The 56738-nt window shown below is 70.3% G+C and carries 49 protein-coding genes and 1 riboswitch (2 of these 50 running past the window's edge); of the genes, 20 read left to right on the forward strand and 29 right to left on the reverse strand.

The genetic code is table 11. From position 1 onward, the window contains the following. From lptD to FD678_RS12605, 7 genes are all read left to right on the forward strand, one after another. On the forward strand, nucleotides 1–803 hold the 3' portion of the coding sequence (gene lptD, locus FD678_RS12575; RefSeq protein WP_140723849.1) for an LPS-assembly protein LptD. Its footprint begins 1585 nt before the window's first position; 803 of the gene's 2388 nt are visible here — the last part of the coding sequence; the start codon falls outside the window, past its left edge; its stop codon occupies nucleotides 801–803. 185 nt (nucleotides 804–988) lie between these two features. Next, on the forward strand, nucleotides 989–2326 hold the full coding sequence (locus tag FD678_RS12580) for a peptidylprolyl isomerase (RefSeq protein ID WP_218569674.1): 1338 nt from the start codon (nucleotides 989–991) through the stop codon (nucleotides 2324–2326). A 9-nt stretch (nucleotides 2327–2335) separates the two neighbouring features. Next, the gene (pdxA, locus tag FD678_RS12585) at nucleotides 2336–3328 is read left to right on the forward strand and encodes a 4-hydroxythreonine-4-phosphate dehydrogenase PdxA (protein WP_140723853.1); all 993 of its coding nucleotides are present in this window, start codon (nucleotides 2336–2338) and stop codon (nucleotides 3326–3328) included. A gap of 288 nt (nucleotides 3329–3616) precedes the next feature. Further along, nucleotides 3617–3955, forward strand: a complete 339-nt coding sequence (locus FD678_RS12590; protein ID WP_140723855.1) for a tRNA-binding protein — start codon at nucleotides 3617–3619, stop codon at nucleotides 3953–3955. After that, nucleotides 3952–4752, forward strand: a complete 801-nt coding sequence (gene rsmA, locus FD678_RS12595) for a 16S rRNA (adenine(1518)-N(6)/adenine(1519)-N(6))-dimethyltransferase RsmA (protein WP_140723857.1) — start codon at nucleotides 3952–3954, stop codon at nucleotides 4750–4752. Before FD678_RS12590 ends, rsmA begins: the two co-directional genes overlap by 4 nt. A 128-nt stretch (nucleotides 4753–4880) precedes the next feature. After that, a complete protein-coding gene (gene apaG, locus FD678_RS12600; protein WP_140723859.1) occupies nucleotides 4881–5264 on the forward strand; it encodes a Co2+/Mg2+ efflux protein ApaG in 384 nt (127 codons plus the stop codon). Nucleotides 5265–5277: 13 nt separating this feature from the next. After that, nucleotides 5278–6231: a symmetrical bis(5'-nucleosyl)-tetraphosphatase gene (locus FD678_RS12605; RefSeq protein ID WP_140723861.1), complete on the forward strand. Its 954-nt coding sequence runs from the start codon at nucleotides 5278–5280 to the stop codon at nucleotides 6229–6231. A 7-nt stretch (nucleotides 6232–6238) separates the two neighbouring features. On the opposite strand, the gene FD678_RS12610 is transcribed toward FD678_RS12605, so the two are convergent. The 8 genes from FD678_RS12610 to FD678_RS12645 form a co-directional block, all read right to left on the reverse strand. Further along, nucleotides 6239–6721, reverse strand: coding sequence for a dihydrofolate reductase (locus FD678_RS12610; RefSeq protein ID WP_256661929.1), 483 nt, complete (start codon nucleotides 6719–6721; stop codon nucleotides 6239–6241). Nucleotides 6722–6792: 71 nt separating this feature from the next. Beyond that, entirely contained in the window at nucleotides 6793–7587 is a 795-nt protein-coding gene (locus tag FD678_RS12615; RefSeq protein ID WP_140723866.1) for a thymidylate synthase, read from the reverse strand. Then, a complete protein-coding gene (gene lgt, locus FD678_RS12620; RefSeq protein ID WP_140723868.1) occupies nucleotides 7584–8489 on the reverse strand; it encodes a prolipoprotein diacylglyceryl transferase in 906 nt (301 codons plus the stop codon). Before lgt ends, FD678_RS12615 begins: the two co-directional genes overlap by 4 nt. Before the next feature lie 148 nt (nucleotides 8490–8637). After that, a complete protein-coding gene (locus tag FD678_RS12625; protein WP_140723870.1) occupies nucleotides 8638–9129 on the reverse strand; it encodes a TPM domain-containing protein in 492 nt (163 codons plus the stop codon). Continuing rightward, nucleotides 9129–10004: a TPM domain-containing protein gene (locus FD678_RS20765; protein WP_218569675.1), complete on the reverse strand. Its 876-nt coding sequence runs from the start codon at nucleotides 10002–10004 to the stop codon at nucleotides 9129–9131. Before FD678_RS20765 ends, FD678_RS12625 begins: the two co-directional genes overlap by 1 nt. A 13-nt stretch (nucleotides 10005–10017) precedes the next feature. Then, nucleotides 10018–10647 carry a LemA family protein gene (locus FD678_RS12635; protein ID WP_140723873.1) on the reverse strand — a complete coding sequence of 210 codons (630 nt, stop codon included), beginning with the start codon at nucleotides 10645–10647 and terminating at the stop codon, nucleotides 10018–10020. A gap of 120 nt (nucleotides 10648–10767) precedes the next feature. Then, a complete protein-coding gene (locus FD678_RS12640) occupies nucleotides 10768–11517 on the reverse strand; it encodes a TerC family protein (protein ID WP_140723876.1) in 750 nt (249 codons plus the stop codon). Between the two features lie 29 nt (nucleotides 11518–11546). Then, nucleotides 11547–11927 carry a diacylglycerol kinase gene (locus tag FD678_RS12645; protein ID WP_140723879.1) on the reverse strand — a complete coding sequence of 127 codons (381 nt, stop codon included), beginning with the start codon at nucleotides 11925–11927 and terminating at the stop codon, nucleotides 11547–11549. 191 nt (nucleotides 11928–12118) lie between these two features. Between FD678_RS12645 and FD678_RS12650 the strand changes: the two genes are divergently transcribed. Beyond that, the gene (locus FD678_RS12650) at nucleotides 12119–12817 is read left to right on the forward strand and encodes an SGNH/GDSL hydrolase family protein (RefSeq protein ID WP_218569676.1); all 699 of its coding nucleotides are present in this window, start codon (nucleotides 12119–12121) and stop codon (nucleotides 12815–12817) included. A gap of 772 nt (nucleotides 12818–13589) precedes the next feature. Here FD678_RS12650 and FD678_RS12655 read toward each other — a convergent pair. From FD678_RS12655 to FD678_RS12665, 3 genes are all read right to left on the reverse strand, one after another. Then, on the reverse strand, nucleotides 13590–14861 hold the full coding sequence (locus FD678_RS12655; RefSeq protein ID WP_140723885.1) for a sensor histidine kinase: 1272 nt from the start codon (nucleotides 14859–14861) through the stop codon (nucleotides 13590–13592). Nucleotides 14862–14990: 129 nt separating this feature from the next. After that, entirely contained in the window at nucleotides 14991–15704 is a 714-nt protein-coding gene (locus tag FD678_RS12660; RefSeq protein WP_140723889.1) for a response regulator transcription factor, read from the reverse strand. A gap of 100 nt (nucleotides 15705–15804) precedes the next feature. Beyond that, the gene (locus tag FD678_RS12665; protein ID WP_218569677.1) at nucleotides 15805–16431 is read right to left on the reverse strand and encodes an arylesterase; all 627 of its coding nucleotides are present in this window, start codon (nucleotides 16429–16431) and stop codon (nucleotides 15805–15807) included. A 281-nt stretch (nucleotides 16432–16712) separates the two neighbouring features. Between FD678_RS12665 and FD678_RS12670 the strand changes: the two genes are divergently transcribed. From FD678_RS12670 to FD678_RS12680, 3 genes are all read left to right on the forward strand, one after another. After that, nucleotides 16713–17414: an ABC transporter ATP-binding protein gene (locus FD678_RS12670; protein WP_218569678.1), complete on the forward strand. Its 702-nt coding sequence runs from the start codon at nucleotides 16713–16715 to the stop codon at nucleotides 17412–17414. Next, nucleotides 17411–19888 (forward strand): ABC transporter permease, encoded by a 2478-nt coding sequence (locus FD678_RS12675; RefSeq protein WP_140723892.1) that lies wholly within the window; start codon nucleotides 17411–17413, stop codon nucleotides 19886–19888. The genes FD678_RS12670 and FD678_RS12675 overlap by 4 nt, the downstream gene beginning before the upstream one ends. A gap of 81 nt (nucleotides 19889–19969) precedes the next feature. Continuing rightward, nucleotides 19970–20323 (forward strand): DMT family protein, encoded by a 354-nt coding sequence (locus tag FD678_RS12680; RefSeq protein ID WP_140723895.1) that lies wholly within the window; start codon nucleotides 19970–19972, stop codon nucleotides 20321–20323. Nucleotides 20324–20346: 23 nt separating this feature from the next. On the opposite strand, the gene FD678_RS12685 is transcribed toward FD678_RS12680, so the two are convergent. The 3 genes from FD678_RS12685 to FD678_RS12695 all read right to left on the reverse strand — a co-directional run bounded on the left by FD678_RS12685 (nucleotide 20347) and on the right by FD678_RS12695 (nucleotide 22372). Next, on the reverse strand, nucleotides 20347–20976 hold the full coding sequence (locus FD678_RS12685; RefSeq protein WP_140723899.1) for a Hemin transport protein: 630 nt from the start codon (nucleotides 20974–20976) through the stop codon (nucleotides 20347–20349). 88 nt (nucleotides 20977–21064) lie between these two features. Further along, nucleotides 21065–21259 (reverse strand): hemin uptake protein HemP, encoded by a 195-nt coding sequence (hemP, locus tag FD678_RS12690; protein ID WP_140723902.1) that lies wholly within the window; start codon nucleotides 21257–21259, stop codon nucleotides 21065–21067. Nucleotides 21260–21400: 141 nt separating this feature from the next. Beyond that, entirely contained in the window at nucleotides 21401–22372 is a 972-nt protein-coding gene (locus FD678_RS12695) for a potassium channel beta subunit family protein (protein ID WP_140723906.1), read from the reverse strand. A gap of 190 nt (nucleotides 22373–22562) precedes the next feature. Here FD678_RS12695 and FD678_RS12700 point away from each other — a divergent pair, with 190 nt between their 5' ends. From FD678_RS12700 to dusB, 4 genes are all read left to right on the forward strand, one after another. Next, nucleotides 22563–23861: a NupC/NupG family nucleoside CNT transporter gene (locus tag FD678_RS12700; RefSeq protein WP_140723909.1), complete on the forward strand. Its 1299-nt coding sequence runs from the start codon at nucleotides 22563–22565 to the stop codon at nucleotides 23859–23861. Between the two features lie 37 nt (nucleotides 23862–23898). Beyond that, entirely contained in the window at nucleotides 23899–24855 is a 957-nt protein-coding gene (locus FD678_RS12705) for a ribokinase (RefSeq protein ID WP_140723914.1), read from the forward strand. Between the two features lie 150 nt (nucleotides 24856–25005). Then, nucleotides 25006–27123 carry a TonB-dependent receptor gene (locus FD678_RS12710; RefSeq protein ID WP_140723918.1) on the forward strand — a complete coding sequence of 706 codons (2118 nt, stop codon included), beginning with the start codon at nucleotides 25006–25008 and terminating at the stop codon, nucleotides 27121–27123. 697 nt (nucleotides 27124–27820) lie between these two features. After that, a complete protein-coding gene (gene dusB, locus FD678_RS12715) occupies nucleotides 27821–28822 on the forward strand; it encodes a tRNA dihydrouridine synthase DusB (protein WP_218569679.1) in 1002 nt (333 codons plus the stop codon). A gap of 111 nt (nucleotides 28823–28933) precedes the next feature. On the opposite strand, the gene FD678_RS12720 is transcribed toward dusB, so the two are convergent. The 3 genes from FD678_RS12720 to FD678_RS12730 all read right to left on the reverse strand — a co-directional run bounded on the left by FD678_RS12720 (nucleotide 28934) and on the right by FD678_RS12730 (nucleotide 32274). After that, nucleotides 28934–29533, reverse strand: coding sequence for a nitroreductase family protein (locus tag FD678_RS12720; RefSeq protein WP_140723924.1), 600 nt, complete (start codon nucleotides 29531–29533; stop codon nucleotides 28934–28936). A 210-nt stretch (nucleotides 29534–29743) separates the two neighbouring features. Then, entirely contained in the window at nucleotides 29744–30562 is an 819-nt protein-coding gene (locus tag FD678_RS12725) for a UDP-2,3-diacylglucosamine diphosphatase (protein WP_140723928.1), read from the reverse strand. Continuing rightward, on the reverse strand, nucleotides 30559–32274 hold the full coding sequence (locus tag FD678_RS12730) for a lysophospholipid acyltransferase family protein (RefSeq protein ID WP_177497770.1): 1716 nt from the start codon (nucleotides 32272–32274) through the stop codon (nucleotides 30559–30561). Before FD678_RS12730 ends, FD678_RS12725 begins: the two co-directional genes overlap by 4 nt. Before the next feature lie 217 nt (nucleotides 32275–32491). On the opposite strand from FD678_RS12730, the gene metK reads away from it, so the two are divergent. Both metK and FD678_RS12740 read left to right on the forward strand, forming a co-directional pair. Beyond that, entirely contained in the window at nucleotides 32492–33703 is a 1212-nt protein-coding gene (metK, locus tag FD678_RS12735) for a methionine adenosyltransferase (RefSeq protein WP_140723931.1), read from the forward strand. Nucleotides 33704–33879: 176 nt separating this feature from the next. Continuing rightward, nucleotides 33880–34389, forward strand: coding sequence for an acyl-CoA thioesterase (locus tag FD678_RS12740; protein ID WP_140723934.1), 510 nt, complete (start codon nucleotides 33880–33882; stop codon nucleotides 34387–34389). Between the two features lie 111 nt (nucleotides 34390–34500). Here the strand turns inward: FD678_RS12740 and FD678_RS12745 are convergent, their stop codons facing one another. Together FD678_RS12745 and FD678_RS12750 are read right to left on the reverse strand one after the other, a co-directional pair. Then, complete coding sequence (locus FD678_RS12745) at nucleotides 34501–35766, reverse strand: histidine-type phosphatase (protein ID WP_140723937.1); 1266 nt, start codon at nucleotides 35764–35766, stop codon at nucleotides 34501–34503. Next, nucleotides 35756–38539: a TonB-dependent receptor gene (locus FD678_RS12750; protein ID WP_140723940.1), complete on the reverse strand. Its 2784-nt coding sequence runs from the start codon at nucleotides 38537–38539 to the stop codon at nucleotides 35756–35758. Before FD678_RS12750 ends, FD678_RS12745 begins: the two co-directional genes overlap by 11 nt. Nucleotides 38540–38814: 275 nt before the next feature. On the opposite strand from FD678_RS12750, the gene FD678_RS12755 reads away from it, so the two are divergent. Then, nucleotides 38815–39648, forward strand: coding sequence for an aldo/keto reductase (locus FD678_RS12755; RefSeq protein ID WP_140723943.1), 834 nt, complete (start codon nucleotides 38815–38817; stop codon nucleotides 39646–39648). A 25-nt stretch (nucleotides 39649–39673) separates the two neighbouring features. Here FD678_RS12755 and FD678_RS12760 read toward each other — a convergent pair whose 3' ends face one another. From FD678_RS12760 to ppc, 7 genes are all read right to left on the reverse strand, one after another. Continuing rightward, nucleotides 39674–41794: an amylo-alpha-1,6-glucosidase gene (locus FD678_RS12760; protein WP_140723945.1), complete on the reverse strand. Its 2121-nt coding sequence runs from the start codon at nucleotides 41792–41794 to the stop codon at nucleotides 39674–39676. Continuing rightward, nucleotides 41787–42911, reverse strand: coding sequence for a glycosyltransferase family 4 protein (locus FD678_RS12765; protein ID WP_140723948.1), 1125 nt, complete (start codon nucleotides 42909–42911; stop codon nucleotides 41787–41789). Before FD678_RS12765 ends, FD678_RS12760 begins: the two co-directional genes overlap by 8 nt. A gap of 84 nt (nucleotides 42912–42995) precedes the next feature. Next, nucleotides 42996–43508: an Hsp20/alpha crystallin family protein gene (locus FD678_RS12770; RefSeq protein ID WP_140723951.1), complete on the reverse strand. Its 513-nt coding sequence runs from the start codon at nucleotides 43506–43508 to the stop codon at nucleotides 42996–42998. Between the two features lie 209 nt (nucleotides 43509–43717). After that, nucleotides 43718–45670 (reverse strand): esterase/lipase family protein, encoded by a 1953-nt coding sequence (locus FD678_RS12775; protein ID WP_218569680.1) that lies wholly within the window; start codon nucleotides 45668–45670, stop codon nucleotides 43718–43720. Next, nucleotides 45667–46686, reverse strand: coding sequence for an Lnb N-terminal periplasmic domain-containing protein (locus FD678_RS12780; RefSeq protein ID WP_140723954.1), 1020 nt, complete (start codon nucleotides 46684–46686; stop codon nucleotides 45667–45669). Before FD678_RS12780 ends, FD678_RS12775 begins: the two co-directional genes overlap by 4 nt. Next, complete coding sequence (locus FD678_RS12785; protein WP_140723957.1) at nucleotides 46683–47264, reverse strand: TetR/AcrR family transcriptional regulator; 582 nt, start codon at nucleotides 47262–47264, stop codon at nucleotides 46683–46685. The genes FD678_RS12780 and FD678_RS12785 overlap by 4 nt, the downstream gene beginning before the upstream one ends. Nucleotides 47265–47357: 93 nt before the next feature. After that, nucleotides 47358–50084, reverse strand: a complete 2727-nt coding sequence (gene ppc / locus FD678_RS12790; protein ID WP_218569681.1) for a phosphoenolpyruvate carboxylase — start codon at nucleotides 50082–50084, stop codon at nucleotides 47358–47360. 302 nt (nucleotides 50085–50386) lie between these two features. Continuing rightward, a riboswitch (S-adenosyl-L-homocysteine riboswitch) is annotated at nucleotides 50387–50476 on the forward strand. Between the two features lie 38 nt (nucleotides 50477–50514). Here ppc and ahcY point away from each other — a divergent pair. Then, nucleotides 50515–51960: an adenosylhomocysteinase gene (ahcY, locus tag FD678_RS12795; protein WP_140723961.1), complete on the forward strand. Its 1446-nt coding sequence runs from the start codon at nucleotides 50515–50517 to the stop codon at nucleotides 51958–51960. Nucleotides 51961–52084: 124 nt separating this feature from the next. Here the strand turns inward: ahcY and FD678_RS12800 are convergent, their stop codons facing one another. The 3 genes from FD678_RS12800 to FD678_RS12810 form a co-directional block, all read right to left on the reverse strand. Further along, complete coding sequence (locus FD678_RS12800; protein WP_177497772.1) at nucleotides 52085–53983, reverse strand: potassium transporter Kup; 1899 nt, start codon at nucleotides 53981–53983, stop codon at nucleotides 52085–52087. A gap of 169 nt (nucleotides 53984–54152) precedes the next feature. After that, a complete protein-coding gene (locus tag FD678_RS12805) occupies nucleotides 54153–54938 on the reverse strand; it encodes an endonuclease/exonuclease/phosphatase family protein (RefSeq protein WP_218569682.1) in 786 nt (261 codons plus the stop codon). A gap of 109 nt (nucleotides 54939–55047) precedes the next feature. Beyond that, on the reverse strand, nucleotides 55048–55605 hold the full coding sequence (locus FD678_RS12810) for a DUF3228 family protein (protein WP_140723967.1): 558 nt from the start codon (nucleotides 55603–55605) through the stop codon (nucleotides 55048–55050). Between the two features lie 252 nt (nucleotides 55606–55857). On the opposite strand from FD678_RS12810, the gene FD678_RS12815 reads away from it, so the two are divergent. Beyond that, nucleotides 55858–56738 carry the 5' portion of an alpha-amylase family protein gene (locus tag FD678_RS12815; protein WP_140723970.1) on the forward strand. 547 nt of this gene lie beyond the right edge of the window, so only the first 881 of its 1428 coding nucleotides appear in the window; it begins with the start codon at nucleotides 55858–55860; the stop codon falls past the right edge of the window.

A 56738-nucleotide genomic window follows, 5' to 3' on the forward strand; every position in this document is an offset into this window, starting at 1 on the left:
ACCAGAGCGACCTGCCGCTGTTCGACACGCGCGCGTTCACCTTCAGCTGGGGCCAGCTGTTCCGCGACAGCCGCTATACCGGCGCGGACCGCCAGAACGACGCCAACCAGCTGACCCTGGCGGTGACCTCGCGCTGGCTGCGCCAGTCCGACGGCCAGGAGAAGCTGTCGCTGAGCGCCGGCCAGATCCTGTACTTCGAGGACTCGCGGGTCTCGCTCGGCAGCGGCGCCGAGCCGGCGGTGAACAAGGGCAAGTCGGCCTGGGTCACCGATGCGGCCTACATGATCAACGACCGCTGGAGCCTGGGCGCCACCTACCAGTGGAACCCGGACTACCGGCGCGAGGACCTGGCCAGCTTCCGCACGCGCTACCTGCTCAAGGACGACGGCATCATCAACCTGGCCTACCGCTACCGCCGCAACACCAACGACGGTACCGACCAGCTCAAGCAGGCGGACTTCTCCTTCCTGTACCCGATCAACCCGACCTGGAGCGTGGTCGGCCGCTACTACTACTCGCTGCTGGACCGCAAGCCGCTGGAAATCATCGGCGGCGTGCAGTGGGACAGCTGCTGCCTGGCGGTGCGGGCGCTGGTGCGCCGCTACGTGCGCAACCGCGAGGGCGAGCTGGACAACTCGTTCCAACTTGAATTCGTGCTGAAGGGCCTGAGCTCGATCGGCCAGGACACGGACCGCACTTTGCGGCGTGCTATTCTCGGTTATTACCGCGACGACCTGTACCTGGTACCGCCCAGCAATACCACGACCGATCCGGACGCTTACGATCCGAACGAGATTCCATGATCAAGCCCTTCTCCGCTCTTTTCCGTTGCGAGTCCCTCGCAAGAGCAGCGCACGTCCATGTGCGCGGATTCTTTCGTCGCGAGTCCCTCGCAAGGGCAGCGCACGTCCATGTGCGCGGATTCTTTCGTCGCGAGTCCCTCGCAAGGGCAGCGCACGTCCATGTGCGCGGATTCCTTCTTGGTTCCGTGCTGGCCGTTTCCGGCGTGCTCCCGCTGGCCGCCTCGGCACAGCAGACCCAGCCCCTGGACCGCATCGCCGCGATCGTGGACGAGGACGTGGTGCTGCAGAGCGAGCTCGACCGCGCCGTGCGCAACGTCAAGGCGCAGTACGCCGGCCACGCCGACCAGCTGCCGCCCGACGACGTGCTGCAACGGCAGGTGCTCGAGCGCCTGGTCCTGGTGAAGCTGCAGGTGGCCCGCGCCGAAAGCAGCGGCATCCGCGTCGGCGACGAGGAGCTCAATCGCGCCATCGCCGGCATTGCCCAGCAGAACGGCACCGACGTCAACGGCCTGCGCCAGAAGCTGGCCGCCGACGGCATTTCCTATGGCGACTTCCGCAGCTCGGTGCGCGACGAGATCACCGTGCAGCGCCTGCGCCAGAGCTTCGCGCAGAGCCGCATCAGCGTCAGCGAGGGCGAAGTGGACGCCGCGCTCGCCCAGCAGGCCAACAGCGGCAGCCAGTACCACCTGGCGCACATCCTGGTCGCCCTGCCCGACGGCGCCACCGCCGAGCAGATCGCCACCGGCCAGAAGAAGGCCGACGGCGTGAAGAACCTGATCGACAAGGGCGAGCTGGACTTCTCCGCCGCCGCGGTGCGCTACTCCGACAGCCCCAACGCGCTGGAAGGCGGCGACCTCGGCTGGCGCAGCCTGGACGAGATCCCCAATGCGTTCGCCCAGTTGATCCACGACATGAAGCCCGGCCAGGTGGTCGGTCCGCTGCGCGGCCCGAGCGGCTTCCAGCTGCTCAAGCTGGTCGAGGTGCGCGACGCCTCCGCGGCCGGCCAGCAGCTGGTCACCGAGTACCACGCCCGCCACATCCTGATCCGGGTCAACGAGAGCCAGGACGACGCGGCCGCCAAGGCCAAGATCGAGACGCTGCGCGCGCGCATCGAGGGCGGCGCGGACTTCCAGGCGGTGGCCCGCGAGTCCTCCGAGGACACCAACAGCCGCGGCCAGGGCGGCGACCTGGGCTGGTTCCCGGTGGATGCGTTCGGCCCGGCCTTCGGCCAGCAGGTCGCGGGCATCGCCGACGGCCAGGTCTCCCAGCCGTTCCGCACCGACGCCGGCTGGCACATCGTGCAGCGCGTCGGCACCCGCCAGACCGACGTCACGACCCAGAACCAGCGTGCCCAGATCCGCGAGACCATCGGCCGCCGCAAGCTGGAAGAGGAATACAACCGCTTCCTGCAGGAGATGCGCGGCGAGGCCTACGTGAGCTTCCGCACCGGCGACCGCGCCGATGCCGACGCCACCGCGACCCCGGCCACGACCGAACCCGCCCCGGCCCAGCCGAAGAACTGAGGCGCGGGCATGAAGCCGGCGCTCGCACTGGTCCCGGGCGAGCCCGCCGGCGTCGGCCCGGAACTGTGCGTCCGCCTGGCGCAGCAGGCGCGCCCCGACTGCCGGCTGCTCGCCTTCGCCGATCCCGACACCTTGCTGGCCGCCGCCGAGGCGCTGTCGCTGCCGCTGCGCCTGCTCCCGGAAACGGAACCGGCCGCCGCCCCCGGCGACCTGCCCCTGCGCGCGATCCGCAATGCCGTGCCCAACACCTTCGGCGGCACCGACCCGCGCAACGCCCCGGCGGTGATCGCGGCGCTGGATGCCGCCTCCGATGCCTGCCTGCGCGGCGAACTGGACGGCATCGTCACCGGCCCCACCCACAAGGCGAGCATCAACGCCGCCGGCATCGCCTACACCGGCACCACCGAGCACCTGGCGCATCGCGCCGGCACCGACGTGGTGATGATGCTGGCTAACGACATCGTGCGGGTCGCGCTGGCGACCACCCACCTGCCGCTGCGTGCGGTGCCCGATGCGATCGACGGCGCGCTGCTCGAACGGGTGCTGCGCATCGTCCACGCGGCGATGCGCGAGGACTTCGGCATCGCCCGGCCGACCATCGCCGTGCTCGGGCTCAATCCGCATGCCGGCGAGAGCGGGCACATGGGCCGCGAGGAGATCGAGGTGATCGAGCCGGTGCTGGCCGCGCTGCGCGGCCAGGGCATGCACCTGGTCGGACCGCTGCCGGCCGACACCGCGTTCCTGCCGGGCAAGCTCAAGGGCTTCGACGCGGTACTGGCGATGTACCACGACCAGGGCCTGCCGGTGCTCAAGTACAGCGGCTTCGAGCAGGCCGTGAACATCACCCTGGGCCTGCCGTACCCGCGCGTGGCGGTCGACCACGGCACCGCGCTCGACCTGGCCGGCAAGGGCCTGGCCGATCCGTCCAGCCTGTTCGCGGCGGTGGCGTGCTGCGCGCGGATCGCCGCGGCGCGGAAAACCTCGTCCCTCTCCCAAGGATGAAGGCGCGCTCGCTGGGTCGAGCGCGAAGCCAGGTGAAGCCTTCCTTCTCCCTTGGTGAGAAGGTGCTCCGAAGGAGCGGATGAGGGTACGGGCGAAGCCTCGCGCGGTTGGATATCGCGAGGAGCTTCGCCCCCGTCCCCCGCCCCCGCTCCGCGCCCGGCCCGCGCCAGCGGCGTGGGCGCTCCAGGTCGCGCACCCCATGGCGCGCGCTATGCCCTGGAGCCCTGGAGGGAGCGGGGCTGATGACCGCATGGAATGAGGACCGGGGAAATCCCGCATAATCCCCGCATGGAACTCATCGACTGGAACGACTTCACCAAGGTCGAGCTGCGCGTGGGCCGCGTGCTGTCCGCCGAAGTCTTCGCGCAGGCCCGCAAGCCGGCCTACATCCTGCAGGTGGACTTCGGTCCCGAGATCGGCGTGCGCAAGTCCAGCGCGCAGATCACGGTGCACTACACGCCCGAATCCCTGGTCGGCCGGCTGGTGGTGGGCGTGGTGAACTTCCCCAGGAAGCAGATCGGGCCGCTGATGTCCGAATGCCTGGTCACCGGCTTCCACGACGCCGACGGCCACGTCGCGTTGTGCGTGCCCGACCGCGACGTGCCGCTCGGGACCCGCCTGCTATGACCGCGCGCACTCCCGCCACCGAGTTCGGCGCGGCCAAGAAGCAGTTCGGCCAGCACTTCCTGCACGAGCGCGCCTACATCGACCGCATCGTGCAGGCGGTGAACCCGCAGCCCGGCGACCGGCTGGTGGAGATCGGCCCCGGCCAGGGCGCGATCACCTTCCCGTTGCTCAAGCGCCACGGCGAACTGACCGTCATCGAGTACGACCGCGACCTGATCTTTCCGCTCACCGAGGCCGCGCGCGGGCTCGGCACGCTGGAGATCATCCACCGCGACGTGCTGACGGTGAACTTCACCGCGCTGGCCGGCGAAGGCCGGATCCGCCTGGTCGGCAACCTGCCCTACAACCTGTCCTCGCCGATCCTGTTCCACGCGCTGGAACACGCCGCGGCGATCACCGACATGGTGTTCATGCTGCAGAAGGAAGTGGTCGAGCGCATGGCCGCGGCGCCCGGCAGCAAGGTCTACGGCCGGCTCAGCGTGATGCTGCAGGCGTACTGCCAGGTGCAGTCGCTGTTCGTGGTGCCGCCGGGCGCGTTCCGGCCGCCGCCCAAGGTGGACTCGGCGGTGGCGCGGCTGGTGCCGCGCGATCCGGCCACGATCGGCATCGACAACGCCGTCCGCTTCGCCGAGGTGGTGCGCGCCGCGTTCGGCCAGCGCCGCAAGACGCTGCGCAACGCGCTGTCCGGGGTCTGCGACAACCGCCATTTCGAGGCCGCCGGCGTGCGCCCGGAAGCGCGCGCCGAGCAGTTGGACGTCGCCGACTTCATCCGCCTCGCCAACGTGGCGGCGGACTGAACCGCGCGCGCCACGGCGACCGGGCCCGCGGCTTCACGGCGGCTCGCACGGCGGGCCGCCACACTGCCGGGGACGTCCGGGCAGGCGCGGCCTGTTCGGGAATCCCGGCAGCCCCTAAACTTTCCCGCATGCAAGACAGTCCCCGCTACCGGATCGAGGTCGAGGTTTCGCCCCGCTTCCTCGACCAGCAGTCCGCGCCGTCCGACGGCCGGTACGCGTTCGCCTATACGATCCGCATCCGCAACGCCGGCGACATCGCCGCGCGCCTGGTCGCGCGCCACTGGCGCATCACCGACGGCAACGGCCAGGTCCAGCACGTCGACGGCGAAGGCGTGGTCGGCGAACAGCCGCGGCTGCGCCCGGGCGAGCAGTTCCAGTACACCTCGGGCGTGATGCTCGATACCGAGCACGGCCAGATGCAGGGCCATTACGACATGGTCGCCGACGACGGCACCGAGTTCGCCGCGCCGATCGCCACGTTCGTGCTGAGCGTGCCCAGGACCCTGCATTGATGGAGGCCCGGGCATGAGCATCTGGGCGATCGGCGACCTGCAGGGCTGCTACGACGTCACCCAGCGGTTGCTGGAGAAGATCCGCTTCGATCCGGCGCAGGACACGCTGTGGTTCTGCGGCGACCTGGTGAACCGCGGCGGGCAGTCGCTGGAAACGCTGCGGCTGGTGCACTCGCTGCGCGAGCGCAGCGTGATCGTGCTCGGCAACCACGACCTGTCGCTGCTGGCGATCGGCGCGCGCTCGGAGGAGGAGCAACGCAAGGTCAACCCGGACCTGCAGCGCGTGGTGCTCGCCGAGGACCGCGACGTGCTGCTGGACTGGCTGCGCATGCAGAAGCTGGCGCATGTCGACCGCGCGCTGGGCTGGATGATGGTGCATGCCGGCCTGGGGCCGAAGTGGACCACGCAGATGGCCGAGAAGTACGCGCAGGAGGTCGAGCAACAGCTGCAGGGCAACGGCTACCGCAAGCTGTTGCGCAACATGTACGGCGACCAGCCGAGTTGGTCGCCGGGCCTCGGCGGCTACGACCGCAGCCGCGCCATCATCAACATCCTCACCCGGATGCGCTATTGCACCCCGCGCGGGCGCATCGCCACCGAGGACAAGGGCACGCCCGGCACTCAGGCCCAGGGCATGTACCCCTGGTTCGAGGTGCCCGGCCGCGTGGAGCGCGACCTGAAGATCGTCTGCGGCCACTGGTCCACGCTCGGCCTGACCATCACCCAGGGCATCCACGCGATCGACACCGGCGCGGTCTGGGGCGGCAGGCTCACCGCGCTGCAGCTGGACAGCGAGGAACTGCGCGTCGTGCAGGTGCCGGGCCGCGAGGTGGACGGACCGCCGCCGGCATCGCGCGCGCCGAAGAAGCCGACCTCCGAGCGGCCCGCGCGCCGCGGGCGCCGTTCCCGTGCGCGCGGCAAGGGCCAGCCCAGGCACGACGCGCCCTCGCCCGCCGGCCAGGACTGAGCCGCGCTCAGCGGCGGCGGTAGTCGACGAAGTCGAACGCGAACGCGTGCCTCGCATCGGCGGGGTGGCGTTCGCGCGCCACCGGCTCCCACTCCGCCGCATCGATGGCGGGGAAGAACGCATCGGCGCCTTCGACCTCGGCCGCGACATGGGTCAGGTAGAGCATGTCCGCGCGCGGCAGCGCCAGCCGGTACACCTCGCCGCCGCCGATCACGCACAGCTCCCCGGCACCGGCCTTTTGCGCGCGGGCGATGGCCTCTTCCAGCGTGGCCACCGCCTGCATGCCGTCGAACGGCACCCGGCCGGAACGGGTCAGCACCAGGTTCGAGCGCCCCGGCAGCGCGCGCCCGAGCGACTCTGCGGTCTTGCGGCCCATCAGGATCGGCTTGCCGAGCGTGCGCGCCTTGAAGTGCCGGAAATCGTCCGGCAGGTGCCAGGGCATCGCGTTGTCGCGGCCGATGGCGTTGCGGCGATCGAGTGCGGCGATCAGGGAAAGCCGGGGCGCGGGAAGAGCAGCCGCGGGGCCTTCCCGATCGGCGCTCTCCGGGCCCCCGCTTCCCCTCATACCGCCACCGGCGCCTTGATCGCCGGGTGCGGGTCGTAGCCCTCGATCGCGATGTCGTCGAACCCGAAGGCGAACAGGTCGCTCACCGCCGGGTTGAGCCGCAGCTTCGGCAGCGGCCGCGGCGCGCGCGACAGCTGCTCGCGCGCCTGCTCGAAGTGGTTCGAATACAGGTGCGCGTCGCCCAGCGTGTGCACGAAGTCGCCGGCGCGCAGCCCGGTCGCCTGCGCCACCAGGTGCGTGAGCAGCGCATAGCTGGCGATGTTGAACGGCACGCCGAGGAAGATGTCGCCGCTGCGCTGGTAGAGCTGGCAACTCAACTTGCCATCGGCCACGTAGAACTGGAACAGGTTGTGGCACGGCATCAGCGCCATCTTGGGCAGGTCGGCCACGTTCCAGGCGCTGACCACCAGCCGGCGCGAATCCGGGTTGCGCTTGATTTCCTCCACCACCCAGCGCATCTGGTCGATCTCCCCGCCCTCGGGCGTGGCCCAGCTGCGCCATTGCTTGCCGTAGACCGGGCCGAGGTCGCCGTTGGCGTCGGCCCACTCGTCCCAGATGCTGACCTTGTTCTCCTTGAGGTAGGCGATGTTGGTATCGCCCTTCAGGAACCACAGCAGCTCGTGGATGATCGAGCGCAGGTGCAGCTTCTTGGTGGTGACCAGCGGGAAGCCTTCTTCCAGGTCGAAGCGCATCTGCCAGCCGAACACGCTGCGCGTGCCGGTGCCGGTGCGGTCGGATTTCTCCGTGCCGTGCTCCAGCACGTGCCGCAGCAGGTCGAGGTATTGCTTCACTTGGCGGCCTCCGCGGCGGGCACGGGCTGCAGCACCGGCGCGCGGCGCGACAGCCACAGCAGGAACAGCCCCACCGCGATCAGCGGCAGGCTCAGGATCTGGCCGCGCGTCAGCCAGCCGAACGCGACGTAGACGCCGTTGTCCGGCATGCGCACGAACTCGACCGTGAAGCGGAACACGCCGTACAGCAGCGCGAACAGGCCGGATACGGCATAGCGCGCGCGCGGTTTCAGCGAGAACAGCCAGATCGCCGCGAACATCACCAGTCCTTCCAGCGCCGCCTCGTACAGCTGCGAGGGGTGGCGCGCGTAGCGGTCGAGCAGGCCCGCGGCGTACTGCTGCTGGATCTGCGCGGCGCTCATCAACTGCTCCATCGCCGGCTGGCCGGCCGGTATGTCGCTCAGCGGCGCATGCGGGAAGATCACGCCCCATCCGGCCTGGGTGAACTTGCCCCACAACTCGCCGCCGATGAAGTTGCCGAGCCGGCCGAAGCCCAGCCCCAGCGGCACCAGCGGCGCGATGAAGTCGACCACGTCGAAGATGTGCAGGCGATGCTTGCGCGCCCACCAGGCCACGGCGACCAGCACGCCGAGCAGGCCGCCGTGGAAGCTCATGCCGCCTTCCCACACCTTGAACAGGACCAGCGGGTTCTGCACCAGCGCGCCGAACGCGTAGAACAGCATGTAGCCGATGCGCCCGCCCAGCACGACGCCGAGCATCGCGTAGAACAGCAGGTCGGAGAACCCGTTCGCGTCCACGCCCGGCAGCCGGCCGGCGCGGATGCGCAGGCGACCCAGCCACCATGCGGCGAGGAAGCCCAGCAGGTACATCAGCCCGTACCAGTGCACCTGCACCGGTCCCAGCGAGAAGGCGATCGGGTCGATGTCGTGGAGATAGGTCATGCGCGGCGGAACCCGGCCAAAGCGAGGCCGCCATTTTGCCAGCTAAGCCGCCCGCGGGGCTGTACCGGCCTTCACCGGCTGCCGGGAACGGTGCCGGGAGTGGCGCGAGCCGCGATGGCGCGTGCCTGCGGTTGCCGCGGCGCCGCGATCACCCCAGCAGCTGCGGTCGATTGGGCAACTCGTCCTCGTCCTGCTCGTCGCCGCTGCGCGGGAAATGCAGGGCCAGCAAGTCCGATACCGCACGGATGCCGCCGATCACCGCCGCCTCGGCCTCGCCGGCGCGCAGGCCTTCCTCGATGCGCCTGCAGACCTCGCGCCACTGCGCCTCGCTCACCTTCCCGCGCAATCCCCGGTCGGCCACGATCTCGATCGCATGGTCGGCCAGCAGCAGATAGATCAGCACCCCGTTGTTGGCGTGGGTATCCCAGGTCCGCAGCTGCGCGAACGCATGCTCGGCGCGCGCGCGCGGCGGCATGCCACGCAGGACCGCCGCGATCGGCAGGTCCGATTCGACCGCGAACATGATCTCGCCGCGATGCGCCCGCTCGCAGGCCTCGATGGCCGCGGCGATCGCATCCAGCCGCGCAGGCGGGAACAGGCGTTGTGCCGAGGGCGCGAACAGGTGCCGCAACAGTCGCATCACCAGCTCCCCGAGGCGCCGCCGCCTCCCGACGAACCACCACCCCCGCCCCAGCCGCCACCGCCGCCGAAGCCGCCCCCGCCACCCCAGCCGCCCCAGCCGCCATGGCGGACGAAGCTGCCGGGCGAGCCGGATACCAGCCCGACCAGGAATCCGACCAGCGCCGCCGCTCCGCTGGCGAGGAACAACGAGGTGAACCACAGCGCCGCCAGCCCGGCCGCGCCGCCGCTGAGCAGCGCCCGCACCGGCCGCGGCGCCCAGCCGAAGGCCCCGCGCGCGATGCTGGCGACGACGAAGCCCACGAACAGGGCCACGAGCCAGCCGGCGCCGCCTCCACCGCGGCGGGCGTCGTCGTGGCCGCTGACCGGTGCCGGCAGCGGCTCGCCCTCGATCAGCTTGACCAGCACGCCGCTCGCTTCCTGAACGCCGCCGGCGTAGTCGCCCTGGCGGAAACGCGGGACCAGGTACTCCTGGATGATGCGGTTGGCGATCGCGTCGGGGATCGCGCCCTCCAGCCCGTAGCCAGGCTGGATGCGCACCCGCCGGTCGTCCTTGGCGACCACCAGCAGCACGCCGTCGTCCACGCCCTTGCGCCCCAGCTTCCATGCGTCGAACACGCGCTGGGTGTATTCCTCGATGGTCTCGGGCTGGGTGCTGGACACGATCAGCACCTGCAGCTGGCTGCCCTTCTGCCGCTGCAAGGCCAACGCCTGCTGCTCGAGCTGCTGCCTCTGCGCGGCGTCGAGCGTGCCGGTCTGGTCGACCACCGGCGAGTCGAGCGCCGGGATCGCCGCGAGTTGCTGCGGCCAGGCCGGCGCCAGCAGCGCCAGCCAGAGCGCCAGCGCCGCCATGCATCGCCGCAGGACAGGCGTCACGGGGACGGCCGCCTCAGTGGCCCGGCGCGGGTGCCTGTTGCGGGGCCTGCTGCGGCTGCGGGCCGCCGAAGTCCACCGTCGGCGCGCGCGAGACCTCGGCCTCGTTGGCCACGCTGAAATTGGGCTTCTCCTTGGCCCCGGTGATCTTGGCGGTGATCACCTGCGGGAACTGGCGGATGTAGGTGTTGTAGTCCTGCACCGACTGGATGTAGCGGCCGCGCGCCACGGTGATGCGGTTCTCGGTGCCCTCCAGCTGCGCCTGCAGGTCGCGGAAGGACTGGTCGGCCTTGAGCTGGGGATAGTTCTCGCTGACCACCAGCAGGCGCTGCAGCGCGCTGCCGAGCTCGCCCTGGGCCTGCTGGAACTGTTGCAGCGACTGCGCGTCCTCGGCGTTGACCTGGATCTGCCCGACCCGCGAGCGCGCCTCGGTGACCTGGGTCAGCACCTGCTGCTCGTGCTGCGCGTAGCCCTTGACCGTATTGACCAGGTTCGGGATCAGGTCGTAGCGGCGCTGGTACTGGTTGAGCACCTCCGACCAACCGGCCTTCACCGCCTCGTCCTTCTGCTGGATCGTGTTGTAGCCGCATCCCGCCAGCGAGGCGACGACCACCCACAGCAGCAACGAACGGATCAACAGGCGCATGGCACGACTCCGGTGCGTTCTAGGGGCATCCAGCATGCCATGAACCCCGCATGCGTGGCATGCAGGGCCCCGGCGGGCCGGGGTCCCGGGCCGGCGGGCGGCCGGGGGACACCTGCGCGGTCACCAGTTGCCGGCGCCGGGCACGTGGTGCGCCACCGCGCGGCGGCGCATCAGCAGGTTCAGCCACTCCACCAGCACCGAGAACCCCATCGCCGCGTAGATGTACGGCTTGGGCACGTGCACTTCCAGGCCGTCCAGGACCAGCACCGCGCCGATCATCAGGATGAAGGCGAGCGCCAGCATCTTCACGGTCGGATTGGCGTCGATGAAGCGGCCCAGCGGGTTGGCGGCCAGCAGCATCACCGCCACCGACAGCAGGATCGCGCCGACCATGACCGGGATGTGCTCGGCGATGCCGACCGCGGTGATCACCGAGTCCAGCGAGAACACGATGTCGATGATCGCGATCTGCAGGATCACCAGCCCGAACACGCCGGTCGCCTTGCTGGTGGTCGGGTCGCTGTCCTCGCCGCCGGTGATCAGCTCGCGGATCTCCTTGCCGCCCTTCACCAGCAGGAACAGGCCGCCGATGATCAGCACCAGGTCGCGTATCGAGATGCCCATGCCGGCGACGCTGAACAGATCGGCCTGCATGTGCGCCAGGTAGGCCAGCGAGACCAGCAGCACGATGCGGGTGATGCAGGCCACCGCGATGCCCAGGCGGCGGGCGAACGGGCGGCGCGCTTCCGGCAGCTTGCTGACCGCGATCGAGATGAACACCAGATTGTCGATGCCCAGCACGATTTCCAGCGCACTGAGCGTCACCAGCGTCAGCCAGGCATTGGGATCGGTCAGCAACTCAAGCAACATGGGGGAAACCTTCGAATGTGGAGGGGATGTCAGAGATAGCGCGGGGCCAGGACCAGGCCCCAGCACACCAGCACGTTCACCATCAGCACGAACACCGCGGCCGACCCCATGTCCTTGGCCCGCCCGGCCAGTTCATGGTGCTCCGGGCCGTAGCGCTCGATCACCGCCTCGATCGCCGAATTGGCCAGTTCCATCGCCAGCACCAGCAGCAGCGAGCCGATCATCAGCACGCGCTCGACCGGCGTCTGGCCCAGCCACAGCGCCAGCGGTACCAGCACGACCGACAGGTAGACCTCCAGCCGGAACGAGGACTCGTGCAGCCAGGCCGCGCGCAGGCCCTGAAACGACCAGACGGCCGCCTTGAGGATGCGCCTGGGCCCGCGCGGGAGATGGCCGGACTGGTCGGCCATCTCAGCGGCGTCCCGGGATTCGGCGAAGGCGCAACGGGCGACGGCGGACGGTCATCGGCGCAAGGACAAGGATGATGAACCCGTAATTCTGCCACATCCGCCGTTCCGGCCGCCCCGCCGGCCCGGCCGTTTGCCCGCGTCCGGCCCGGTGACGCACCATGCGCCCCTGGTTCCATGCATCAGGATCGCCCGTGAAACACCGCATCGTCCGCTCAACCCTGCTCGTCCTCGCCCTGCTCGGCGCCCAGGCCCAGGCCCTCGACCGTCCCGCGCCGAAGATCCCCGAACAGGTATCCAATGCCGCCTGGGAAGAGGACATGCGAAAGTTCGCGGCGGCCGACGCCGTGCAACCGCCGCCCCAGCACGGCATCCTGTTCGTCGGCAGTTCCTCGATCCGCTTCTGGGACACGCTGGCCACCGACTTCCCGGGCCAGCCGGTGATCAACCGCGGCTTCGGCGGCTCGGAGGTACGCGACAGCACCTGGTACGCCGACCGCATCGTCGTGCCGTACGCGCCCCGCCTGATCGTGTTCTACGCCGGCGACAACGACCTCGCCGCCGGGCGCAGCCCCGCGCAGGTGCGCGACGACTTCGTCGCCTTCGTCCAGCGCGTGCGCAAGGACCTGCCGGACACCCGCATCGCCTACATCTCGATCAAGCCCAGCCCCTCGCGCGCGCAACTGATGCCGCAGATGGCCGAGGCCAACCGCATGATCCGGCACGCCGCCTCGCGCTTCCCGAAAGTGGACTTCATCGACGTCTACAGCCGCATGCTCGACGCCTCGGGCAAACCGCGCCCCGAACTGTTCCGCGAGGACCAACTGCACATGACCCGCGCCGGCTACGAGATCTGGCGCGACGCGGTGGCACCGGAGTTGGCGCGCAAGTAAAGCCCGCAGAAATAGGCTGTTGCTGTTGCTGTTGCTGTTGCTGTTGCTCGTGATTTTGCTTTGGATTGGGTAACGCCTCCTCGCGCGGCGGCGCGCCAACCTCCACGGCCTACGAATGTCACTGCGGCGCGGGCCCCTCCGTAGCGGCGGAGACGGCGGGTAAAACCCGAAGGGCGACGTGCATGGGCTCGCCGGAAAAAGGCGAAGCACTGCTTCGCCCCGGCGGGCGGGCATTCGCCGCGCGGCGAATGCCCCGGACTCGGCCGCGTAGCGGACGAGCCCCCTCGAAAAATCCCACCGGCTCCGCGGACCCGCAGCAAAGCTGCGGGCGCGAAGGCGGGGTGTGCTTGATCAGCCATTCGGCTGCTGTGAAGCGCTTCTTTTGGTTACTTTTCTTTGCACAAGCAAAGAAAAGTAACTCGCCAAAGGCGAAAGCTTCTGCCTTTGTTGCTATTGCCAAAGCCCCAGAAGCAACGTCCCTGGATCCCCGCCTTCGCGGGGATGACGGTAGATAGATCTCTTGAAACTGACAGATGACGAAAGTCATTGGATCTTCGATCCTCGGTCATCGGGCATAGCCCGATGGCGCTCTGTGCCGCGCGAGCCAGTGGCTCGCAAGCAGCGGCCCTTCGCCCCCGCCTTCGCGGGGATGACGAATAGACAGATTCCGCAGAACCGTGGTATTGCGTGGGCCGGACAGATAACGCCAAGGACGCCGGTTCTTCGCCCTGCCTTCGCGGGAACGACGGCAGAAGATTTCCCCGACCGGCAACTACCCGAACCGCACAGTGAACGTAGTCCCCACCCCAAGCTCGCTCTCGAGCTCCACCCGCCACCCGAACCGATCGCACAACCGCCGCACGATCGAGAGCCCCAGCCCCGTCCCCTGCGGCCGGCCCGGCTCCCCCCGGAAGAACGGCTCGAACGCCCGCACCCGCGCTTCCTCGCTCATGCCGATGCCCGTGTCGCGCACCACGATGCCGTACGCGTGCACCTCCACCACCACGCTGCCGTTGTCGGTATAGGCGCAGGCATTGCGCAGCAGATTGCTCAACACCACCCGCAACACGCGCGGCGGCGCGTGCAGCTGCAACGCGTGCACCAGCCTCACGTCCACGCGCACCGGCTTCTCGCCGAGCAGCTCGCGGGCGCTCTCCGCCTCCTCCTCGACGAGATCGGCGACATCGAACGTCTCGCTCTGCGGCGTGACCTCCGCCTCGCGCGCCAGGATCAGGAAGGCGTCGATCACCGCCTCCATGTCGCGCCCGGCGCGCTGGATCCGGCGCAGGCTGCGCTCCACGCGCGGCGGCACGCCTTCCTCCGAGATCGCCATGTCGGTGGCCACCCGCACCACCGTCAGCGGCGTGCGCAGCTCGTGGCTGGCGTCGCGGGTGAAGTTGCGTTCGCGCGCGATGTGCTCGCCGACGCGCGTGGCCATCGAATGCAGCGCCAGCGCCAGTTGCCGCGTCTCGCCCTGCAGGTCGGCCGGCAGGTGCACGGGCGCCAGGTCGCTCGCGTCCGGATGCCGCGGGTCCCAGTTCGCCACGCGCCGCGCCAGCCAGTTCACCGGCGAGACCAGGCGCTTGGACATGCGGTACGTCAGCCACGACACCGCATACACCGCCAGCAGGATCAGCAGCACCGGCACCGCGCCGAACCAGAAGGCGAGGTGCTGCGCCTGCGAGCGCAGGAAGGCCAGGTACAGCGTCCCCTGCGGCCGGCTCTGCACCAGCACCAGCTCGTTCTGCCGTTCCATTTCGTGGAAACCGTCCGCGAGCGGGCGCATGTACTCCGGCAGCACCAGGCGCGACTCGCCCGCGGGCACCAGGTACCCGCGGACGAACGAGGTGTTGGGCGGCGGCTGCGCAGGCGAGGATTGATACAGCTGCCAGAAGTGCGCCGCCTCGTCCTCCAGCACGGTACGGATCAGGCTGTACTTGACGACGATCGTGACCAGCCAGGCGCCCACCACGATCGCCAGACTCGCCAGCACGGTCTGCACGATGAACGCGATGCGTATTTTCCGGGGCAAGCCGTAGGGCATTTCGGCGTCCAGATGATGCGCGCCCGGATTATAGGAAGAGACCTCCCCACCCACCTGTGCCGGAAGCCGCCATGCGGCGCCGCGGCGCCGCATGGCGGTCGGGATGGGCCGGCGCGGGGCCGGGCCAGGTCAGCCCATCGGCTGGGCGATGTCGGCGATGCGGTAGCCGGCGCTCTGCACGGTGTGCAGCAGCGGGCGGTCGAACGGCTTGTCGATGATCTTGCGCAGGTTGTACAGGTGGCTGCGCAAGGTGTCCGAGTCGGGCAGGCCGTTGCCCCAGATCTCGCGCTCGATCTCCTGGCGGCTGACCACGCGCGGGGATTCCCGCATCAGGATCGTCAGCAGCTTCAGGCCGATCGGCGAAAGCTGCAGTTCGGTACCGGCGCGGGTGGCGCGCATGCTGACCGGGTCGAGCACCAGGTCGGCGACCTTCAGCACCTCCGAGCCCACCTGGCGGCGCTCGCGGCGGATCAGCGCCCGCAACCGGGCTTCCAGCTCCTGGATCGCGAACGGCTTGGTCAGGTAGTCGTCCGCGCCGAAGCCCAGGCCGGTCAGTTTGTCGTCCAGCGTGTCGCGCGCGGTCAGCATCAGCACCGGCGTGGACTTGCGCGCGTCGTTGCGCAGCCGCCGGCAGACCTCGATGCCGTCCAACCGCGGCAGCATCAGGTCGAGCACGACCACGTCGTAGCTGTTCTCGGCCGCCAGGCGATAGCCGTCCAGCCCATCGACCGCGTAATCGACCTCGAAACCGCGGCCCTCGAGATACTCACCGATCATCTCGGAAATGTTGCGATTGTCTTCGACGACCAGAACAAGCCCGGACGTCTCCTTGGTCTGACGCATGGAAACCCCTCGATCTCAGCTTTCTTCAGCTTTGTGAAACATGCCCCATCCTGGGTCGATATGGCGTGAAGACCGGACGACGGGAAAAATCCCTTTCAAATCATTTGCCTAGCACGCCCTTCAGAGTCGGCCAGACATTGTCGAGCACCTTGGGCTGGCCGGCCGCGGTGGGGTGCAGGCCGTCGGACTGCATCAATCCCGGCTGCAGCGCCACCCCCTCCAGCAGGAACGGCACCAGCGGCAGCCGGTACTGCTCGGCCAGGTCGCGGTAGACGGCGCGCAACCGCTCGCGATACGCCGGCCCGTAGTTGGGCGGCACGTCGATGCCGAGCAGCACGACCTGCGCGCCGGCCTGCCGGCTCAGGCCGATCATCTTGTCCAGGTTGGCCTTCAACTGGGCCGGCGCCAGGCCGCGCAGGGCGTCGTTGCCGCCGAGCTCGATGACCACCACGCCCGGCCGGTGCTTGGCCAGCAGGCCGGGCAGCCGGGTCAGCGCCCCGGAACTGGTCTCGCCGCTGATGCTGGCATTGACGACGGCGGGCGGCGCCTTCATCTGCTGCTTCAGGCGCTGCTCGAGCAGGCTGACCCAGCCCGACTGCACCGGTATGTTGTGGGCGGCGCTCAAGCTGTCTCCCAGCACAAGGATCGGGCCGTTCCCCGGACCTTTGGCATAGGCGAGCGCCGGCAGGAGCAGCCAGCATGCAAGCAGCAACCACCATGTCGCCATGGCGCGATGGCACGACCGCAAACCGCTTTCCCGCATCACGGAGAACTCCTCATCGACATTAGAGCGTGTCATGCCATTTTCCCCGAGTGCGAAGCCGCCTGGGGCGCGCCGAGACACGGCGCGCAAGCCGGTATCGGCGCTCGCCGGGCGACTTCCCGGGGGGTTGTCCGCCAGCGGCGCGGGGCCGGCGCCGCGCGGTTTGGCCTGGCCGCCAGCCAAGGCCGCACCACGCTGCAACGGCCCCGCACCGCCGACGGACGACGCATCTCATGGAAAACGGCATGACAGGTTCCAAGCCCCCACACTCTCCCATCGCACTCGATGTCCGCGACGTGGGCAAGTCCGTCGACGGCCCGGAGGGCACGCTCCACATCCTCGACGACATCAGCTTGACGGTCGGTGAAGGCGACAGCGTCGCGATCGTCGGTGCGTCCGGTTCGGGCAAGACCACGCTGCTGGGCCTGCTCGCGGGCCTGGACCTGCCTACCCGCGGCAGCATCAGCCTGGCCGGCAACGCGCTCGGCGCGCTGGACGAGGAGGCGCGCGCGGCATTGCGCGCGCGCGAGGTCGGCTTCGTGTTCCAGAGCTTCCACCTGCTGCCGTCGCTGACCGCCGAGGAGAACGTCGCGCTGCCGCTGGAGCTGGCCGGCCGCGAGGACCCGGCGCGGGTGCGCGAGGTGCTCGACGCGGTCGGCCTGAAGGCGCGCGCGCGCCACTATCCCCGCCAGCTCTCCGGCGGCGAGCAGCAGCGCGTGGCGCTGGCGCGGGCGTTCGTGGCGCGGCCGCGCATCCTGTTCGCCGACGAGCCCACCGGCAGCCTCGACCAGGCCACCGGCCGCCACGTCAGCGACCTGCTGTTCGCCCTCAATGCCGACAGCGACACCACGCTGGTGCTGGTCACCCACGACATGGCGCTGGCGCGGCGTTGCCAGCACGTCTACCGCATCGACGGCGGCCGCCTGTATCCGGGCGCGGCGGCATGAACGTGCTGCGCCAGGCGCTGCGTTCGGTGCGGCGCGAGTTCCTCGCCGGCGACCTGTTGACCGTATTCGCCGCGCTGGTGCTCGGGGTGGCGGTGATGACCGCGGTCGGCACGCTGGTCAACCGGGTGACGCTGGCGCTGACTTCCAGCGCGGCCGAGGTGCTCGGCGGCGACCTGGGCGTCACCGGCCGCCAGGACATCCCGCAAGCCTTCGCCGACGAAGCCGCGCGGCGCGGGCTGCGCAGCACGCGCATGGTCGCCTTCCCGAGCGTGCTGTTCCACGGCGAGGCCAGCCAGATGGCGACGATCCGCGCGGTCGGCGACGGCTATCCGCTGCGCGGGCAATTGCTGGTCGCGCGCGATGCCGGCGCCGCCAACGCCGTGCCGGGCGGCGCGCCGCCGAGGGGCGAGGCGTATGCGGACCCGCGCCTGATGGAGGCGCTGGGGCTGAAGCTCGGGGACGCGCTGGAATTCGGCGCCGGCACGCTCACCGTCACCGGCGTGCTGCGCGCCGAGCCGGACGCGTCCGGCGAACTGCTGCAGATATCCCCGCCGCTGATGGTCAACCGCGCCGACGTCGACGCCGCCGGCCTGCTCGGCCCCGGCAGCCGCGCCTCGTACCGTCTGATGTTCGCCGGCGAGCCGGAAGCGATCGCCGGGCTGCGCGAATGGCTGCAATCGCGCGCCAACGGCTATCGGTTGGTCGGGATCGAGGATACCCAGCGCGGCATGCGCGCCGCCTTCGACCGTGCCGGCCGCTTCCTGTCGCTGTCGGCGCTGCTGGCGGTGCTGCTGTCCGGCGTGGCGACCGCGCTGGCCGCCAACCGCTTCGCGTTGCACCGCATCGACACGGTGGCGGTGCTGCGCTGCCTCGGCGCGCGCCAGCGCGACGTCCTGGCCAGCCTCGCGCTGCAGCTGCTGCTGGTGGCGGTCCCGGCCTGCCTGGTCGGCATCGTGATCGGCATGCTCGCGCAGGAGGGCCTGGTCCGGGCGCTCGGCAGCCTGGTCCCGGACCGGTTGCCGCTGCCGCAGGCCACGCCGGCGCTCACCGGTGCCGGCATCGGCCTGGTGCTGCTGCTCGGCTTCGGCCTGCCGCCGCTGCTGCGGCTGCGCGACGTACCGCCGATGCGCGTGCTCAACCGCAGCTTCGCGGCCACGCCGCCGACTTCGCTGGCGACCTACGCCGCGGCGCTGGCCGCCACCTTGGCGCTGACGATCCAGGCCACCGGCGATGCCGTGCTGGCCGGCTGGGTGCTGGGTGGACTGGCGGCACTGGCGCTGGTGGCGGGCGGCCTCGGCGCGCTGCTGCTGGCGGGACTGCGCCGGCTGCAGCGGCGCCTGCGCGGTCCATGGCGGCTGGGGCTGGCCTCGCTGACCCGGCGCCGCGCGCTCAGCGTCGTGCAGTTGGTCGGCCTGTCGCTGTCGTTGTGCGCGCTGTTGCTGCTGGCGGTGGTCGGGCCGGGCCTGCTGGGGCAATGGCGCGACCGGTTGCCGATGGATACGCCCAACTATTTCCTGATGAACATCCAGCCCGACCAGACCGACGCGGTGCGCCGGCACCTGGCCGCGCTCGGCGTGCAGGACGCCGACCTGGAGCCGTTCAGCACCGGCCGCCTGGTCGCGATCAACGATCGCCCGGCGCGTCGCCTGGACCGCCCGGAGGACGACGAGGGCGAGGACCGGCCGGTCAATTTCTCCTGGCGCCATGCCTTCCCCGCCGCCAATACGCTCACCGCGGGCCGCTTCTGGAACCCCGGCAGCGCCGCCGCCGAGGCGTCGGTGGAGGACGGCTGGGCGCAGCGCTACGGCGTCGAGCTGGGCGACCGCATCACCTTGCAGATGGGCGAGCAGCGGCGCAGCTTCACCGTCACCAGCCTGCGCAAGGCCGACTGGGACTCGTTCCGGGTCAACTTCTTCCTGCTGCTCAATGCCGGCTCGGTCGGCGATGCGCCCTACAACCTGATCTCCAGCTTCCACCTGCCGACGGATCGGGCGCCGCGGCTGGCGGCGTTGACGCGCGAATTCCCCAACATCTCGGTGCTGGACATCGACGCGATCCTGGAACGGGTGCGCGAAGTGATGGAGCAGGTCGGCCAGGCGGTGCAACTGGTCATGAGCTTCAGCCTGTTGGCCGGCGTGCTGGTCCTGCTGGCGGCCTTGCAGGCCACCGCGGCCGAGCGCCGCTACGACAGCGCGGTGCTGCGCACGCTGGGCGCCAATCGTCCGCAGCTGCGCGGCGCGGTGCTGGTGGAGTTCGGCGCGCTCGGCCTGTGCGCCTCGCTGCTCGCGGTGCTGGCCGCCGCGGGCATCGGCGTGGCCGTGGCGCGGCAGGCGTTCGAACTCGCCTTCGCCCCGCCCTGGCCGGTCCTGCTGCTGGGCGGCGCGGCCGGCGTGGTGCTGAGCATGCTCGCCGGCTGGTCCGGCACGCGACGGATCCTCTCCACGCCGCCGGCGCTGGCGCTGCGCGCGTCCTGACCGGCCAGGCGGCGCCGGCGCATGCCGGCGCCGCTCCGGCATCCCCGGTATGCTGCCGCCCTCTCCCGCTCGCGCGCCGACATGCCCGCCTCCCCGTTCACCGCCTACCTCTATCCCGTGCTGTTGCTGCTCGCCAGCAACGTGTTCATGACCTTCGCCTGGTACGGGCACCTCAAGTTCAAGACCGCGCCGCTGATGCTGGTGGTCCTGGTCAGCTGGGGCATCGCGTTCTTCGAGTACTGCCTGCAGGTGCCCGGCAACCGCCTGGGCAGCGCGGTGTATTCGGCGCCGCAGCTCAAGGGCATCCAGGAGGTGATCACGCTGCTGGTGTTCGCGGTGTTTTCCTTCGCCTACCTGGGCCAGCCGCTGAAGTGGAACCATTGGGCCGCGTTCGCGCTGATCGCGGTGGCGGCGTTCCTGATGTTCAAGGAATAGCGCGGCGTGCGGGCACGCCCGCCTCAGCGACCGCCGTTGCAGGCCCCGTCGTGCGCGAGCGCCGGTCCCGGCAGGTCGAGCCCCTCCGCCTGCGCGATCCGGCGCAACAGCCCCGCGCCCAGCGCCGACAACGGCGCCGGGCTGGCGGCGAGGTCGTCGCCGAGCCGGCCCAAGGCATGCAGGCGCACCACGCCCATCCTCCAGGCGTCGCCACGCACGCGGTGGGCCAGCCGGCGCCACAGGCGCTCGCCGATCCCGCCCCCTGGCTCCTGCGCCGGCAGGCGGGGCACGACCGCAGCCAATCGGTCCCAGGCCAGGAAATCGCTGTCCGGCAGCAGGTGCAGGCGCCAGCAGCAGCGGCCGCCGCTGTCGAAGAACCACAGGCTTTCGCGCCAGCCGTCGCTGTCCATCTGCGACTGCGCGGCCAGCCGGACCGCGTGCGACCAGCCGGCCAGCTCGCTGCCGGATGCGGCCGGATACAGGCACAGCACGGTCCCCAATGCCGCCAGTTGCGAGGGATGCGGCAGCGACCGATCGGCCGGCCGGGTCCGGGCCGGTACCGGCGTGGCAAGAGCCCCCGGCGCCGGCATCGCGGCGACGCGGCCGGACGACCGGGGGGGAGAGAACGTGGGGGAGAGGGCCGGATGTCGCATGCGGATCTCCTGGGGCGTGCGATGCGCTTTCGAGAGAAGCCGCGCCGGCCGGCCCCGTCCGGCACCCGGCACGGCCCGGCGACACCGGTTATTTGGTGAGGATCAGCTTGTCGTTGCTGGTGTGGCGCAGGCGGTAGATGCGGTCGCCATGCTGGATCAGCACTTCGCGGCGGCCCTTGAGCAGCGCGTCGCTGGCGATGGTTTCCTCGGCCGGTACCGGCCGCACGGGACGATCCCGCAGGGACAGGGTTTCGGGACGCAGCAGGACGGGTTGGGCAGTCATGATCCGTACTCCAGAAGGGTGTCGGATCAAATGATAATTATTCTCACAAAGCAATCAAGAGGCGTTCTCATCTTTATCGATTGATGCTGGCGATGGCGGGAATCCTCCCGCCAGCCTCCTTCAATCGGCCGGCGAGGCCCGTCAGCCGGCCACGGCGGTTTCGATCCGGCTCCAGACGTCGGCGTCGTAGCGATCGAGCAGGTCGAGCGCGCCGAGGTTCTCCTCCAGTTGCGCGACCCGGCTCGCACCCAGGATCACGCTGGAAACGTGCGGGTTGCGCAGGCACCAGGCCACCGCCAGCTGGCTGGGGCGCTCGCCGAGTTCCTCGGCGATGGCGGTGAAGCGGCGCGCCTGCACGATCCGCGCGCCGCCGTCCGCCCCCAGCACTTCCTCGCGCAGCCAGGCGTAGCCCGGCTGGTCCAGGCGCGTGCCGGCGCCGACGCCCTGGTTGTACTTGCCGGTGAGCAGTCCCGATGCCAGCGGCGACCAGATCGTCAGGCCGAGGCCGGCCTGGCACAGCTCCACGTATTCGCGCTCCACCCTGGAGCGATGCAGCAGGTTGTACTGGGGCTGCTCCATCGACGGCCCGAACAGGTGCCCGGCGCGGGCGATCTCCTGCGCCTGCAGGATCTGCGCGGCCGTCCACTCCGAGGTCCCCCAGTACAGCACCTTGCCCTGGCGGACCAGCAGGTCCATGGCGCGCACGGTCTCCTCGATCGGCGTCTCCGGATCGGGGCGGTGGCAGAAATACAGGTCGAGGTAATCGACCCGCAGGCGCCGCAGCGCGGCGTGGCAGGCATCGACGACGTGCTTGCGCGACAGCCCGCGCTGGGTCGGGCGCGGCGATTCGGTCGCCCCGAAGAACACCTTGCTGGACACGCAATAGCCATCGCGCGGCAGGCGCAGGTCGGCGATCACGTCCCCCATCACCCGCTCGGCCTCGCCGGCGGCGTAGGTTTCGGCGTTGTCGAAGAAGTTGACGCCGTGGTCCCAGGCGCAGGCGATCAGGTTGCGGGCCTCGTCGCGGCCGACCTGGCGCCCGAAGGTCACCCAGGCACCGAACGAAAGCGCGGACAGTTGCAGGCCGGCGGCACCAAGACGGCGGTAGAGCATGCGGGGACTCCTTGGACAAGTCTTCGAGGATGGCGGCATCGCCGCGTCGCCCGGCAGTGTACGGCGCGCCGCCGGGCAGCCGTATGAAGCCGCCGTTCCGGCGGGAAATTCCCGGGATGAACCGGGTTGTCCTTGCCCCCCGCACGCCCCTGCCCTAGGCTTTCCGCTTTTGCCGGCACAGGGGCTACGCATGGTCGAGGGTTTGGGGAGGATCGGCTTCGGCCTGTTCGGGCTGGCGGTCCTGATCGGCATCGCCTGGTTGTTCTCCAACAACAAGCGGGCGGTCGACTGGCGCCTGATCGGCACCGGCGTGATCCTGCAGGTGGCCTTCGCCGCCGTGGTGCTGCTGGTCCCGGGCGGTCGCGACGTGTTCGACTGGCTCGGCAAGCTGTTCGTCAAGGTGCTGAGCTTCGTCGGCGAAGGCTCGTCCTTCGTGTTCGGCAGCCTGATGGACGCCAAGAGCTACGGCTTCATCTTCGCCTTCCAGGTGCTGCCGACCATCATCTTCTTCTCCTCGCTGATGGGCGTGCTCTACCACCTCGGCGTGATGCAGGCGGTGGTGCGGGCGATGGCCTGGGCGATCACCAAGGTCATGAAGGTGTCCGGCGCGGAGACCACCAGCGTCTGCGCCAGCGTGTTCATCGGCCAGACCGAGGCGCCGCTGACGGTGCGCCCGTACATCCCCAAGATGACCCAGTCCGAGCTGCTGACGATGATGATCGGCGGCATGGCGCACATCGCCGGCGGCGTGCTGGCGGCCTACGTGGGCATGCTGGGCGGCGGCGACCCGGTGCAGCAGGCGTTCTACGCCAAACACCTGCTGGCGGCCTCGATCATGGCCGCGCCGGCGACGCTGGTGGTGGCCAAGCTGCTGGTCCCGGAGACCGGCACCCCGCTCACCCGCGGCACGGTCAGGATGGAAGTGGAAAAGACCACCAGCAACGTGATCGACGCCGCCGCGGCCGGTGCCGGCGACGGCCTGCGCCTGGCGCTGAACATCGGCGCGATGCTGCTGGCCTTCATCGCGCTGATCGCGCTGGTCAACGCGCCGCTGACCTGGCTCGGCGAGGTCACTGGCCTCGCGGCCGCGATCGGCAAGCCGACCAACCTGTCCACGATCCTCGGCTACGTGCTGGCGCCGGTGGCCTGGGTGATCGGCACGCCGTGGGCGGACGCGACCACGGTCGGCGGCCTGATCGGGCAGAAGGTCGTGCTCAACGAGTTCGTCGCCTATACCGAGCTGTCGCAGATCGTGAACGGGCAGTTGCCGGGCGTGGCGCTGAGCAAGGAAGGCACGCTGATCGCCACCTACGCCCTGTGCGGCTTCGCCAACTTCAGCTCGATCGCGATCCAGATCGGCGGCATCGGCGGGCTGGCCCCCGAGCGCCGCCATGACCTGGCCAAGTTCGGCCTGCGCGCGGTGCTGGGCGGCTCGATCGCCACCTTCATGACCGCCACGATCGCCGGCGTGCTGTCGCACTTCGGCTGATCGGCCCCGTTTCCAGAATCCACCAAGAGATACCTGCATGAGTTCGGTTGTTGTCGTCGGTTCCTTCAATGTCGATCACGTCTGGCGTTGCGAAACCCTGCCGGCGCCGGGTGCGACGATTGCCGGCCGCTACAGCACCGGCCCGGGCGGCAAGGGATTCAACCAGGCCGTCGCCGCCGCGCGCGCCGGCGCCAGGACCACCTTCGTGTGCTCGCTCGGCGACGACGCCGGCGGCGCGATGGCGCGCGGGCTGGCCGCGCAGGACGGGCTGTTGCTCGCGGCCGAGCCCAGCGGCGAGCCGACCGGCACCGGCGGCATCTACGTCGATGCGCACGGCCGCAACACGATCGTGATCGGTCCCGGCGCGAATGCCGTGCTGAGCCCGGCCTTCATCGAAGCGCAGCGCGCGCTCATCGGCTCGGCGCAGGTGGTGCTGGCGCAGCTGGAATCGCCGGTGGAAACGATCGAGGCCGCCTTGCAGCTGGCGCGCGAGGCCGGCGTGCCGACCGTGCTCAACGCGGCGCCGGCCAACGCGCAGAGCACGATCGGCCTGCTCAAGGCCGCCGACGTGCTGACCCCGAACGAGACCGAGTTCGCCGCCCTGCTCGGCCGCCACGTCGGCGAGCGCATCGCCGCGGACGACGTGGCCGCCACCGACGGCAACACCTTGCATGCGCTGTGCCGCAAGCTGCTGCCGGGCGGCACGGTGGTCATCACGCTCGGCGCGGTGGGCGCGTTCATCTCGCACGCCGACGAACAGCTGCGCGGCGACACCCAGCCGTACTACCGCGTCGCCGCCGAGAGCGCGCAGACCATCGACACCACGGGCGCCGGCGACGCCTTCAACGGCGCGCTGGCGGCCTCGCTGGCGCAGCAGCCGGGCGCCCCGTTCGCCCAGCACGTGCGCTTCGCCAACCGCTACGCCGCGCGTTCGACCGAGGTCGCCGGGGCCGCGGTATCGATGCCGCACCTGACCCCGGACGCCGCCGCCTGACATCCGGCGGATGCCCCGCGCGTCCGCCCGCTCCCGCAGGGAAAGCCGCGCATGCCGCCGCATGGCATGTGTCGGCATGGGATGCCATCTTGATTCGATAACGAATCTCATTAACACTTCGCGGCTCACTTTCGCCCCCGCGTGCCGCCCATGCCCCGCCGTCGCCTGCTCTGCTCCGCCCTCCTGGCCCTGTTGGCCGCACCGCTTGCCCAGGCCCAGTCCGGCGACGTCGTCGACCTCGACCAGCTGACCGTCTCCGCCAGCACCAGCCGCATGCCGACCTCGGACGCGGCGCTGCCCAACACCATCACCGTGATCGACCGGGTGCAGCTGGAGCAGCAGCTGGCGCTGACGCAGGACCTGTCGCAGGTGCTGTCCAACCTGATCCCCTCCTTCTCGCCGAGCCGGCAGAAGCTCACCAACGCCGGCGAGACGCTGCGCGGGCGCAAGCCGCTGTACCTGGTGGACGGCGTGCCGCAGTCCACCCCGTTGCGCGAGGGCGGCCGCGACGGCCACACCATCGATCCGGCGATGATCGAGCGCATCGAGGTGATCCACGGCGCCAACGCGCTGCAGGGACTGGGCGCTTCCGGCGGCATCATCAACATCATCACCAAGCGCGCCCCGCGCCAGGACGGGCAGACCTTCCAGGAGGTCAACCTCGGCGCCAGCAGCGCGCTGCCGCACGAGAGCGACAGCACCGGCTACCGCGGCTCCTACCTGTTCGGCACGCGCCAGGGCGCGTTCGATTTCGTCGGCGGCGCCTCCTACGCGAAGGAAGGCCTGTACTACGACGGCGACGGCCATGCGATCGCGGTCAACGACGTGCAGGGCGACCTGATGGACGCCAGCAGCCACAGCGCGTTCGCCAAGGCCGGCTGGAACATCGACGATCGGCGCCGCCTGCAGCTGACCACCAACTACTACGAGCTGCAGGGCGACAACGACTACCTCACCGTCAACGGGAACCCCGCCACCGGCCAGCTCGCCACCTCCCGCCGCGGCCGCAAGGACGCCGACGCGCCGCGCAACCGCTCCACTTCGCTGGCGCTGGACTACAGCGACACCGCGCTCGGCGGCGGCTACCTGCAGGCGCAGGCGTACTGGGTGGACTTCAAGGGGCTGTACGGCTCGACCGCCTTCACCAACCTCTGGAACGACGGCCGCAACGTCGTCGACCAGTCGCAGAACGCCTCGGAGAAGTACGGCGCCAAGACCAGCTGGTCGCGCGGCGAGCTGTTCGGCCTGCCGCTGCGCGCCACCTTCGGCCTGGACCTGGCGCGCGACCGCACCTACCAGGAACTGGTGCACAGCGGCCTGAAATGGGTGCCGGCGACCACCTACACCTCGTTGTCGCCGTTCGTGCAGACCGAATGGCGCCTGGCCCCGCAATGGCTGCTCACCGCCGGCCTGCGCTACGAGCATGGCGAGCTGGAGGTCGACGACTTCACCACCATCCCCAGCAACAACGGCGGCCAGTTCGTGCGCGGCGGCAAGCCCACCACCCACGAAACGCTGCCCAACGCCGGCCTGGTCTGGGAGGCCACCGATGCGTTGAAGCTGTACGTCTCGTACTCCGAGGGCTACACCGTCGCCGACATCGGCCGCGTGCTGCGTTCGATCAACGTCCCGGACCAGCGCGTGGACAACCTGGTCGACCTGCGCCCGGTGATCTCGGACAACCGGGAAGTGGGCGTGGACTACGACGACGGCCGCTGGCAGGTGCACGCGGCCTACTACTGGTCCGACGCGGACCGCGGCACCCGGCTCGACTACGATCCGGCCATCCAGAGCTACCGCGTCGCGCGCGAGCGCACCGAGATCCGCGGCTTCGAGGGCAACGTCGCCTGGCAATTCTCCGAGCGCGGCCGCGTCGGCGCCGCCTATGCCACGACCGTGGCGCGCTACGACAGCGACGGCGACGACCGCGTGGACAGCGACATGCCCGGCGCGAACGTCAGCCCGGACCGCGTCACCGCGTTCTGGCAGCAACAGTGGACCCCGGGCTTCTCGACCCGCCTGCAGGGCAACCGCGCGATCAGCCGCCGCTTCGACCTGCGCGGCACCGAGGTGGGCCGCTTCGACGGCTACGCCACGCTCGACCTGCAGGCCACCATCGCCTTGCCGCTGGGCCGCCTCAACCTGGGCGTGGAGAACCTGCTGGGCGAGCAGTACGTGACCTACTACTCGCAGACGACCCCGCGCAACGACACCTACACCGCCGGTCGCGGCCGGGTGCTGACGGTGAGCTGGGGCAACCGGTTCTGAGTGGATTGCGGTGGTGATGCGACAGGGCTGATGGATAAGCCCTGCAGAGATTCACCTGCAGCAATTCATTAGCGCACCCGACGACGGGTTCTGCTGTTGCTGTTGCTGTTGCTGTTGCTGTTGCTCGTGATTTTGCTTTGAGCTTTTGGCTTACCGGGGCCCCTCCGAAGCGGCGGAGACAATGGGAAACACCCGAAGGGCGGCGCACAGGGGCTCGCCGGAAAAGGCGAAGCACCGCTTCGCCCCGGCGGGCGGGCATTCGCCGCGCGGCGAATGCCCCGGGCTCGTCCGCGTAGCGGACGAGTGCGCCGTTTTCGGCCGCGACAGGAAGTCGCGTCCGAAAATCCCATTGGCTCCGCGAACCCGCAGCGTAGCTGCGGGCGCGTAGGCGGGGTGTGCTTGATCAGCCATGACCAGCCATTCGGCTGTTGTGAAGCGCTTCGGCTGCTGGGAAGCGCTTCCCGCCTTCGCGGGAATGACAGCAATGGAGATCACGAGGCTTCGCCCGTACCCTCATCCGCCCCTGCGGGGCACCTCGCTTCGCGCCCCGGCCTGGCGCAGCGCGCCAGGCGTTCAGACGTATGCGAACCCATGGTTCGCAAGCAACACGCCTTCACCCCGGAGGGAGAAGGGAAGACTTCGCGCCTGAACGCCGAAGAGAGAAGGAAAAAAGCTCCGCCACGACACTCCCAGTACAATGCGCCCCATGCGCATAGGCCCCTACCCGATCGAACCCAAGGTGATCCTGGCCCCCATGGCCGGCGTCACCGACAAACCGTTCCGCCAACTGTGCAAACGGCTCGGCGCCGGCCTGGCCGTGTCGGAGATGACGACCAGCGACCCGCGCTTCTGGAACACCCGCAAGTCGCGCACGCGCATGGACCACGCCGGCGAACCCGACCCGATCAGCGTGCAGATCGCCGGCACCGAACCGCGGCAGCTCGCCGAGGCCGCGCGCTACAACGTCGACCATGGTGCCCAGATCATCGACATCAACATGGGCTGCCCCGCCAAGAAGGTCTGCAACGCCTGGGCCGGCTCGGCCCTGATGCGCGACGAGGCGCTGGTGGCGCGGATCCTGGAAGCCGTCGTCGGCGCCGTGCAGGTGCCGGTGACGCTGAAGATCCGCACCGGCTGGGACTGCGACCATCGCAACGGACCGGCGATCGCGCGCATCGCCGAGCAGAGCGGCATCGCCGCGCTGGCGGTGCATGGGCGCACCCGCGACCAGCACTACACCGGCCAGGCCGAGTACGAGACCATCGCCGCGATCAAGGCCCAGCTGTCGATCCCGGTGGTGGCCAACGGCGACATCGACTCGCCGCGCAAGGCCGAACAGGTGCTGCGCCAGACCGGCGCGGACGCGGTGATGATCGGCCGCGCCGCCCAGGGCCGGCCGTGGATCTTCGGCCAGGTCGCCCATTACCTCGCCACCGGCGAGGAACTGCCGCCGCCGCCGTTGCCGGAGGTGCGCGAGATCCTGCTCGGGCACCTGCGCGAACTGCATGCCTTCTACGGCGAACTGCAGGGCGTGCGCATCGCGCGCAAGCACCTGGGTTGGTACGCGAAGGATCATCCGGAGAGCGGCGCGTTCCGCGCGGTGGTCAACCGCGCGGAAACCGCCGAGGAACAGCTGCGCTTGACCGCCGGCTACTTCGACCGGCTGATCGCCGGCGACGTGCTGTCGGCCGCCGCGTAGCCGCGGCGTACGCCCCGTTCGGGTCCGGCGCCCGGGTGGCCCTGGCCCTGCCGTGGTCGGCGCCGGAGGTGGCCGGGGCGCGCGCTTCGCACCGCCCCGGCCGCATCGGCCTCAGGCCGCGACGATGAAGCGCTTCTCGTCCTCGATGAAGCTCTTATCGCCGATCGGCGCCTCGTTGGAGCCGAACGGCATCTGCGCGCGCAGCTTCCACGACGCCGGCACGTTCCACTCCTTGCGCACGGCCTCGTCCACGATCGGGTTGTAGTGCTGCAGGCTGGCGCCGATGCCGGCATCGGCGAGCGTGGTCCAGACCGCGAGCTGGGCCATGCCGGTGGAGTGCTCGGACCAGATCGGGAAGTTGTCGGCGTACAGGGTGAACTGCTCCTGCAGGCCCTTGACCACGTCCTGGTCCTCGAAGAACAGCACGGTGCCGGCGCCCGCGGCGAAGCCGTCCAGTTTCTGCTCGGTCTGGGCGAAGCTGTCGGCCGGCACGATCTTGCGCAGCGCGTCCTTCACCAGCTCCCAGAACTTCACGCTCTGCGCGCCGAACAGGATCACCGCGCGCGAGCTCTGCGAGTTGAACGAGGACGGCGCCTGGCGGATCGCCTCCTTGATGAGGGTGGCGGTTTCTTCCTGGCCGATCGGCAGCTGCCTGCCGAGCGCGTACTGGGTGCGGCGTTTGCTGATCGCTTCGAGCGCCTTGTTGGTCATCGCTTGCATCCTCTTGGGGGATTGGGGGATGCGCGACAGGCGCATCCGGCTGGCCAAGAGGATAGGGAGGCTTGCGAAGACGCCTAGGGGGCAATCCGGCAATGGATCGTTCCACCCAGGGAACGATTCAATAAAAATCCAATTAATTCACACAAAAATGCAGGCAATCCACGGATGGAAATGGCGCCCTGCCCGGCTGGATGGATTACTTCAGGCCACCCGCGGCCAGGCTTGCCCGGCGCCGGCCCGGGCCCGCGGCGCGATTTCCTTCAGGACCTGGCCGGTATGGGTGACCAGTTGCAGCGTGCCGTCGGGGTTCTCGCACAGCGCGGTCAGGCTTTCCACCCAATCGCCGTCGTTGGCGTAGATCAGGCCGTCGCGTTCCAGCAGCGCGGCGCGGTGGATGTGGCCGCAGACGATGCCGTCCAGGCCGCGCCGGCGCGCATCGGCCAGGCCGGCGTCGACGAAGCGGGCGATGTAGCGCTCGGCCGCGCCGCTCTGGCGCTTGAGGTATTCGGCCAGCGACCAGTAGCGCAGGCCGAGCCGGTGGCGGATGTGGTTGGTGAGCTTGTTGCCGGTGAGGATGCGGTAATAGAGCCAGTCGCCGAGCTTTTCCTGCAGGCCGCCGAAATGGGTCTGCGCGTCGTAGTCGTCGCCGTGCGTGACCAGCAGGCGGCGGCCGTCCGCGGTGACGTGGATGGCGCGGCGGCGCACCTGCGTCATCGGCAGCGCCAGGCCGCAGAAGCGGCGGATCGCACGGTCGTGGTTGCCCGGCACGTAGATGATCTCGGTGCCGGCCCGCGCCAGCGCATGCAGCGCGTCGGCCACGCGCTGGTGCGCCGCATCCCAGTGCGCGCGGCGCTGCGACATCCACCACAGGTCGACGACGTCGCCGACCAGGTAGAGCGTGCGGCAGCGCAGGCGGCCGAGGAAATCGGCGATCTGCGCGGCATGGCAATGGCGGGAGCCGAGGTGCAGGTCGGAAACGAACACCGCGCGGCGCGCGGGCTCCAGCGTCAGGACGTTCATGCGACGGCCTCCTCTTCGTGGCGGGTACCCAGGTAGCGCTCGCGCTTCTTCGGCTTGAGCCGGTGCAGGTCGACCTCGATCAGGCCGTCCACCGCGTCGTTGAAATCGGGATCCACGCCGAAGGCGAGGAAGCGCGCGCCGCCGGGCTCGCACAGTTCCACGTACTGCTTGTAGAGCATCGGCACCGCCGCGCCGAGCGCGTCGAGGTTGTCCTTGAGCACGCGGAACGCGGTGGCCGCGTCCAGTTCGGCGAACAGCGCCTCGGGGATGTCGGGCGCGAACGGGCGCTTGGCGGCGGCGCCCTCGCCGGCATCGCCGTGGTAGTGGCGGTAGTACGCGACGATCTGCGCGCGCGCCGCCGGCGGCAGCGCGGCGCTGATCGAGACCGCCCCGACCAGGTAGCGGAGGCGCGGGTGCCGGCGCAGGTAGGCGCCGATGCCCTGCCAGAGGTAGTCGATGCTGCGGCTGCCCCAATAGTCGGGCACCACGAAGCTGCGGCCCAGTTCCAGCGCCTGCGCCAGCCGCGGCACCATCGCCTCGTCGTAGTCGAACAGGCTGGCGGTGTACAGCCCGGCCAGGCCCCGCTGCGCGAGCAGGCCGGCGCAGCGCGCGACCCGGTAGGCGCCGACGATGCGGCCGGCAGCGCCGTCCCACAGCACGATGTGCTCGTACCAGGCGTCGTAGCGATCGAGGTCGCGCGACAGGCCGGTGCCCTCGCCCACCTCGCGGAAGGTCAGTTCGCGCAGCCGGCCGATCTCCAGCAGCAGCGGCGCCTCCGCGGCCAGCCTGCCGTAGCGCACCTCCTTGCCGTCGAGGGTGTGGCCGAGCAGCTCCAGCCCTGCGATGCCCTCCAGCACCTGCCCAGGCGGCAGCGCCTCGGCCAGCGGTTCGGCGCGGCAGCCGCCGGCCAGGCGGCCCAGCGCATACAGTTCGCGGCGCAGCGCGTGCAGCTCGCGCTGGTCGTCGCTGCCGTCCTCGGGCAGGCGGCGCGGCTCGCCGATGTGCAGCCGCACGCGCTGCGGGCGCCGGCGCGCCAGCGTCTCGCGCGCCAGCAGCGCGGTGCCGGCCGGCTTGAACACCGCCGAGGCCCCGTAGAACAGCGCGGAATTGCGCGCCTGCACACAGACCGGCAGCACCGGTGCGCCGGTGCGGCGGGCGAAATGCAGCACGCCGCGCCGCCAGCGCCCGTCCTGCACGCCGCGCCAGCCCAGCCGCGAGACCTCGCCGGCCGGGAACACGATCACGCAGCGCTCCTGGCGCAGCGCCTCTTCCACCGCCAGCAGGCTGGTCCGCGAGGGCTGGCCGCCGAGGATGCGCACCGGCAGCAGCAGCTCGCGCAGCGGTTCGATCACTTCCAGCCAGTCGTTGGCGACGATGCACACGTCGCGGCGCACGCGGCCGATGGTTTCCAGCAGCGCCAGCGCGTCGCGCGCGCCGGAGGGGTGGTTGGCCAGCACCAGCACCCGGCCCTGGCGCGGGATGCGCTGCAGGTCCGCCGCCGGCACTTCGCAAGTGGTCCTCAGGAAGTCCAGCGCGGCACGCACGAAATCCAGCCCGCGCAGTTCGGGCCGGTCGGCCAGGAAGCGCTCGGCCTGTCCCAGGCCCGACCAGCGCCCGAAGCCGCGCAGCAGCGGCCTCACCAGTTTCGCCCTGCGCCCGTTGAACAAGCCCGGATACCGTTGCTGCAGGGTCTGCTCAAGCAGTGTCGCCATCGCGGCATCTCCATTCCCCGTTGCGCCCATGCTCCGGAGCGGTGGCGACGGTCATGTTGCAGCGGCAAGGCAGTTCCGTGACGGCGCCGGCGTCCCGCCTCGCGGCGCCCGGCGGACTTAACCCCGGTGCAACCTCGGGCACGGCACAATGCACGACCGCCCCGGCGCGTGTATCATGCGCGCCCATCTTTTCATCCGAATCAAGGGATATAGGCTGATGTCCAGCTACCTGTTCACTTCCGAATCGGTCTCCGAAGGCCATCCGGACAAGATCGCCGACCAGATCTCCGATGCGGTGCTGGATGCCATCCTGGCCCAGGACGCCCGCGCCCGCGTGGCCTGCGAGACGCTGGTGAAGACCGGCGTGGCCATCGTCGCCGGCGAGATCACCACCTCGGCCTGGATCGACCTGGAGGCGCTGACCCGCAAGGTGATCCTGGATATCGGCTACGACTCCAGCGACGTCGGCTTCGACGGCGCCACCTGCGGCGTGCTCAACCTGATCGGCAAGCAGTCCCCGGACATCAACCAGGGCGTGGACCGCAAGAAGCCCGAGGAACAGGGCGCCGGCGACCAGGGCCTGATGTTCGGCTACGCCACCAACGAGACCGACAGCTTCATGCCGGCCGCGATCCACCTGTCGCACCGCCTGGTCGAGCAGCAGGCCAAGATCCGCAAGAAGAAGAACTCGCCGCTGCCGTGGCTGCGCCCGGACGCCAAGTCGCAGGTCACCCTGCGCTACGAGGACGGCGTGGCGACCGCGATCGACGCCGTGGTGCTGTCCACCCAGCACGACCCGGGCGTGAAGCAGAAGGACCTGATCGAGGCCGTGCGCGAGGAGATCCTCAAGCCGGTGCTGCCGGCCAAGTGGCTGCACAAGGGCACCAAGTTCCACATCAACCCGACCGGCAAGTTCGTGATCGGCGGCCCGGTGGGCGACTGCGGCCTGACCGGGCGCAAGATCATCGTCGACACCTACGGCGGCTGGGCCCGCCACGGCGGCGGCGCGTTCTCGGGCAAGGACCCGTCCAAGGTCGACCGCTCGGCCGCCTACGCCGCGCGCTACGTCGCCAAGAACGTCGTGGCCGCCGGCCTGGCCGACCGCTGCGAGGTGCAGGTGTCCTACGCGATCGGCGTGGCCGAGCCGACCTCGATCTCGGTGACCACCTTCGGCACCGGCAAGATCCCGGACGACAAGATCGAGAAGCTGATCCGCAAGCATTTCGACCTGCGCCCGTACGGCATCATCAAGATGCTCGACCTGATCCACCCGATGTACCAGCCGACCGCCTCGTACGGCCACTTCGGTCGCAAGCCGAAGGAGTTCACCTACGTCAACGGCGCCGGCGAGACCGTCACTGCCACCGCGTTCTCGTGGGAGAAGACCGACAAGGCCGAGGCGCTGCGCGCCGACGCCAAGCTGAAGTAAGCCGGTCCGGCCGCGCGCCGGTCGAAGGAAGGCCGCCTCCAGGCGGCCTTTCTTTTTGGGCCGGCGCGCGCCGGGTGCGGTTACCCGTGCCGGACGAGGCCGTCCACGCCGGCGCTGGCGACCGGGGCGAGCACTCGGTTAGCCTGCGGCCCTCACCTCCAGCGGCGCACGCCCCGATGTCCGAGCTCAAGTCCCACCAGCTGTCCATGACCGTGCTGATGTCGCCGGAGATGGCCAACTTCTCCGGCAAGGTCCACGGCGGCGCGATCCTGCGCCTGCTCGACCAGGTCGCCTACGCCTGCGCCAGCCGCTACGCCGGCCGCTACGTGGTGACGCTCTCGGTGGACCAGGTGATGTTCCGCGAGCCGATCGCGGTGGGCGAACTGGTCACCTTCCTGGCATCGGTCAACTACACCGGCACTTCGTCGATGGAAGTCGGCATCAAGGTGGTGGCCGAGGACATCCGCAAGCAGAGCGTGCGCCACGCCAACAGCTGCTTCTTCACCATGGTCGCGGTCGACGACGAGGGCAAGCCCACGCCGGTGCCGCCGCTGGAGCCGCAGAACGCCGACGAGAGGCGCCGCCACGCCGCCGCGCAGATCCGCCGGCAGCTGCGCCAGGAGATGGAACAGCGCCACCGCGAACTGCTGACCTCGATGCCGGAGGCGCCGGTCGCGGCGATCTGAAATCGCAATGCCCTGCAGGCGCCGCTTTTGGGGGAGCGTTACCGGGAAAACCCATCGCGGCTGAAACCGCTCCCGCAAGAGCGGCTTTCCTACAAGAGTTTAGCGATGCCGCTATGGCGATGCAGGTTGCGCGGCTGCGCGCAGCTGGGTGACGAATGCCTTCAGCGGGCACCCCATCGATGTCGCCGCCTTTCCGCACACCGCCGGCGCCAGCGCCTGCCGCAACGGCGGATGCGCCAGGTCCAGCCGCCGCAGTTCGCGCAGCTGGTCCAGCGACTGCGCCAGGTACTCCACGCGCACGTAGCGCGCTCCGCTGGTGCCGTCGCGCCAGCGCTCCAGCGCCAGCATCCCGCCCGGCGGCGGATCGTCCGCGCCATAGCCCGGCAGGTGGAAATGCACGCCCAGCAGGCTGGCCAGCGCGGCGATGTGCGTATCGCTGCCGACGAACAGCGACACCGTCGGCGCATCGCCCTCGCCCAGCCGCGCCAGGACCTCGCGCGCCAGCGGCGCGCCGGCGCGCGAGGCCATGTAGCGCGGACGCGCGTGGACATCGAACAGCAGCGCGTGCAGGCGCGAGACCGCCTCGAGCCGCGCCGGCGTGGCACGCCCCCAGGCCACCTGGTCGAGCGGCAGGCCCTCGGCGTACTGCAGCAGGAACACCTCGCCGGTACCCGACGTGAGGTCGACCGGCCCCTTCAACGACAGCCCGCGCCCGTTCGCCGACGGTGCCAGCGACGACGGCATCGCCGCGAAATCGCAGCGCGGCCCGCAGCCCAGCAAGGCCTGCATCGCCGCCAGCTCTTCGCGGTGCGCGGCCGCCAGCGCGGCCGGCCCGCCATTCTCGCGCTGGATCGAAGCGACCGCCGCGCGTGCGTCGAAAGCGACCGCGCCGGCCTCGACCGGACGGAACAGCGGATCGTCGCTGCCCGGCGCGCGATGGCCGGCGACGAGCCCGCATCCCGGTGCCAGCGCATCCGCCAGCAGCTGCCCGCTGTCGATGGTGCGCGCGTCGGTATTGGCCCACATCTCGACGGCGCCCGCGGCCGGGCAACCCTCGTGCGGCAGCGTGCCTGCCTGCCGCAGCCATTGCCGCAGGTAGGCGCCGCTCAGGCGCACCGCCTCGCGACCGTGCGGGGTCAGCAGGCTGGCCGGCGTGTCCCAGTGCGGCCAGGGCGCGTCGGCGTAGCGCGCCGCGGCGGCCTCGCCGTCCAACGGCGCGCGCACGCCGTGCCGGGCCACCAGCACGATGCGCTCCAGTCGCCAATCCGGGGGCGCGGGCCTGCCCCACGCCGGCAGCGGTGCGAGGCAGGCCAGCAGCAGCGCGAGCGCGCCATGGACGCGGCGGCGACGGTCCGGGCGCCTTTCCTCAGAAGGCATATTTGACCGTCAGCAGGCTGGTCATGCCGGAATCCACGATGTCCGACAGCGCCGTGCTGTTGTGGCCGACATGCGCCCAGTAGCTCACGCGCTTGGTCAGGTTGGCCACCGACAGGTCCGCGCGCCAGCGTTCGCCGAAGGCGTAGCCGACGTGCAGGTCGAGGCGCGAACTCGGCTTGACCCACAGGTCGTCCCACTTCGCGCCCTGGCGCAGGTAGTCGTAGGCCGAGATGAACTCGCCGGAGTAGTGGTAGATCAGGTTCACCGACAACGGGCCGTGCTCGTAGAACAGCTCGGCATTGGCCATCAGGTCCGGCGCGTTCTGGATGCGCTCGTCGTGGAAGCCTTCCATGCCGAGATCGACATGGGTCTTCTGGCGGGTGGCGTTGAGGCTCACGCCCAGGCCGTCCAGCAGCGGCGGCAAGCCCTGGAAGCGCTGGCGCAGCGCGGCCTCCAGCCCGTACACCTCGCCGTCGCCGCCGTTCTGCGGGCGCCTGTGGATGACGCCGCCGTCGCCCTGGAAGTCGCCGGCGTTGGCCGCGTTCGAACCGCTCTCGTAGATGTAGTCGCTCAGGTGCTTGTAGTAGACCGCGAGCATCGCGTGGCCGCCGGCATCGTTCTGCCATTCGCCGGACATGTCGAGGTTGACCGACTTGATCGGCTTCAGGTTCGGATTGCCCTCGGTGATGGTGGTCACGCCGTCTTCGGAAACGTCGGAAGACACGCCGCCGCCGAGCTGCACGAATGCCGGGCGCGTGTAGCTGGTCCACGCCGACGCGCGGTAGACGCTGCGGTCGCTCGGGCGCCAGTTCAGGAACACGCTCGGCAGCAGTTCGTTGTAGCGCGTGCGGTTGTTGTCGAAGTGGCCGGCGACTTCGTTGCCGTCGGCGTCCTCCGGCATCACCCAGAAGGTGTTGCGGATCGAGGTGTGCTCGTAGCGCAGGCCGGGGATGATCTCCAGGTCGCCGAAGCGCAGGTTCGCCATCACGTAGGCCGAGGACACCGCCTCGGTGCCGCGCATCGTGTTGCAGTTGTAGTTGTTGACGTACAGGCTGCCGCAGGTATCGAAGCTATCGGCGGTGAGGTTCCGCGCGATCAGGTTCTTCAGCCCGGAATTGCTGAGCTTGACCGTGCTCCAGTCGTACTTGCCCGGGTACACCGCGTCGTACTCGCCGGTGACCAGGCCGGTGTCGCGCAGCAGGGTGCCGTCGGTGTACTTGGCGGTCGTCCAGTCGCGGCTGGTGAAGGTGCGCGAGCTGTCCACGTACTTCGCCCCGAACTGCACGTTCTGCAGCGCGCCCTGCTCGAAGTCGTAGCGCACGTCGAACTTGGCGCCGCCCTTGTCCTGGCCGCTGTACTCCTTGGTCAGCTGGCCGGTGCGGCGCGCATACAGGCCGCCGATGTCGTTGAGGCGCTGGCGCATTTCCGGCGTGAGCAGCGGGACCGGGAAACCGTCGCTGTCGTAGCCCAGGAACTGGTTGGCGCCGTAGCGGGGATTGGCGCCGTCGGAATACTGGTTGGTGCGCGCGGAGATCTCGATGTGGTCGGGGCGGTCGTTGTCGCCGAAGCTGTAGAACACGTTCGGCGAGAACGTCCAGTTGCCCGCCTGCTTGTCGGCGCCGACCTGGAACGTGGCCAGGTCGGCCACCTCCGGGTTGGTCTCGTACCAGTAGCGCACCGAGTAGTTGCCGATCCGCGGCTGGTACACGCCGTCGGTGCCGGTGGCGACGTAGCTCACGTCGCCAGGGATCAGCTGCGAGTAGCCGGTGTTCTGCTCGGTCTTGGCGTAGGCGTAGGTGGCGCGCGCATACAGGTGCAAGGTCGGGTCGACGCGCCAGTCGAACGAGGCGTTGCCGCCGTGGCGGCGCGTGGTGCCTTCGGAATAGCCGACGTTGAGGCCGGTGCCCATCAGCGACTGCTGCGGATCGTAGCCGTCGGCCAGCGCGCCCTTGGCGTTGGTGCGCGCGAACTCCCAGGACCCGTCGTTGCTGGCGGTGGTGGCGCCGGCGACCTCGCTGTTCACGTAGCTGCGCTCGTCGTAGTACGCGCTGGCGTAGAAGCCGAACTGGTTGTCCTCGCCGAAGCGGAAGTGGTACTCCCCGGCCAGGCCGCCGCCCAGGCCGTCCTGGTCGTAGTCGCGGGCGCGGCTTTCCAGGCGGCCGCTGGCGGTGACGCTGCCGCCCTGCGCCTCGCCGTAGTCGAACGCGGTCGGGGTGCGGTAATCGATGGTGCCGCCGATCGCATCGCCGTCCATCGCCGCGGTCGAGGTCTTGTTGAGCACGATCGTCTGCAGTCCGGACGGCGGCAGCAGGCTCAACTGCACGCTGCGGCTGTACGGCATGCCCTGCGCGACGTTGACGCCGTCGATCAGGTTGACGTTGTACTCGGCGTTGAGGCCGCGCACCGAGGCGAACATGCCTTCGCCGCGCGCGGCGCCATCGATGCCGCCGAAGTAGGACTGCCCGGTGTTGATCACGCTGACGCCGGGCATCAGGCCGAGCGCCTCGGCGATGTTGTGCACGGCGGTGTACTTCAGGTCGTCGGCCGACAGCACGCTGGCGGTGTTGTCCGCGGCCATCTGCATGTCGGTGGCGTTGTAGCGGGTGGCGGCGACGGTGACCTTGTCCAGGGTCTTGGCGGAGGATGGCGTGGCGGACGTTTCCGCGTCCTGTGCGGCATCCTGCGCTTGCGCGTGGACCACCGGCGCGACGCCGAGCAGCGCGGCGACGACGGCACGCGAAAGGCGGCTCTGGAAATGGATCGAATGGGGCATGGGGGAATACCGGACGAAAATGGCCACGGCGGAACGGTCCGCCGGGCGAGGCGAAGGGGGATGCCAGCACCGCCGGGCGATGGCGGCGCGCAATTGTTCGCAGGCGTGCTTGCAGTTGTGTGACAACGATGTCAGCGCGAGGTTTTGCGCATTTTCCGCCCAACACGACGCGGAAGTCGGCACAAGCCGCGCGGCGTTGCCCCCTCGCAACCCAGCGTTTCGCGGAGCATCGCCGCGGTTGCGTCTACCATCAACGCTTTGCCCCGGGAGCCTCCATGTCCACGATTCCCTCCGTGCCCCTTAACGATGGCCGCTCGATCCCGCAATTGGGCCTGGGCGTCTGGCAGACGCCCGCCGAAGAGACCGCCCGCGTGGTCGGCACGGCCTTCGAACTGGGTTACCGCCACGTCGACACGGCCGCGATCTACCGCAACGAGGAAGGCGTCGGCCAGGCCGTCGCCGCATCCGGCCTGCCGCGCGGCGAACTGTTCATCACCACCAAGCTGTGGAACGCCGACCAGGGCTACGACCGCGCGCTGAAGGCGCTCGACGCCAGCCTGCGCAAGCTCGCGCTGGACTACGTGGACCTGTACCTGATCCACTGGCCCTGCCCCGCCGACGGCAAGTTCGTCGATACCTGGAAGGCGCTGGTCCGCGCGCGCGAGGACGGCAAGGCGCGCTCGATCGGCGTTTCCAACTTCCGCCCGCAGGACATCGACCGCATCGTCGAGGCCACCGGCGTCGTGCCGGCGGTCAACCAGATCGAACTGCACCCGCTGTTCCAGCAGAAGGAACTGCGCGCCTACGACGCCGCGCACGGCATCGCCACCGAATCGTGGAGCCCGCTCGCCCAGGGCGGCGAGCTGCTCGGCGATGCCCGCCTGCGCGAGATCGCCGGCAAGCACGGCAAGACGCCCGCCCAGGTGATCCTGCGCTGGCACGTGCAACTGGGCCTGGTGGTGTTCCCCAAGTCGGTCACGCCTTCGCGCATCGCCGAGAACGCGGCGATCTTCGACTTCGCGCTCGACGGATCCGACCTGGCGCGGATCGCCGAACTCGATGTCGGCCGCCGGCTCGGCCCCGATCCGGCCACCCTGCAGGCGGACTGACGAGCTCGCCAGGGCCTGGCGCCGCCTACAGGCGGACGCTCAGGCCGATGCCGGCGCCGCCGTCGCGCGCGACCAGCACGCGGCGGCCGCTGCGCTCGAAGCTCAGGTCCAGGCGTTCCTGCCCGACCTGCAGGCCGCGCAGCTGCAGGCGGTCCACGCCTTCGGGCAGGCGGGGATGGTCGATCTCCACCATCGCGCGCGCCGCTTCGATGCGGATGCCCAGGCAGGCCTGCAGCAGCATGAACACCGAACCGGCCGCCCATGCCTGCGGCAGGCAGGCCACCGGATAGGCGATCGGCGGTTGTCCCGGCAACCGCGGGAAACCGCAGAACAGCTCGGGCAGGCGCATGTCGAAATGGACCGCGGCGTCGAACATCTCCTCCAGCAGGCGCACGGCGGCCTCGCGTTCGCCGTAGCGCGCCAGGCCGGCCGCGCACAGGGCGACGTCGTGCGGCCAGACCGAACCGTTGTGGTAGGACATCGGGTTGTAGCGGGCCTGGCCGATGGCCAGCGTGCGCACGCCCCACCCGCCATCGAAGGCGCGCCCGGCCAGCTGCATCGCCACCGCGCGGCCGCGTTCGGGTGCGGCGACGCCGGCGAACAGCAGGTGGCCGGCGTTGGACGCCTTCACCCGGCAGCGGCGTCCCTCGCCGTCCCGCGCGATGGCGTAGAAGTCCAGCCCTGGGTCCCAGAACACCTGTTCGGTGCGTTCGCGCAATGCGCGCGCCTGCCGCCGCCAATGCGCCGCGTCCGCCTCCCGCCCGCGCAGTTGCGCCAGTTCCGCCAAGGCCTGCAGTCCGGCGCAGGCATAGCCCTGCACCTCCACCAGCGCGATCGGCCCCGGCGGGATCCGGCCATCGGCATGGAAGATCGCATCGCCGCTGTCCTTCCAGCCCTGGTTGAGCAGGCCGCCCGGCTCGCCGCGGTGGTAGGCGAGCAGGCCGTCGCGGTCGGCCCGGCAACTGCGCTCGATCCAGCCGGCGGCGGCGACCAGCGACGGCCACAGGTCCTCGATGAAGCCCGTGTCGGCGGTGCGCGCGTGGTAGGCGCCGGCCAGGACCAGGAACAGCGGCGTGGTGTCCACGCCGCCGTAGTAGCGGCCGAACGGCAGCTCGGCCAGCGCCGCCATCTCGCCCTTGCGGGCCTCGTGCAGGATCTTGCCGGGGGCGGCGTCGCGGAAGCTCGAGGTCTCCTGCGCCTGGTGCCGCGCCAGGTAGGCGAGCACGCCGCGCGCCAGCGACGGATCCAGCCACAGCGTCTGCAACGCCGTCACCACCGCGTCGCGGCCGAACGGCGTGGAGAACCAGGGAATGCCCGCGTAGGGGTACGGCCCGGTCGGCAGGTCGCTGGTGAGCAGGGCGATGTCCGCGCGCGAGCGCTCCAGCCACGCATTGAACAGGCGATTGCTGCTGCGCGGCCGGGCGCCCACGCGCCGTCGCGCCCGCATCGCGCGCCGCGCGCGCGCCGCCGCCTGGCGGAACCGCGCGCAGTCCGGCCGCTGCGCTTCCGCGCCGGCTTCCAGGTAGAGGACGTGGTCCGCGTCCGGCGCGAGCTCCAGTTCGAATTCGGCGCGCTGGTCCGACAGCCGCCGCGGCGGCTGCGAGAAATCCAGGCTCAGGCGCCGCTGCTGCCCGTCCAGGCCGAGATAGGCCAGGACGACGCCCTGCGCGTGCAGCTGCGCGGGCTGGTGCTGCCCGCGCCCGGTGCGCTGCACGCCGCGCACTTCGAACATGTCGCGGAAGTCGGCACCGAACTCCAGCGCCAGGCCGAAGCGCAGCGGCATCTGCCCGTGGTTGCGGCAGGCGATGCGCTCGTACAGCCGCTCGCCCCACAGGAAGCGCGCGCGCTCGACATGGATCACGCCCTCCTCCGCCGCGCTGCCGCCCAGCGGCGGCAACGGCCGGTTGGTCAGGTGCACGGTCAGGAACACGTTGTCCTGGCTCACGCCCGCGCTCAGCAGCGACGGCTCGGTCCCGCCGAGCCGCAGCCGCAGCCGCGACAGCACCCGGGTGCCGTCGCGGTAGAGGCCGTCGGCTTCGCCGTCGACGATGTCGCCGCGGCCGTCGCAGACCAGGAAGCTGTCGCCGCACTTGAGCGCGTGCCTGGCGCCGGCCTGCGCCGACGGCGCGACGTCGAACTCAGGCATGCGCGGCTTCGCCTGCGGCGGCCACCGCGTGCACGGGCGGCAGGTGGCGCAGGTCCCATGCGCCGGCCGCCCCGGCGCGTCCGCGTTCCTCGTCCAGCAGCCGGCGGTATGCCTCCAGGTAGCGCCGCGCCATCACCGTGGCGCCGAAGCGCTGTTCGAACCGGCGCCGGATCCGCGCGCGGTCCAGTTCGCCCGCGCGCGCGACCGCCGCGGCCGCGGCCTCTTCCGAGTCGACGATGAAGCCGGTGACGCCCTCCTCGACCACTTCGCGCACCGAACCGTGGTCCCAGGCGATCACCGGCGTGCCGCAGGCCATCGCCTCGATCATCACCAGGCCGAACGGCTCGGGCCAGTCGATCGGGAACAGCAGCGCGCGCGCATGGCCGAGCAGGTAGCGCTTGCCGGCATCGTTGATCTCGCCGACCAGTTCGGCGCCGCCTTCGCGCAGCATCGGCGCGATGGTCCGGCGGTGGTAGTCGGCGTCGGCGGCGTCGATCTTGGCGGCGATGCGCAACGGCAGGCCGGCGCGGCGCGCGATGCGGATGGCGCGGTCCGGGCGCTTCTCCGGCGAGATCCGGCCCAGGAACGCCAGGTAGTCGCCGGTCGGCCGCGATGCCCGGCCGTACAGGTCCTCGGGCAATCCGTGCGGCACGGTGGCCACCCAGTTGGCGTCGGGCAGCGGACGGCGCTGTTGGTCGGAGATCGAGGCGAGCGGGTAGCGCGGCCAGCGCCGGTAGGCCGCCGGCAGGTCCTTCAGGTCCAGCCGCCCGTGCAAGGTCGTCAGGGTGCGCCCCGCCATGTCCTCGAAGAACGGGAAATGCAGCAGGTCGACATGGAAGTGCAGGATGTCGAAGCGGTCGGCCTGGCGCCTGACCTCGTGCAGCATCGCCAGGTGCGCGGCGATATCGGATTTCAATGGAGCCGGATCGAGCCGGATCGCGCAGTCGCGCGCCGGTACCAGTTCGGCGCGGGTATGGGTATCGGCGCTGGCGAATACGGTCACGTGATGGCCGAGCGCGACCTGCGCGTCGGCGAGATAGGCGACGATGCGTTCGGTGCCGCCGTACAGGCGCGGCGGCACCGCTTCGTAGAGCGGGGCGATATGGGCGATACGCATGGGTCCGGGGTAAGAAGGCTGGGACCGGCGCGGCGGACCCGCGCCGGCGACGAAGAGGAACGGGAAGGGAACGGATGCGGCGGCTCAGGCCGCCCTTTCGATCGGGATGCGTACCGGCCTGGCCAGCGCGCTCCCGCTCTTGGGCAGGGTCACGCTCAGCACGCCGTCGCGGAACTCGGCGCGTGCCGCATCGACTTCCACTTCCACGTCCAGCGGGATGCGGCGTTCGAAGCGGCCGTACCAACGCTCGCCGATGCGGCGCGCCGGGTCGTCGCGCTCGCCGCGGCGTTCGCCGCGCAGCACCAGCTGGCCGTTCTCGACCAGCACCTCGACGTCCTTCTCCTGCAGGCCGGGCAGTTCGGCGCTCACCACGATCTCGCGATCGCGCTCGACCAGGTCCACGCTGGGCCAGCCGGCGGCCGGCATGCCGGCGTTCTCGCCGCGCGGCAGCAGTTCGTCGGCCTGCCGCCACAGCTCGTCGAACAGCCGGTTCATTTCCCGGTGCAGCGACACGAAGGGATCGCGCGCGTCGCGCGCCAACGGTTGCGGGGAGTTTCCGCGGTTCCGGTTCCAAGGAATCAACTGACTGACGCTCATGACAGTTCTCTCCTCGATGATCAGGTCGTCGCCATGCGCGACGCCGCCCGGCCTCGCGCCGGAGCCCCCGCGCGGGAGGCTCCGGCGCGGCCGCGCGCGTTGCGCTGGCGACGCTGCAGATAGGTGCCTGCTCCGGCCTTTCAAGCGTCGCCCGCGGCGCTGGATTCAGCGCCAGGCCAGCATCGTCGATGCGGCGCGAAGAAGTTCGCTCAGCGGGCCCCTTCGGCCTCGGTGCGCATCTGTTCCCGGAGGATGCGCCGGATCTCCAGCACCGCCTGCGGCGTCTCCTGCACGCTGTGCCAGGACGGGATCACCTTCTCCGACTCGGCGCCATCGAGATGGGCGCTGCGGTACGGCACCACGCCGTCGCTGGAGTCCTGCAGCGGCAGGTCGTCGTCCTTGCCGACGATGGTGTGGTAGCGCACGCGCGGCGAGATCGGCAGGTTCTCGCTGGCGAGGATGAACGGATCGGTATCGCGCAGGTTGTCGATGCCGGTGGGCACCACGTTGTCGCCCTTGCCGTCCTGCCCGGCCAGGTCCTGCAGCACGTCTCCGAAGCGCTGCAGCAGCGTCACCGGCAGGCGGATCAGCCGGCCGACCAGGCGCCCGAGCTTGCCCTCGGCCATCGGCGTGCCGCGATGCGGCGCGGCGATGAAGATCGCGCGGTCCACTTCCGGCAGCGGCTCGAAATGCAGCAGCGGCGAGAGCCGCTCGCGGATGCGGCGGCCGCGCTCGCCGTCGAGCCGGCGATCGGCCATCAGCGACTGCCACAAGGCCTCGCCGGACGAGGACACCAGCAACCGCCCGATCACGCCGCCCATGCTGTGCCCGATCAACACCATGTGCTGCGAGGCGGCGGCGCTGCCGCCGGGGTCGAAATGCTTCAACGTACGCTGCACCAGCGCTTCGATCTGCGCGCGGTTGTAGGGAATCGGCGCATTGGTCGGGTAGTAGACCTGCCAGATCTGGTAGTGCTGCCGCAGCGCCTCGTCGCCCATGATCTCGTTGGCGACGTTGACCCAGGCCTCGGGACTGGATGCCAGCCCGTGCAACAGCAGCAGGATGCGCCGGTCCGGATCGTAGGGCTGCATCAGGTACAGGTGCGGCCGGTCGATGCCGCGCTTGCGGCCCAGCATCGAGCGCAGCGACTGGCTGGCAAACCCGGACTGCGCCAGCCACAGCCCGTACGCCGCGGTGAAGTTGGCCGCCAGCGGCACGTGCTGGCCGTGCAGCACCACCTCGGCATTGCGGTACGGGTCGTACGGCACCAGGGTCACTTCCCGGGTGGCCAACAGCTCCTGCAGCGTGGCGCCGTGGAAGCGCAGCAGCGCCGTCGTCGGCGCGTACGGCATTTCGCTGAAATCCGGTTCGCCGTTGCGCCCCCGGCCTTGGTCCTGGTCGCCCCCGGCCGCGGGGTCGACCGGCGAGGCGGTGGGATCGCCCACCACAGAGGGCGGCACCTTGGCCACCAGCTCGGCGCCGAAACCGTCGCGGCGATAGGTGCTGCGCAGGCCTTCGAAGCGCAGGCTGTTGGCGTCGAAGAGGGCCTCCGGCACCTCGGTATCGCCGGGCAGGCGGAAACCCGACAGGTCGGTGTTGAACCGCCAGCCGTCGATGTCCAGGCTTTCGCTGGACTGGGGCTGGGGAGTCGAGCGCCAGCGCCGGAACGCCTCGCCGACCACCTGCTGCACGGCGTAGTTGTAGTAGTCGCGGACCTGGGTCTGGCGGTTCTCGAAGGCGCGCTCGCCCGGGGTGCGCGCGGTGAAGAACAGGTAGGCATAGGCATGCCGCGCCGCCTCGAGCCAGGCGTGCAGCGTCGCGTCGTCCATCGACTTCGCCGGCTGGCGGCCGTTGCGCGCGATCGCCTCGGCAATCCACAACTCGGCCTGGGTGGCGAGGCGGCGCTCGTCGCCGAGCCCGGAGACCTCGTCGAGCCGGGCGGCGCAGGCGGCCGGATCGTCGCGGCACGGCTTGGGTTCGATGCCGGCCACGCGCAGCGTCTCGATCCCGCTTTCGCTGAGCCGGTCGGTGGTCAGCACGTCGCCCCGCGTGATCGCCACGTAGTCGCCGGCACCGCGCGACTTCACCGTGACCATCGCGCAGCCGGACGCCGCCAGCAATGCGGCCAGCGCCAGCGCCCGCACCATCGCCTGGAACCTCATCGCACCTCCTGTGCCGGCCGCAGCGGCATGCCCGCGCGGATGCGCGCGGAGAAATCGGGATCGCGATCGGCCGCGCGCGCGCGCGCCGTGATGTGCCCGCCGCGCTCGAGCTGGTCGAAGGTATAGCCCGGCAGCAGGCCGTGCTGGTCGAAGGCGTACTCGGCCAGGTAGCCCGACGCCAGCAGCCGCCAGTCCAGCGGCAGGCCGGGATCGAGCTGGCGGGCCAGCTCGAACACGATGGTGGTGCAGTTGCTGGTCAGCGTGTTGTAGAAGCGCGGCGCCTGGTCCAGCTCGCGCGCGCGCTCGAGGTAGCCGACGAACAGCTTGCGCAGGCCTTCGCGCGGGATGTCCAGCCGGTACAGGTGCATGTCCTCGCCGCGGGCGTTGGTGCGCACGCGCAGGATGTCGCGCTCGTCGGCGGCGACCAGGGTTTCCTCGAACATGCGGAAGAACCCGCCCAGCGCCGAGAACGACTCGCCGCGCTCCTTGCGGATCTCCAGCGAGAACACCACGTGCGAACCGTCGTCGAACCCGAACGAGACCAGGGTATGGGCGATGGCCGGCCCCATCCAGTACGACAGCGCCAGGTCCGCGCTCGCCAGCCGGTCGAGGTCGTACTCGCGGGTCTCCCAGCGGATGCCGTAGTCGTCCTCGCCGCGCCAGTCGAAATCGCGCACGTTGTGCAGCACCACGCGGCTGCCATGCAGTTCCGGGCGCAAGCGCTCGGCGACGTCGTCGGCCCATGCGCGGTCCTGGCTGGGCTGCATCGACCACCAGCCGTACTGCAGGCCGGCGAAGGCCAGGGCGAAGATGCCCGGCAGCGCCCAGTTCTCGCGTCCGCGGCGCAGTCCCCACAGCGCGGCCGCGGTGAGCCCGGCCCAGATCGCCACCGTCGCCCAGCGCAGCAGCGCGTCGTGGCGGATCAGGAAGTACATCGACAGCAGGCTCCACGCGCCGGCGGCGACGACCGCCACGCGCAGTGCCCAGCGCCCCGCCCTTCGCAGCGCCGGGGTCACGCGTGCCTGCGCGGGGGCGGCGGCTCGGGCGACATGCCCAGCGCGCGCATCAGCAGATCGGCGGAGCGATGCGCCAGGCGCCGCCGCTCGGTTTCGTCGGCGCCCCGCACGCAGCCGCCGAGCATGTCGATCACCAGCAGCATCTCCTCCTCGTCCACGTCGGGCCGGCACAGGCCGGCGTCGATCGCGCGGCGCACGAACGGCATGAAGATCGACAGCGCGCGCTGGTCGGCGCCCTCCAGGGCCGGATGGTCGCGTTCCATGGTGCGCCAGAAATCCACCAACGGCGCCGACTCGGCGATGTACTCGGCCGCGTCGTGCAGCAGCACGCCCAGCGCGTCCGGCCGGTCGCCGAGGTCGCGCGCGGCCCGCTCGAACGCGTCCATCCCGCGTTCCATCAGCGCCGTCATCAGCGCGAGGCGGTCGGGGAAGTTGCGGTACAGCGTGGCCCGGCCCAGGCCGGAGCGCTCGACCACGAGTTCGAGGGGCGCATGGACGCCGTGCTCGCTGAACACGTCGTCGGCGGCGTCGAGGATCTGCCGGCGGCGCAGCGCGGCATCGGTGCGTGGGGTCGTCATGGCGCGCATTGTCGGACAATTTTGTCCGGTCGCGCCAGCCCCTGGCCGAACATGGCCGGCCTTGCGTCCGTACGGGCGCCGCGCATCGCCTCCTCAGCCCGTGTTCTGCAGGCCCTGCGAGACGCCGTTGACGCAGGCCACCAGGGCCCGCAGCAGCGCCTCGTCCTCCCCGCCGGTCTCGCGCCAGCGGCGCAGCAGGTCCACCTGCAGCACGCTGATCGGGTCGATGTACGGGTTGCGCAGCCGTATCGACAACGCCAGCCGCGGATCGTGCTGCAGCAGCGACTGCTGGTTGGTCAGGGTCTTGACCCAGCGCTTGGTCAGCGCCAGCTCGTCGCGGATGCGCGGGAAGAACCGCTCGTGCAGCGGGCCCGCCAGCCGCGAGAACATCTCGGCGATGTTGAGGTCGCCCTTGGACAGCACCATCGCGATGTCGTCGAGGAAGGTACGGAAGAACGGCCACTCGGCCGCCATCTCGCGCAGCAGCTCCTCGTGGCCGGCCTCCACCGCCGCCTGCAGGCCGCTGCCCACGCCGTACCAGCCCGGGATCACCGCGCGCGCCTGGCTCCAGGCGAACACCCACGGGATCGCGCGCAGGTTCGACAGCGCCGCGTCCTGGCCGAGCCGGCGCGAGGGGCGCGACCCCAGCGTCATCCGCTCGATCACGTCGATCGGCGTGGCCTGGCGGAAGTACGCCATGAAATCCGGCGCGCCGACGAAATCGCGGTACGCATGCGAGCTGTGTTCGGCGACCACGTCCATCACCGGCCGCCACTGCGCCTCGCGCGGCTCCGGCGCGCGCGGGCGCAGGCTCGACAGCAGCACCGCGCCGGCCATCTGCTCCATCGAGCGCAGCGCCAGCGCGCGGATGCCGTACTTGCGGTGGATCACCTCGCCCTGCTCGGTGACGCGCAGGCGCCCGTCGACGCTGCCGCGCGGCGCCGCCTCCAGCGCCTTGGTGGTCTTGCCGCCGCCGCGCACGATCGAGCCGCCGCGGCCGTGGAAGAAGGTCAGCCGGATGCCCAGCTGCTCGGCCGCCTCCAGCAGTTCCACCTGGGCGCGCTGCAGGCCCCAGCGCGAGGCCGCGATGCCGCCGTCCTTGCCGCTGTCGGAATAGCCGAGCATCACCATCTGCACGTCGCCGCGCGCGGCCAGGTGGCGGCGGTAGACCGGGTCGGCGAGCAGGTCGCGCAGCGTGGCGATGCTGCCGCGCAGGTCGTCCACGGTCTCGAACAGCGGCACGATGTCCAGCGGCACCGCGCCGCCCGCGTCGACCAGCCCGCCGCGGCGCGCCAGCGCCAGCACGGTCAGCACGTCGGCGCGGTTGTGCGCCATCGAGATGATGTAGCTGCCGAGCGCATCGGCGCCGTGGCGGCGCCGCGCGTCGGCGAGCGCGGCGAACACCGCGTCCAGCCGCGCGTTGCCCTCGTCGCCGCCGCGCGGCAGCGCCGCCTCGCCGGCCGCGTAGGGCTGCAGCGCGTCGGCGCGCGCGGCGTAATCCTTCGATTCCCAGGCATCGTCGCCGAGCGCCGCGGCGACCGCGCGCGCGTGCACGCTCGATTCCTGGCGCACGTCCAGCCGCGCCAGGTGGAAGCCGAACGTGCGCACGCGCCACAGCAGGCGGCGCACCGCGAACCAGCCGGCGTGCAGGCCGCGGTTGGCTTCCAGGCTGTCGAGGATCAGCTGGATGTCGTGCTCGAACTCGGCCGGCGACGCGTACGCGCCGGGCGCGTCGTCGAGCGTCGCCTGCAGCTTGGCGCGCATCAGGTCGTTGAGCAGCCGGTACGGCATGTCGCCGTGGCGCGGGCGCGAGCGCGCGGCCGCCTCCGGCAGCGCGGCGCGGTATTCGTCCAGGCGCGCCATCAAGGCGGCGCTGACCGGCACCAGCGTGGTCGACTGGCTGAGCAGGCTGGCCAGTTGCCACAGTTCCTTGAGGTAGCGGTCCAGCACCGCGCGGCGCTGCGCGTCGAGCGTGGCGGTGACGGTCCTGGCGTCCACGTTCGGGTTGCCGTCCATGTCGCCGCCCACCCAGGTGCCGAAGCGCAGCACGCGCGGCAGCGGCAGCGCGCGCCCCCAGGTCTCCTCGATGGCATGTTCCAGCGTTTCGTACAGCGCGGGGATCACCCGGTACAGCACCTGGGTGAGATAGAACCCGACGTGCTCGCGCTCGTCCTCGACGGTGGGGCGCACCGGCGAGGAATCGGCGGTCTGCCAGGCCGCGGTCAGGGCCATGCGGAAGCGCGCCTGGTCCACCGCCTGCTCGCCCGGCGTGCGCACGCCGTCGAGGTTGTCGATCAGGCTGGCGACCATCAGCTGCTCCTTCTCGAGCAGCGCGCGGCGCACCGCCTCGGTCGGGTGCGCGGTGAACACCGGTTCGATGTCGATGCGCGGCAGCCAGTTGCCGAGTTCCTCCAGCGTCACGCCCTGCGCCTTGAGCCGGCGCAGCGCGTCGTGCAACCCGTCCGGCTGCGGCGTGCCGGTGCCGCTGCGCTGGTAGTCGCGGCGCCTGCGGATGCGGTGCACCCGCTCGGCGATGTTGACCACCTGGAAGTAGGTGCTGAACGCGCGCACCAGCGCCTCGGCATCGCGCGGCTCGCGCGCGTCCAGCAGCGCGCTCAGCGGCTCCGGCGGGGTATCCCGTTCCCGGCGCGCGATCGCCGTGGTCCGTATCTGCTCGATCTCGCCGAGGAAGGCTTCCGACACCTGCTCGGCCAACAGGTCGCCGACCAGCGCCCCCAGCCTGCGCACGTCGTCGCGCAGGGGAATATCGGGCGTGGCGAAGACCAGACTGCTGCGGTACTCGTTCATTGCGATGCGCATCGGACAGTGGGGGTTCAGCCAAGCCTACCCGAAGCAAACGTTCGCTTTTGCAACCATCGGCGCGGCTCTCCCGTGCCGCCGTGCAAGCCATTCCCGATGCGCATGCGGGGCCGGCGGAAAGGAATGGATACGACCCCAGGCCCCGTGGGAGTGGCGCAGGCGCCGATGGGACTCGACCGATAACCCGATCCCGCGAAGGGGACGACGGTCGTTCTTGCGGCTGGGTGTCGGCGAGCCTCGCCGGCTTGCGCCGCCTGCCCGCGAATTCAGCCGCGCCATGGCGCCGCGATATAATCGGCGCTCCCCTCGAGGGGCGCTGCGACCGGCTGCGGGTCTTCCGCCAGTCCGGCCAGGCTCGACGGGAATCCCTTCCACAACGGCGCCCGGAAACGTGCAGGCTTCCCGCCTGCCCCTTACCGGAGCATTACGCATGAATGCCGTAGCCAAGACCTTCTCCACCGGAGGCGACTACAAGGTCGCCGACATCGGCCTCGCCGACTGGGGCCGCAAGGAACTGGACATCGCCGAGCACGAGATGCCGGGCCTGATGTCGATCCGCCGCAAGTACGCCGCCACCCAGCCCCTGAAGGGCGTGCGCGTGACCGGCTCGCTGCACATGACCATCCAGACCGCGGTGCTGATCGAGACCCTCAAGGACATCGGCGCCGACGTGCGCTGGGCCTCGTGCAACATCTTCTCCACCCAGGACCACGCCGCCGCGGCGATCGCCGCCACCGGCACCCCCGTGTTCGCCTGGAAGGGCGAGACGCTGGAGGAATACTGGGACTGCACCCTCGACGCGCTGACCTTCACCCTGCCCGACGGCACCCTCACCGGTCCGGAGCTGGTCGTGGACGACGGCGGCGACGTCACCCTGCTGATCCACAAGGGCTACGAGCTGGAGAACGGCTCGGGCTGGGTCGACACGCCTTCGTCCAACCACGAGGAGCAGGTGATCAAGAACCTGCTCAAGCGCGTGGCCAAGGAACGCCCGGGCTACTGGACCCGCGTGGTGCAGGACTGGAAGGGCGTGTCCGAGGAGACCACCACCGGCGTGCACCGCCTGTACCAGCTGGCCGAGGCCGGCAAGCTGCTGGTGCCGGCGATCAACGTCAACGACTCGGTGACCAAGAGCAAGTTCGACAACCTGTACGGCTGCCGCGAGTCGCTGGCCGACGGCCTCAAGCGCGCGATGGACGTGATGCTGGCCGGCAAGGTCGCCGTGGTGTGCGGCTACGGCGACGTCGGCAAGGGCTCGGCGCACTCGCTGCGCGCCTACGGCGCGCGCGTGATCGTCACCGAGATCGACCCGATCTGCGCGCTGCAGGCGGCGATGGAAGGCTTCGAGGTCGCCACGGTGGAAGACACCCTGGGCACCGCCGACATCTACGTCACCACCACCGGCAACAAGGACATCATCCGCATCGAGCACCTGAGCGCGATGAAGGACCAGGCCATCGTCTGCAACATCGGCCACTTCGACAACGAGATCCAGGTCGATGCGCTGAACGCCTATCCGGGCGTGCGGAAGATCAACATCAAGCCGCAGGTGGACAAGTACGTGTTCCCGAACGGCAACGCGATCTTCCTGCTCGCCGAAGGCCGCCTGGTCAACCTCGGCTGCGCCACCGGCCACCCGTCCTTCGTGATGTCCAACAGCTTCTCCAACCAGACCCTGGCGCAGATCGACCTGTGGCAGAACAAGGACGCCTACGAGCGCGTGGTCTACCGCCTGCCGAAGAAGCTGGACGAGGAAGTGGCGCGCCTGCACCTGGAGAAGATCGGCGTGAAGCTGACCAAGTTGACCCAGGAACAGGCCGACTACCTCGGCGTGCCGGTCGAGGGCCCGTTCAAGCCGGAGCACTACCGCTACTGAGCGGCCACCGGGCCGATGCAACCGCGGGCGCCTCCGGGCGCCCGTTTTCGTGGGGTCCAAGGCACGCCGCGGGCGCGTCCGCGCATGCCGTCCCGGTCCGGCCCGCGGCCGGAGCCGGACACCCTCAGATCGCCACCCGTCGCCCGATCTCGATCAGCCGGTCCTCGGGGATCCGGAAGAACGAGGTCACCGGCAGCGCGTTGCGCGTGAGGAAGGCGAACAGGTGGTCGCGCCACCTCGCCATCCCGGTGCGGTCGCCGGCGACGATGTCCTCGCGGCTGGTGAAGAAGGTGGCCTGGCCGAGGTCGAATCCCTGGGCGGCGCATTCTTCCAGCACCTGCATGACGTCGGGCTGCTCGGCGAACCCGAAACGGGCGTGGACGCGGTGGAAGCCCTGCCCCACTCGCGCCAGTTCGATCCGTTCGCCGGGCCGCGCGCGCGGCGCGTCCAGCACCTCCACGGTGAGCAGCACGTTGCGCTCGTGCAGCACCTTGTTGTGCCTGAGGTTGTGCAGCAGCGCCTGCGGCGCCAAGGCCGGGTCGGCGGTCAGGAACAGCGCGGTTCCCGGCACCCGCGCGGGCGCGGGACCGGCCAGCGAGCGCAGGCAATCCTCCAGGGGAATGCCGCCGCCGCGCACGCGCGCGAACACCAGTTCGCGGCCGCGGCGCCAGGTGGTCATCACCACCAGCATCGCCAGCCCCAGCGCCAGCGGGAACCAGCCGCCGCTGGCCAGCTTCATGAGATTGGCGCCGAAGAAGGCCAGGTCCACCACCAGCATGGCCGCGCCCAGCGGCACCACCGCCCACCAGCGCCAATGCCATACGCGCCGCATCACTACCACGACCAGCGCGGTGGTCATCAGCATGGTGCCGCTCACCGCGATGCCGAACGCCGCGGCCAGCGCGCCGGAAGTACGGAACCCCAGCACGGCCGCCAGCACCAGCAGCAGGAGCAGGGCGCTGATCGCCGGCAGGTGGATCTGCCCGCGGATGCGCGAGGAAGTGTGCCGCACGCGCATGCGCGGCAGGTAGCCGAGCTGGATCGCCGAACGCACCATCGAGTACGCCCCCGAGATCACGCCTTGCGAGGCGATGACCGTGGCGGCCGTGGCCAACGCGATCATCGGATAAAGCGCCCAGCCCGGCACCATGCGATAGAACGGGCGCGCCGCGGCGCCCGGATCCTGCAGCAGCACCGCGCCCTGGCCGAAGTAGCTCAGCAGCAGGCAGGGCAAGGCCACCGCAAGCCACGCCAGCCGGATCGGCCGTGCGCCGAAGTGGCCCATGTCGGCATACAGCGCCTCGGCGCCGGTCAGCACCAGCACGGTCGCGCCGAGCGTGGTGAAGCCCGCGAAACCGTTGCGCAGGAAGAACTCCAGCGCGTGCAGCGGATTCATCGCCGCCAGTATCTGCGGCTGCCTCAGCATGGCGAAGAAGCCGAGCGTGCCGGCCGCCAGCAGCCAGGCCAGCATGATCGGCCCGAACAGCACGCCCACCCGGGCCGAACCGTAGTGCTGCAGCGCGAACAGCCCCAGCAGGATGGACACGCCCAGCGGCAACACCCACGGCGCCATGGCGGGCGCCGCCAATCCGAGCCCTTCCACCGCCGAGAGCACCGACACCGCGGGCGTGATCACGCTGTCGCCGAAGAACAGCGCCGCGCCGGTCAGGCCCGCCATCACCACCCACCAGCGCAGCCGCGGGCGGTCCAGCAGCGAGGCGCGCGCGAGCGCCAGCAGCGCCATGATGCCGCCCTCGCCGTGGTTGTGCGCGCGCATGATCAGCAGTACGTACTTGAGCGAGACCACGCCGACCAGCGCCCAGAACGACAGCGATATCACGCCGACCACGTTCGGCGGCGTGGGCCGCACGCCATGCGCGCCGAACGCCTCCTGCAGCGAATACAACGGGCTGGTGGCCAGGTCGCCGAACACCACGCCCAGTGCCGCCAGCATCATGCGCGGCAACGGCACCGGCCGGGTGGAAGACGCATCGTGGCTGCGCGTGCCTGGGAGGTTCCGCATCGATCCGGGAGGCCTTGGGTTCCGCTCCAGTAAACGGCAACCGCGGTGATGCCCGGCGTCGCGCGCAGGCGCGCCGCGCCGCCGCGGCATGGCGGCGGCTCACGCCGCGTGCACGGCCGTTTCGCCTGGCATTTACCGGCGGGCATCCCTGCCGGGCGAAGGCCGCCGCTCAGATCGTGAGCAGCAACGGGCAGTGGTCCGAGACCTCCGGATCGCGCACGACCTCGAATTCGACGACGTCGACGTGCCTGTTGACCAGCATGTAGTCGGCGTACTTGCCCGGCTTCGCGTAGTGGGAGGTGCGCGTCCCATGGAAGCCGCGCGTGGTCACCAGTTCCTGCAAGCCGGCCTGGCCCAGGATGTCGAACGTCTCGCTGTCCGGCTCGACATTGAAGTCGCCGCAGACCACCAGCGGCTCGTCGGCGACCGCGACCGCATCGACCAATTTCAGCAGGCGATGGGCCTGGAGCCGCCTTTCGGGCGTATCCATCTTTCCGTTCGGGTCGCGAAGCCCGTGCATGTGTGCGATGGTCATGGACCGGCCGCGCCGGAAATCGTGGATCCGGACCGCGTGCGCGCTGCGGGAGCGCGGGTGGTCGCCGTAGCCGTCCGGGGAAAAATCCTTGTGCACGAACCCCTGGCACTGGGCGATCACGGGATGCGAGGCATGGATGAACGTCGCCAATCCCCATTGCGAAGGCACCGCGCGATCGCCGTCCCAGAGGACGCCCTGGGCGGCGGGACAGAAGACGGCCACGTGTTCCGGCAGCGCGCGGGCGACATCGCGGAAGAAATTGGCCCGTTGCGGCAGCACGTGGTTCCCGTCCCGGTACGTCAACCCGTCCTTCCCGGCCTCCGGGCTGTGGGTGACTTCCTGCAGGCACAGGACATCGGGCCTTTCGGAAGCCAGGTAGGGAATCAGCCGCTCGTGCAGGTTCCCGCCCCAGCCGTTCAAGCACATGATCCTCATCGCCCGCCAATCCCTTTCGCACGTGGGTCCGCCGCCATGATATCGGGCGCACCGGCCGACGCTCGCGCCGCGAGGATGCCGCTGCCCGCCTTCCTCATGGCCGCCAGTTCGCGTTGTGCTCCCAGAATTCCACCGCACGCCGGTAGGCGTCGCGATCCAGCGGCACGCCGGAACCGCCCTCCCCTACGCCCAGCGCATTGCGCATCATCGTGATCGGCGCCATCGGGATCTCCTCGGGCTCGGCGGTGTAGAGGCAACCGACGACGCCCCAGTCGGCCTCGATCGGCGAGCCCTCCCGGGCCAACTGCTCGCGGCTGTAGAGGATCGGCAGCAGGTAGTTCGCGACCGGCGCCTCCATGCCCTCGAACCAGCGCACCAGGACCGGCAGTTCCTCGCGGTTGCGCGCCTCGTAGCCGGACCGCAGCAGGTGGCGGTTGTCGTCGGTGATGGGCACGGTCAGGCAACGCGTCGACGTCCAGTTGGCGTGGACGTGCAGCTTGCAGAACGGCGCATAGCCGTCGATCACCTTCAACGGCGCGTGCGCATTGAGACGCGCCACGAACTGCTCGGGCGTGCAGTCCTGGATGGTGTTGCCGCGCGGCACGCGCGGGAACAGGCGGGGTCGGGCGAAATCGGTGAGGACGATGGACATGCGCGGCGGGGGCGTGGCGGGGACCGCACATCATAGAGAGCCGCGCCGGCCCGGCCCAAGCGGCGCCGTCTTTCCGGAAGTGCGATCGAGCGCATGGAAGCCAGGCCATGAATACGTATGCACCTCCGGCGTGCTGCGCCGCGATGCGCGCTTAGCATTTCCCGGCCGCCACGCACCGGGCCGCATTCGCCCGGCCGGTGCCGGCCGTTCGATCGCGCCAGGGAACCCCTTCTTCACGAGGAGACACGCGCCATGCTCGACACGCGTCATGCGTCCACGCATCCATCGACGAACCGGTACTGGCATCGGTTCGCCGCCGCGCTCCTGCTGGCGTTCGCCGCCGCCGGCGCCCGGGCCGAGGTCATCCTGCACGCCTTCAACTGGCCCTACGCGACGGTCGAAGCGCGTGCGGCGCAGATCGCCGAGGCGGGCTACAGCAAGGTGCTGGTCTCGCCCGCGTACCGATCGCAGGGCAACGCGTGGTGGGCCCGCTACCAGCCCCAGGACCTGCGCGTGATCGACAACCCGCTCGGCGACACCAACGCCTTCGCCAGCATGGTGCAGGCGCTGGCCGAACACGGCGTGGAGACCTACGCGGACGTCGTGTTCAACCACATGGCGAACGAAGCCGCCATCCGCCCGGACCTGGACTATCCCGGCTCGGCGGTGCTCTCGCAGTACGCCGCCGATCCGGCCCGCCATGCGCAGCTGCGCCTGTTCGGCGACCTGTCGGCGAATTTCCTCGGCGCCAACGACTTCGGCCCGGCGCAATGCATCGCCGACTACGACGACGCCTACCAGGTGCGCACCTATCGCATCTGCGGCGGCAACGGCGATCCCGGCCTGCCGGACCTGGTGGGCAACGACTGGGTGGTGCAGCAGCAGCGCGCCTACCTGCTGGCGCTGAAAGGCCTGGGCGTGACCGGCTTCCGGGTCGATGCGGCCAAGCACATGACCTTCGACCATCTCAATCGCGTCTTCGACGCCGGCATCCGCAACGGCGTGCACGTGTTCGGCGAGGTGATCACCGGCGGCGGTGCCGGCAACGGCGACTACGACCGGTTCCTGGCGCCGTACCTGCAGCAGACGCCGCACGCGGCCTACGATTTCCCGTTGTTCAACACGCTGCGCAA

This window comes from Pseudomonas sp. Hp2, from assembly GCF_006386585.1.
In the GTDB taxonomy this organism is placed as follows: Bacteria; Pseudomonadota; Gammaproteobacteria; order Xanthomonadales; family Xanthomonadaceae; genus Pseudomonas_S; species Pseudomonas_S boreopolis.

Excerpts from the sequence above, each read along its gene's own strand:
- pdxA (WP_140723853.1), top strand. The coding sequence starts at position 2,336 with ATGAAGCCGGCGCTCGCACTGGTCCCGGGCGAGCCCGCCGGCGTCGGC.
- FD678_RS12590 (WP_140723855.1), top strand. The coding sequence starts at position 3,617 with ATGGAACTCATCGACTGGAACGACTTCACCAAGGTCGAGCTGCGCGTG.
- rsmA (WP_140723857.1), top strand. The coding sequence starts at position 3,952 with ATGACCGCGCGCACTCCCGCCACCGAGTTCGGCGCGGCCAAGAAGCAG.
- apaG (WP_140723859.1), top strand. The coding sequence starts at position 4,881 with ATGCAAGACAGTCCCCGCTACCGGATCGAGGTCGAGGTTTCGCCCCGC.
- FD678_RS12605 (WP_140723861.1), top strand. The coding sequence starts at position 5,278 with ATGAGCATCTGGGCGATCGGCGACCTGCAGGGCTGCTACGACGTCACC.
- lgt (WP_140723868.1), bottom strand. The coding sequence starts at position 8,489 with ATGACCTATCTCCACGACATCGACCCGATCGCCTTCTCGCTGGGACCG.
- FD678_RS12625 (WP_140723870.1), bottom strand. The coding sequence starts at position 9,129 with ATGCGACTGTTGCGGCACCTGTTCGCGCCCTCGGCACAACGCCTGTTC.
- FD678_RS12635 (WP_140723873.1), bottom strand. The coding sequence starts at position 10,647 with ATGCGCCTGTTGATCCGTTCGTTGCTGCTGTGGGTGGTCGTCGCCTCG.
- FD678_RS12640 (WP_140723876.1), bottom strand. The coding sequence starts at position 11,517 with ATGTTGCTTGAGTTGCTGACCGATCCCAATGCCTGGCTGACGCTGGTG.
- FD678_RS12645 (WP_140723879.1), bottom strand. The coding sequence starts at position 11,927 with ATGGCCGACCAGTCCGGCCATCTCCCGCGCGGGCCCAGGCGCATCCTC.
- FD678_RS12655 (WP_140723885.1), bottom strand. The coding sequence starts at position 14,861 with ATGCCCTACGGCTTGCCCCGGAAAATACGCATCGCGTTCATCGTGCAG.
- FD678_RS12660 (WP_140723889.1), bottom strand. The coding sequence starts at position 15,704 with ATGCGTCAGACCAAGGAGACGTCCGGGCTTGTTCTGGTCGTCGAAGAC.
- FD678_RS12665 (WP_218569677.1), bottom strand. The coding sequence starts at position 16,431 with ATGGCGACATGGTGGTTGCTGCTTGCATGCTGGCTGCTCCTGCCGGCG.
- FD678_RS12670 (WP_218569678.1), top strand. The coding sequence starts at position 16,713 with ATGACAGGTTCCAAGCCCCCACACTCTCCCATCGCACTCGATGTCCGC.
- FD678_RS12675 (WP_140723892.1), top strand. The coding sequence starts at position 17,411 with ATGAACGTGCTGCGCCAGGCGCTGCGTTCGGTGCGGCGCGAGTTCCTC.
- FD678_RS12680 (WP_140723895.1), top strand. The coding sequence starts at position 19,970 with ATGCCCGCCTCCCCGTTCACCGCCTACCTCTATCCCGTGCTGTTGCTG.
- FD678_RS12685 (WP_140723899.1), bottom strand. The coding sequence starts at position 20,976 with ATGCGACATCCGGCCCTCTCCCCCACGTTCTCTCCCCCCCGGTCGTCC.
- hemP (WP_140723902.1), bottom strand. The coding sequence starts at position 21,259 with ATGACTGCCCAACCCGTCCTGCTGCGTCCCGAAACCCTGTCCCTGCGG.
- FD678_RS12695 (WP_140723906.1), bottom strand. The coding sequence starts at position 22,372 with ATGCTCTACCGCCGTCTTGGTGCCGCCGGCCTGCAACTGTCCGCGCTT.
- FD678_RS12700 (WP_140723909.1), top strand. The coding sequence starts at position 22,563 with ATGGTCGAGGGTTTGGGGAGGATCGGCTTCGGCCTGTTCGGGCTGGCG.
- FD678_RS12705 (WP_140723914.1), top strand. The coding sequence starts at position 23,899 with ATGAGTTCGGTTGTTGTCGTCGGTTCCTTCAATGTCGATCACGTCTGG.
- FD678_RS12710 (WP_140723918.1), top strand. The coding sequence starts at position 25,006 with ATGCCCCGCCGTCGCCTGCTCTGCTCCGCCCTCCTGGCCCTGTTGGCC.
- dusB (WP_218569679.1), top strand. The coding sequence starts at position 27,821 with ATGCGCCCCATGCGCATAGGCCCCTACCCGATCGAACCCAAGGTGATC.
- FD678_RS12720 (WP_140723924.1), bottom strand. The coding sequence starts at position 29,533 with ATGACCAACAAGGCGCTCGAAGCGATCAGCAAACGCCGCACCCAGTAC.
- FD678_RS12725 (WP_140723928.1), bottom strand. The coding sequence starts at position 30,562 with ATGAACGTCCTGACGCTGGAGCCCGCGCGCCGCGCGGTGTTCGTTTCC.
- FD678_RS12730 (WP_177497770.1), bottom strand. The coding sequence starts at position 32,274 with ATGGCGACACTGCTTGAGCAGACCCTGCAGCAACGGTATCCGGGCTTG.
- metK (WP_140723931.1), top strand. The coding sequence starts at position 32,492 with ATGTCCAGCTACCTGTTCACTTCCGAATCGGTCTCCGAAGGCCATCCG.
- FD678_RS12740 (WP_140723934.1), top strand. The coding sequence starts at position 33,880 with ATGTCCGAGCTCAAGTCCCACCAGCTGTCCATGACCGTGCTGATGTCG.
- FD678_RS12745 (WP_140723937.1), bottom strand. The coding sequence starts at position 35,766 with ATGCCTTCTGAGGAAAGGCGCCCGGACCGTCGCCGCCGCGTCCATGGC.
- FD678_RS12750 (WP_140723940.1), bottom strand. The coding sequence starts at position 38,539 with ATGCCCCATTCGATCCATTTCCAGAGCCGCCTTTCGCGTGCCGTCGTC.
- FD678_RS12755 (WP_140723943.1), top strand. The coding sequence starts at position 38,815 with ATGTCCACGATTCCCTCCGTGCCCCTTAACGATGGCCGCTCGATCCCG.
- FD678_RS12760 (WP_140723945.1), bottom strand. The coding sequence starts at position 41,794 with ATGCCTGAGTTCGACGTCGCGCCGTCGGCGCAGGCCGGCGCCAGGCAC.
- FD678_RS12765 (WP_140723948.1), bottom strand. The coding sequence starts at position 42,911 with ATGCGTATCGCCCATATCGCCCCGCTCTACGAAGCGGTGCCGCCGCGC.
- FD678_RS12770 (WP_140723951.1), bottom strand. The coding sequence starts at position 43,508 with ATGAGCGTCAGTCAGTTGATTCCTTGGAACCGGAACCGCGGAAACTCC.
- FD678_RS12775 (WP_218569680.1), bottom strand. The coding sequence starts at position 45,670 with ATGAGGTTCCAGGCGATGGTGCGGGCGCTGGCGCTGGCCGCATTGCTG.
- FD678_RS12785 (WP_140723957.1), bottom strand. The coding sequence starts at position 47,264 with ATGACGACCCCACGCACCGATGCCGCGCTGCGCCGCCGGCAGATCCTC.
- ppc (WP_218569681.1), bottom strand. The coding sequence starts at position 50,084 with ATGCGCATCGCAATGAACGAGTACCGCAGCAGTCTGGTCTTCGCCACG.
- ahcY (WP_140723961.1), top strand. The coding sequence starts at position 50,515 with ATGAATGCCGTAGCCAAGACCTTCTCCACCGGAGGCGACTACAAGGTC.
- FD678_RS12800 (WP_177497772.1), bottom strand. The coding sequence starts at position 53,983 with ATGCGGAACCTCCCAGGCACGCGCAGCCACGATGCGTCTTCCACCCGG.
- FD678_RS12810 (WP_140723967.1), bottom strand. The coding sequence starts at position 55,605 with ATGTCCATCGTCCTCACCGATTTCGCCCGACCCCGCCTGTTCCCGCGC.